The organism is Mycobacterium neumannii (assembly GCF_048452905.1).
Taxonomy (GTDB): Bacteria; Actinomycetota; Actinomycetes; order Mycobacteriales; family Mycobacteriaceae; genus Mycobacterium; species Mycobacterium neumannii_B.
In genome coordinates this window covers 286,826-344,496 of the sequence record NZ_JBCGVF010000006.1, presented here as the reverse complement: position 1 = coordinate 344,496, position 57,671 = coordinate 286,826, and the positions used below count along the sequence as shown (strand labels likewise).

Annotated in this window: 47 protein-coding genes, 2 tRNA genes and 3 pseudogenes (2 of these 52 running past the window's edge); 16 read left to right on the top strand and 36 right to left on the bottom strand. The window is 66.6% G+C overall.

Annotated elements, in window-relative coordinates; all coding sequences use genetic code 11:
• The 11 genes from proB to AAHH99_RS19330 all read right to left on the bottom strand — a co-directional run.
• Window positions 1-760, bottom strand: the 5' portion of a protein-coding gene (gene proB, locus AAHH99_RS19380; RefSeq protein WP_418770125.1) for a glutamate 5-kinase. Its footprint begins 365 nt before the window's first position; the window shows 760 of its 1,125 coding nt (coding positions 1-760); its start codon is at window positions 758-760; its stop codon lies beyond the left edge, outside the window.
• A complete protein-coding gene (gene obgE, locus AAHH99_RS19375) occupies window positions 757-2,202 on the bottom strand; it encodes a GTPase ObgE (protein WP_418770124.1) in 1,446 nt (481 codons plus the stop codon). Before obgE ends, proB begins: the two co-directional genes overlap by 4 nt.
• Before the next feature lie 82 nt (window positions 2,203-2,284).
• The gene (rpmA, locus tag AAHH99_RS19370) at window positions 2,285-2,551 is read right to left on the bottom strand and encodes a 50S ribosomal protein L27 (RefSeq protein ID WP_418770123.1); all 267 of its coding nucleotides are present in this window, start codon (window positions 2,549-2,551) and stop codon (window positions 2,285-2,287) included.
• A gap of 46 nt (window positions 2,552-2,597) precedes the next feature.
• Window positions 2,598-2,921 carry a 50S ribosomal protein L21 gene (rplU, locus tag AAHH99_RS19365; protein ID WP_064396844.1) on the bottom strand — a complete coding sequence of 108 codons (324 nt, stop codon included), beginning with the start codon at window positions 2,919-2,921 and terminating at the stop codon, window positions 2,598-2,600.
• Between the two features lie 182 nt (window positions 2,922-3,103).
• Complete coding sequence (locus AAHH99_RS19360; RefSeq protein WP_418770122.1) at window positions 3,104-6,007, bottom strand: Rne/Rng family ribonuclease; 2,904 nt, start codon at window positions 6,005-6,007, stop codon at window positions 3,104-3,106.
• A 307-nt stretch (window positions 6,008-6,314) separates the two neighbouring features.
• Window positions 6,315-6,722 (bottom strand): nucleoside-diphosphate kinase, encoded by a 408-nt coding sequence (ndk, locus tag AAHH99_RS19355; RefSeq protein WP_418770280.1) that lies wholly within the window; start codon window positions 6,720-6,722, stop codon window positions 6,315-6,317.
• A 39-nt stretch (window positions 6,723-6,761) separates the two neighbouring features.
• Window positions 6,762-7,154: a DUF4233 domain-containing protein gene (locus tag AAHH99_RS19350; protein WP_418770121.1), complete on the bottom strand. Its 393-nt coding sequence runs from the start codon at window positions 7,152-7,154 to the stop codon at window positions 6,762-6,764.
• Window positions 7,151-8,632, bottom strand: a complete 1,482-nt coding sequence (gene folC, locus AAHH99_RS19345) for a bifunctional tetrahydrofolate synthase/dihydrofolate synthase (RefSeq protein WP_418770120.1) — start codon at window positions 8,630-8,632, stop codon at window positions 7,151-7,153. The genes AAHH99_RS19350 and folC overlap by 4 nt, the downstream gene beginning before the upstream one ends.
• On the bottom strand, window positions 8,629-11,280 hold the full coding sequence (locus AAHH99_RS19340) for a valine--tRNA ligase (protein WP_418770119.1): 2,652 nt from the start codon (window positions 11,278-11,280) through the stop codon (window positions 8,629-8,631). The genes folC and AAHH99_RS19340 overlap by 4 nt, the downstream gene beginning before the upstream one ends.
• 85 nt (window positions 11,281-11,365) lie before the next feature.
• A complete protein-coding gene (locus AAHH99_RS19335) occupies window positions 11,366-12,625 on the bottom strand; it encodes a saccharopine dehydrogenase family protein (protein ID WP_418770118.1) in 1,260 nt (419 codons plus the stop codon).
• A gap of 10 nt (window positions 12,626-12,635) precedes the next feature.
• Window positions 12,636-14,669: a prolyl oligopeptidase family serine peptidase gene (locus tag AAHH99_RS19330; protein WP_418770117.1), complete on the bottom strand. Its 2,034-nt coding sequence runs from the start codon at window positions 14,667-14,669 to the stop codon at window positions 12,636-12,638.
• Between the two features lie 72 nt (window positions 14,670-14,741).
• On the opposite strand from AAHH99_RS19330, the gene AAHH99_RS19325 reads away from it, so the two are divergent.
• Together AAHH99_RS19325 and AAHH99_RS19320 are read left to right on the top strand one after the other, a co-directional pair.
• The gene (locus AAHH99_RS19325; protein WP_418770116.1) at window positions 14,742-15,908 is read left to right on the top strand and encodes an FAD-dependent oxidoreductase; all 1,167 of its coding nucleotides are present in this window, start codon (window positions 14,742-14,744) and stop codon (window positions 15,906-15,908) included.
• Window positions 15,905-16,486, top strand: coding sequence for a VOC family protein (locus AAHH99_RS19320; protein ID WP_418770115.1), 582 nt, complete (start codon window positions 15,905-15,907; stop codon window positions 16,484-16,486). The genes AAHH99_RS19325 and AAHH99_RS19320 overlap by 4 nt, the downstream gene beginning before the upstream one ends.
• A 145-nt stretch (window positions 16,487-16,631) precedes the next feature.
• On the opposite strand, the pseudogene AAHH99_RS19315 reads toward AAHH99_RS19320, so the two are convergent.
• The 5 genes and pseudogenes from AAHH99_RS19315 to AAHH99_RS19295 form a co-directional block, all read right to left on the bottom strand.
• Window positions 16,632-16,862, bottom strand: a pseudogene (locus AAHH99_RS19315) (transglycosylase family protein); the annotation flags it as partial.
• A 322-nt stretch (window positions 16,863-17,184) separates the two neighbouring features.
• Window positions 17,185-17,409: pseudogene (locus AAHH99_RS19310) on the bottom strand (transglycosylase family protein); the annotation flags it as partial.
• Between the two features lie 1,134 nt (window positions 17,410-18,543).
• Complete coding sequence (mobA, locus tag AAHH99_RS19305; protein WP_418770114.1) at window positions 18,544-19,134, bottom strand: molybdenum cofactor guanylyltransferase; 591 nt, start codon at window positions 19,132-19,134, stop codon at window positions 18,544-18,546.
• 10 nt (window positions 19,135-19,144) lie between these two features.
• Window positions 19,145-20,215, bottom strand: a complete 1,071-nt coding sequence (locus AAHH99_RS19300) for a 2-oxoacid:ferredoxin oxidoreductase subunit beta (protein WP_418770113.1) — start codon at window positions 20,213-20,215, stop codon at window positions 19,145-19,147.
• Window positions 20,212-22,167, bottom strand: a complete 1,956-nt coding sequence (locus AAHH99_RS19295; protein ID WP_418770112.1) for a 2-oxoacid:acceptor oxidoreductase subunit alpha — start codon at window positions 22,165-22,167, stop codon at window positions 20,212-20,214. Before AAHH99_RS19295 ends, AAHH99_RS19300 begins: the two co-directional genes overlap by 4 nt.
• A gap of 568 nt (window positions 22,168-22,735) precedes the next feature.
• On the opposite strand from AAHH99_RS19295, the gene fdhD reads away from it, so the two are divergent.
• Complete coding sequence (gene fdhD, locus AAHH99_RS19290; RefSeq protein WP_418770111.1) at window positions 22,736-23,572, top strand: formate dehydrogenase accessory sulfurtransferase FdhD; 837 nt, start codon at window positions 22,736-22,738, stop codon at window positions 23,570-23,572.
• A gap of 92 nt (window positions 23,573-23,664) precedes the next feature.
• Here fdhD and clpX read toward each other — a convergent pair whose 3' ends face one another.
• The 5 genes from clpX to AAHH99_RS19265 form a co-directional block, all read right to left on the bottom strand.
• Entirely contained in the window at window positions 23,665-24,945 is a 1,281-nt protein-coding gene (gene clpX, locus AAHH99_RS19285) for an ATP-dependent Clp protease ATP-binding subunit ClpX (RefSeq protein ID WP_418770110.1), read from the bottom strand.
• A gap of 716 nt (window positions 24,946-25,661) precedes the next feature.
• On the bottom strand, window positions 25,662-26,321 hold the full coding sequence (locus AAHH99_RS19280) for an ATP-dependent Clp protease proteolytic subunit (RefSeq protein WP_418770109.1): 660 nt from the start codon (window positions 26,319-26,321) through the stop codon (window positions 25,662-25,664).
• Window positions 26,318-26,920 carry an ATP-dependent Clp protease proteolytic subunit gene (locus AAHH99_RS19275; protein ID WP_064396872.1) on the bottom strand — a complete coding sequence of 201 codons (603 nt, stop codon included), beginning with the start codon at window positions 26,918-26,920 and terminating at the stop codon, window positions 26,318-26,320. Before AAHH99_RS19275 ends, AAHH99_RS19280 begins: the two co-directional genes overlap by 4 nt.
• Before the next feature lie 107 nt (window positions 26,921-27,027).
• On the bottom strand, window positions 27,028-28,431 hold the full coding sequence (gene tig / locus AAHH99_RS19270; RefSeq protein ID WP_418770108.1) for a trigger factor: 1,404 nt from the start codon (window positions 28,429-28,431) through the stop codon (window positions 27,028-27,030).
• Between the two features lie 39 nt (window positions 28,432-28,470).
• Window positions 28,471-28,544: transfer RNA gene (locus tag AAHH99_RS19265), tRNA-Pro, on the bottom strand.
• A 155-nt stretch (window positions 28,545-28,699) separates the two neighbouring features.
• Between AAHH99_RS19265 and AAHH99_RS19260 the strand changes: the two genes are divergently transcribed.
• The 4 genes and pseudogenes from AAHH99_RS19260 to AAHH99_RS19245 all read left to right on the top strand — a co-directional run bounded on the left by AAHH99_RS19260 (window position 28,700) and on the right by AAHH99_RS19245 (window position 33,502).
• Window positions 28,700-28,773: transfer RNA gene (locus tag AAHH99_RS19260), tRNA-Gly, on the top strand.
• Window positions 28,774-28,835: 62 nt separating this feature from the next.
• Window positions 28,836-28,973: pseudogene (locus tag AAHH99_RS19255) on the top strand (PHP domain-containing protein); the annotation flags it as partial.
• 418 nt (window positions 28,974-29,391) lie between these two features.
• Window positions 29,392-32,151, top strand: a complete 2,760-nt coding sequence (locus AAHH99_RS19250; protein ID WP_418770279.1) for an Ig-like domain-containing protein — start codon at window positions 29,392-29,394, stop codon at window positions 32,149-32,151.
• A gap of 133 nt (window positions 32,152-32,284) precedes the next feature.
• Window positions 32,285-33,502, top strand: a complete 1,218-nt coding sequence (locus AAHH99_RS19245) for a peptidoglycan DD-metalloendopeptidase family protein (RefSeq protein ID WP_418770107.1) — start codon at window positions 32,285-32,287, stop codon at window positions 33,500-33,502.
• On the opposite strand, the gene AAHH99_RS19240 is transcribed toward AAHH99_RS19245, so the two are convergent.
• Complete coding sequence (locus AAHH99_RS19240) at window positions 33,492-34,478, bottom strand: hypothetical protein (protein ID WP_418770106.1); 987 nt, start codon at window positions 34,476-34,478, stop codon at window positions 33,492-33,494. The two genes, AAHH99_RS19245 and AAHH99_RS19240, sit on opposite strands and share 11 nt — an antisense overlap.
• Window positions 34,479-34,561: 83 nt before the next feature.
• Between AAHH99_RS19240 and AAHH99_RS19235 the strand changes: the two genes are divergently transcribed.
• Window positions 34,562-35,491, top strand: coding sequence for a dTDP-glucose 4,6-dehydratase (locus tag AAHH99_RS19235; RefSeq protein WP_418770105.1), 930 nt, complete (start codon window positions 34,562-34,564; stop codon window positions 35,489-35,491).
• A gap of 29 nt (window positions 35,492-35,520) precedes the next feature.
• Here AAHH99_RS19235 and AAHH99_RS19230 read toward each other — a convergent pair whose 3' ends face one another.
• Both AAHH99_RS19230 and AAHH99_RS19225 read right to left on the bottom strand, forming a co-directional pair.
• Window positions 35,521-36,279, bottom strand: a complete 759-nt coding sequence (locus AAHH99_RS19230; RefSeq protein WP_418770278.1) for a class I SAM-dependent methyltransferase — start codon at window positions 36,277-36,279, stop codon at window positions 35,521-35,523.
• A gap of 5 nt (window positions 36,280-36,284) precedes the next feature.
• Entirely contained in the window at window positions 36,285-37,511 is a 1,227-nt protein-coding gene (locus AAHH99_RS19225; protein ID WP_418770104.1) for an MFS transporter, read from the bottom strand.
• A 767-nt stretch (window positions 37,512-38,278) separates the two neighbouring features.
• On the opposite strand from AAHH99_RS19225, the gene AAHH99_RS19220 reads away from it, so the two are divergent.
• Window positions 38,279-38,890, top strand: a complete 612-nt coding sequence (locus AAHH99_RS19220) for an undecaprenyl diphosphate synthase family protein (protein ID WP_418770103.1) — start codon at window positions 38,279-38,281, stop codon at window positions 38,888-38,890.
• Between the two features lie 6 nt (window positions 38,891-38,896).
• Window positions 38,897-40,285 (top strand): FAD-dependent oxidoreductase, encoded by a 1,389-nt coding sequence (locus tag AAHH99_RS19215; RefSeq protein WP_418770102.1) that lies wholly within the window; start codon window positions 38,897-38,899, stop codon window positions 40,283-40,285.
• Window positions 40,286-40,317: 32 nt separating this feature from the next.
• Here AAHH99_RS19215 and AAHH99_RS19210 read toward each other — a convergent pair whose 3' ends face one another.
• A complete protein-coding gene (locus AAHH99_RS19210) occupies window positions 40,318-41,778 on the bottom strand; it encodes a sugar transferase (protein ID WP_418770101.1) in 1,461 nt (486 codons plus the stop codon).
• A 199-nt stretch (window positions 41,779-41,977) separates the two neighbouring features.
• Entirely contained in the window at window positions 41,978-42,685 is a 708-nt protein-coding gene (locus AAHH99_RS19205) for a GAF domain-containing protein (protein WP_418770277.1), read from the bottom strand.
• Window positions 42,686-42,862: 177 nt separating this feature from the next.
• Between AAHH99_RS19205 and AAHH99_RS19200 the strand changes: the two genes are divergently transcribed.
• A complete protein-coding gene (locus AAHH99_RS19200) occupies window positions 42,863-43,624 on the top strand; it encodes a DUF1542 domain-containing protein (protein WP_418770100.1) in 762 nt (253 codons plus the stop codon).
• Window positions 43,625-43,631: 7 nt separating this feature from the next.
• Here the strand turns inward: AAHH99_RS19200 and AAHH99_RS19195 are convergent, their stop codons facing one another.
• Genes AAHH99_RS19195 through AAHH99_RS19180 form a run of 4 tightly spaced genes read right to left on the bottom strand, consistent with a single transcriptional unit; the run spans window position 43,632 to window position 47,316 of the window.
• Complete coding sequence (locus AAHH99_RS19195; protein ID WP_418770099.1) at window positions 43,632-45,320, bottom strand: cation:proton antiporter; 1,689 nt, start codon at window positions 45,318-45,320, stop codon at window positions 43,632-43,634.
• Between the two features lie 50 nt (window positions 45,321-45,370).
• Entirely contained in the window at window positions 45,371-46,177 is an 807-nt protein-coding gene (locus AAHH99_RS19190) for an Fpg/Nei family DNA glycosylase (protein WP_418770098.1), read from the bottom strand.
• Window positions 46,178-46,179: 2 nt separating this feature from the next.
• On the bottom strand, window positions 46,180-46,653 hold the full coding sequence (locus AAHH99_RS19185) for a ribose-5-phosphate isomerase (protein WP_418770097.1): 474 nt from the start codon (window positions 46,651-46,653) through the stop codon (window positions 46,180-46,182).
• A 54-nt stretch (window positions 46,654-46,707) separates the two neighbouring features.
• Window positions 46,708-47,316 (bottom strand): DsbA family protein, encoded by a 609-nt coding sequence (locus AAHH99_RS19180; protein WP_418770096.1) that lies wholly within the window; start codon window positions 47,314-47,316, stop codon window positions 46,708-46,710.
• Window positions 47,317-47,505: 189 nt separating this feature from the next.
• Between AAHH99_RS19180 and AAHH99_RS19175 the strand changes: the two genes are divergently transcribed.
• From AAHH99_RS19175 to AAHH99_RS19165, 3 genes are all read left to right on the top strand, one after another.
• Complete coding sequence (locus tag AAHH99_RS19175) at window positions 47,506-47,889, top strand: DUF732 domain-containing protein (RefSeq protein ID WP_418770095.1); 384 nt, start codon at window positions 47,506-47,508, stop codon at window positions 47,887-47,889.
• 50 nt (window positions 47,890-47,939) lie between these two features.
• Window positions 47,940-50,525, top strand: coding sequence for an aminopeptidase N (pepN, locus tag AAHH99_RS19170; protein ID WP_418770094.1), 2,586 nt, complete (start codon window positions 47,940-47,942; stop codon window positions 50,523-50,525).
• 94 nt (window positions 50,526-50,619) lie between these two features.
• Window positions 50,620-50,970 (top strand): HNH endonuclease, encoded by a 351-nt coding sequence (locus AAHH99_RS19165; RefSeq protein ID WP_418770093.1) that lies wholly within the window; start codon window positions 50,620-50,622, stop codon window positions 50,968-50,970.
• Window positions 50,971-51,056: 86 nt separating this feature from the next.
• Here AAHH99_RS19165 and AAHH99_RS19160 read toward each other — a convergent pair whose 3' ends face one another.
• The 3 genes from AAHH99_RS19160 to AAHH99_RS19150 are packed head-to-tail and all read right to left on the bottom strand — an operon-like array spanning window position 51,057 to window position 52,507.
• Window positions 51,057-51,542, bottom strand: coding sequence for a DUF5130 domain-containing protein (locus AAHH99_RS19160; protein ID WP_064396905.1), 486 nt, complete (start codon window positions 51,540-51,542; stop codon window positions 51,057-51,059).
• Window positions 51,529-51,813 (bottom strand): hypothetical protein, encoded by a 285-nt coding sequence (locus tag AAHH99_RS19155; protein ID WP_418770092.1) that lies wholly within the window; start codon window positions 51,811-51,813, stop codon window positions 51,529-51,531. Before AAHH99_RS19155 ends, AAHH99_RS19160 begins: the two co-directional genes overlap by 14 nt.
• A 25-nt stretch (window positions 51,814-51,838) precedes the next feature.
• Window positions 51,839-52,507: an HNH endonuclease gene (locus AAHH99_RS19150; RefSeq protein ID WP_418770091.1), complete on the bottom strand. Its 669-nt coding sequence runs from the start codon at window positions 52,505-52,507 to the stop codon at window positions 51,839-51,841.
• 131 nt (window positions 52,508-52,638) lie between these two features.
• On the opposite strand from AAHH99_RS19150, the gene AAHH99_RS19145 reads away from it, so the two are divergent.
• On the top strand, window positions 52,639-53,043 hold the full coding sequence (locus AAHH99_RS19145; protein WP_418770090.1) for a globin: 405 nt from the start codon (window positions 52,639-52,641) through the stop codon (window positions 53,041-53,043).
• A complete protein-coding gene (locus AAHH99_RS19140; RefSeq protein ID WP_418770089.1) occupies window positions 53,043-54,608 on the top strand; it encodes a glycoside hydrolase family 13 protein in 1,566 nt (521 codons plus the stop codon). The genes AAHH99_RS19145 and AAHH99_RS19140 overlap by 1 nt, the downstream gene beginning before the upstream one ends.
• Window positions 54,609-54,745: 137 nt before the next feature.
• Here AAHH99_RS19140 and AAHH99_RS19135 read toward each other — a convergent pair whose 3' ends face one another.
• The 3 genes in view from AAHH99_RS19135 to AAHH99_RS19125 are tightly spaced (each overlapping or abutting the next) and all read right to left on the bottom strand, a layout consistent with a single transcriptional unit that may run on beyond the window.
• Window positions 54,746-55,405, bottom strand: coding sequence for a hypothetical protein (locus AAHH99_RS19135; RefSeq protein WP_418770088.1), 660 nt, complete (start codon window positions 55,403-55,405; stop codon window positions 54,746-54,748).
• Window positions 55,402-55,845, bottom strand: a complete 444-nt coding sequence (locus tag AAHH99_RS19130) for an acyl-CoA thioesterase (RefSeq protein ID WP_418770087.1) — start codon at window positions 55,843-55,845, stop codon at window positions 55,402-55,404. The genes AAHH99_RS19135 and AAHH99_RS19130 overlap by 4 nt, the downstream gene beginning before the upstream one ends.
• Window positions 55,842-57,671, bottom strand: the 3' portion of a protein-coding gene (locus AAHH99_RS19125) for an NAD-glutamate dehydrogenase (protein ID WP_418770086.1). The gene runs 3,063 nt beyond the window's last position; the window shows 1,830 of its 4,893 coding nt (coding positions 3,064-4,893); its start codon lies beyond the right edge, outside the window — the gene reads right to left on this strand; it ends in the stop codon at window positions 55,842-55,844. The genes AAHH99_RS19130 and AAHH99_RS19125 overlap by 4 nt, the downstream gene beginning before the upstream one ends.

Here is a 57,671-nt window from a genome sequence, read left to right as displayed (position 1 = left end):
TCGCCGCATCCGAGGCCGCGGCCAACAACACCGGCACCCCGGCGTCGGCGGCCAGTAACGCCGACGACAGCTTCGACGCCATCCCGCCGGTGCCCAGTTGGCTACCTCGGCCGGCCACGACACCGTCGAGGTCCTCTGGCTGCGCCACTTCGGCGATGAAGCGCGCGTTACGCTTTCGCGGATCCGAATCGTAGAGCCCGTCGATGTCGGACAGCAGGATCAGCGCGTCGGCGCCGACCAGGTGCGCGACCAGCGCCGAGAGCCGGTCGTTGTCGCCGAACCTGATCTCGTTGGTGGCCACGGTGTCGTTCTCGTTGACGATCGCCACCGCGTGCAGCGCGCGCAAACGGTCGAGCGTGCGCTGGGCGTTGGTGTGCTGAACTCGCATCGAGATGTCGTGCGCGGTCAGCAGGACCTGTCCGACGGTGCGCTCATAATGCGCGAACGCCGCGCTCCACGCGTTGACCAGAGCCACCTGGCCGACGCTGGCGGCGGCCTGTTTGGTGGCCAGGTCCGCGGGCCGTCTCGACAGCCGCAGCGGTTCGATGCCCGCCGCGATCGCTCCCGACGACACGATCACCACATCCGAGCCGGCCCGCATCCGGTTCTCGATGGCCTCGACCAGCACCGCGAGCCTGCTGGCGTCGAACACTCCGGTCGGCGTGGTCAGCGCGGTGGTGCCGACCTTGACGACGACGCTGCGCGCGGTGCGCACCGCCGCGCGGTGCGCCGACTCGTCGGGGCGCGCGGAGGCGGTCATGACTCGCCGCCGGGGCGCCGCCGTTCCCGCCGCGCGGCCTTACGCTCCGCGGCCCCGACGCGATCGGTCTGCTCGAGCCGCTGATCCGTGCCGCGACCCGACATCGGCACGTCCACGCCGGCCGGTGTCTGCGGCTCCCAATCGAAGGTGACCTCGCCGATGGTCACCGCGCATCCGGGCCGCGCGCCCAGCTTCAACAGCTCATCCTCGACACCCAGGCGGGCCAGCCGGTCACCGAGGTAGCCGACGGCCTCGTCGTTGTCGAAATCGGTCTGGGCCACCCATCGTTCGGGTCGGGCACCATGCACGACGAAGCCGCCGTGCCCATCCGGCTCGACGGTGAAGCCGCTCTCGTCCACGGGGACGGGGCGGATGACGGGTCGGCGCGGTACCACTGGCGGTTGCGCCTCACGATACGCCGACACCATCTCCCACAGCGCGAAGGTCAACTGCCGCAACCCTTCCCGGGTCACGGTGGACACCTCGAACACCGGCCAGCCGTAGCGGCGCACGATCTCCTCGCGCACGAATTCGGCCAGCTCGCGGGCATCGGGCACGTCGATCTTGTTCAGCACCACCGCACGCGGACGCTCGGCGAGGTCGCCCAGCGTCGAATCGCCTTGCAGTGTCGGCGTGTACGCGGCGAGCTCGCCTTCCAGCGCGTCGATATCGGAGACCGGGTCGCGGCCAGGCTCCATCGTCGCGCAATCGACGACGTGCACCAACACCGCGCAGCGTTCGATGTGCCGCAGGAAGTCCAGTCCCAGCCCGCGCCCCTGCGAGGCGCCGGGGATGAGCCCGGGCACGTCGGCGACGGTGAAGGTGTTGCCGCCCGCGGAAACCACGCCGAGGTTGGGCGCCAGCGTGGTGAACGGATAGTCGGCGATCTTCGGTTTGGCCGCCGAGATCACCGACACCAGGGAGGACTTGCCTGCGGACGGGAAGCCGACGAGCCCGACGTCGGCGACCGTCTTGAGTTCCAGCGTCAGGTCGCGGACCTGACCCTTCTCCCCGAGCAGCGCGAACCCGGGAGCTTTGCGTGCGCGCGATGCCAGCGCGGCGTTACCCAGGCCGCCACGGCCACCGGCGGCCGCTTCGAAGCGGGTGCCGGCGCCCACGAGGTCGGCGAGCAGTCGGCCGTCCTCGTCGAGCACGACCGTGCCGTCGGGAACCTTCACCTCGAGGTCGGCGCCCGCGGCCCCGTCCCGGTTGCCGCCCGCGCCCTGCTTGCCGGACGGTGCGACGACGTGCGGATGGAAGTGGAAGTCGAGCAGCGTGTGCACTTGGGGGTCGACGACCAGGATCACGCTGCCCCCGCGACCGCCGTTGCCGCCGTCGGGACCGCCGAGCGGTTTGAACTTCTCGCGGTGGACCGAGGCGCAGCCGTTGCCGCCGTTGCCTGCCCGCGCGTGGATCACGACGCGGTCGACGAAGCGAGGCATCGGTCTTCCTTTCCGTGACGAGTGTGAGCTACTGCCAGCTTCAGCCGGGAAGTCGCAGCAGCATCACATTCGCGGCAGGAAGTCAGGCCTCCTGCGCTGCCGGTCGAACGACGCTGACGATTTTGCGGCCGCGCTTGGAACCGAATTCGACGGCGCCGGGAGCGGTGGCGAACAGGGTGTCGTCACCTCCGCGGCCGACGTTGGTGCCGGGATGGAAATGCGTACCCCGCTGCCGCACCAAAATTTCGCCGGCCTTGACGATCTGGCCGCCGAACCGCTTGACGCCGAGCCGCTGTGCGGCGGAGTCGCGACCGTTCCGCGAGCTGGAAGCGCCCTTCTTGTGTGCCATGTCTGTGGTTCCCCTCAGTGCTTTCTGTTCGTCGCCTGACGGCTCATCACTTGATGCCGGTGACCTTGAGGACGGTCAGCTGCTGACGGTGCCCCTGCCGCTTGTGGTAGCCGGTCTTGTTCTTGAACTTGTGGATGCGGATCTTCGGGCCCTTGGTGTGCTCGAGGATCTCACCGGTGACGGCGACCTTCTCCAGCGACTTGGCGTCGGAGGTCACCTTCGACCCGTCGACGACGAGGGCCACCGGCAACGAGACGCTGGCGCCGGGCTCGGACTCGAGCTTCTCGACCTTCACCACGTCGCCGACGGCCACCTTGTACTGCTTGCCGCCGGTCTTGACGATTGCGTACGTGACCTTTTCGGCTGCCATCGTCTTACTACTCCTACGTCGTTCACTGGGCGCGCGCGATTTGCCGCTGCGCTGGTCTGGGTTTGCGACTGCCGCCGACTCGCATGGTCCAGCCTGGCGACAACTGCTCAAGGCTACTTGAGCCGCCGCATGAGGGTCAAATCACCGCAGGTCACGGCTCATCGGCACCGGGGGCCACCAGGTCAGCGCTCGGGGCTTGGCGGGCCCGCAGGTCGAGCGGCCGCGCGACGCCGGTGACGGCCTCGGGAGGGGGCCGCGGATGCGACTCTCCTGGTGTCGTAGTCGCCGGGGTCCTCGTCCTCGTCCTCGTCGTCGGAGTCTTCGTCGTCGTCGGAGTCCTCGTCGTCGTCCTCATCAGAGTCGTCGTCGGAGTCGTCGGCGCCGATGACCTCGATGTCGTCGATGTCGTCTTCGTCGTCGTCGGAGTCCAGGTCGATCTCGTCCTCGTCCTCGTCCTCGTCGTCGGACTCGTCGTCCTCGTCGGAATCATCGGAGTCGGTCTCATCGAAGTCCTCGTCCTCGAGGTCCTCGATATCGTCCTCGCCCGACTCGATCACCGCGGTGCGGATAGCCCCCGAAATGGCTTCGGAATCGGTCTCGGCGACCTCCTCGGGCTTCTGATCGCGGCGCTCATCGTCGGTGGTGTCTTCGTCGGCGGCGTCGTCGTCTGCGTCATGGCGACCGTTGGCGGCCGCCATCGCCTTGAACATCGGGTGCTCGCCCGCGGGATGCGGCGGGACCTTGGCCACGGCGACGTCGTCGGACTTGGCACCGCGCTTTCCGCGCTTACCGCGCCGACCGCCGGTGTCGGACTTTCGTCCGCTGCTCGACGTCGAGTCGACCGGGTCGCCATGCAGCACGATCCCCCGCCCGCTGCAGTGCGTGCACGGCGTCGAGAACGCCTCCACCAGACCGGTGCCGAGTCGCTTGCGCGTCAACTGGACCAGGCCCAGCGAGGTCACCTCGGAGACCTGATGGCGGGTCCGATCCCGGGCCAGCGCCTCGGTCAGCCGCCGCAGCACCAGGTCGCGGTTGTTCTCCAGCACCATGTCGATGAAGTCGATTACCACGATGCCGCCGATGTCGCGCAGCCTCAGCTGGCGCACGATCTCCTCGGCCGCCTCGAGGTTGTTGCGGGTGACGGTCTGCTCGAGGTTGCCGCCCGACCCGGTGAACTTGCCGGTGTTGACGTCGATGACGGTCATGGCCTCGGTGCGGTCGATGACGAGCGTGCCTCCCGAGGGCAGCCACACCTTGCGGTCCATCGCCTTGGTCAGTTGCTCGTCGATGCGGTGCACCGCGAACACGTCGGGGCCGTCGGCGGAAGCGGGCTCGTACTTCGTCAGCCGCGGAAGGAGTTCGGGTGCAACCGAATTCACATAGTCGTTGATGGTCTTCCACGCCTCGTCGCCGGAGACCGTCAGGCCCGTGAAGTCCTCGTTGAACAGGTCGCGGATCACCTTGACCAGGACATCGGGCTCCTCGTAGAGCGCGACGGCCGCACCGGCCTTCTTGGCGGTGATGTCGGCGGCCTTGGCCTCGATCTCCGACCAGCGCTTGGCGAGGCGTTCGACGTCGTTGCGGATGTCTTCTTCTTTGACGCCCTCGGACGCGGTGCGGATGATCACCCCGGCGTCAGGCGGCACCACCTCACGCAGGATGTCCTTGAGACGCTGGCGTTCCGTGTCGGGCAGTTTGCGGCTGATACCGGTCGACGAGGCGCCGGGCACGTAGACCAGGTACCGACCCGCCAACGACACCTGCGTGGTCAACCGGGCACCCTTGTGGCCGACGGGGTCCTTGCTGACCTGGACGACGACGTAGTCGCCCGGCTTGAGCGCCTGTTCGATCTTGCGGGCCGCGCCGCCGAGTCCGGCGGCTTCCCAGTTGACCTCGCCGGCGTAGAGGACACCGTTGCGCCCGCGGCCGATGTCGACGAAGGCCGCCTCCATCGAGGGCAGTACGTTCTGCACGATGCCGAGGTAGATGTTGCCGACCAGGGAGGCCGACGCCGCCGAGGTCACGAAGTGCTCGACGACGACGCCGTCCTCGAGCACGGCAATCTGGGTGTAGCGGGCGCCCTCGTGTGGAGGTTCGGTGCGGACCTTGTCGCGGACGACCATCATCCGTTCGACGGCCTCGCGCCTGGCCAGGAATTCGGCCTCGCTCAGGATGGGCGGGCGACGCCTGCCTGCGTCTCGGCCGTCGCGCCTGCGTTGCCGTTTGGCCTCCAGTCGGGTCGACCCGCTGATGCCCTGGATCTCGCCGTCGCCGCTACCGGACTTGTCGTTCCTGGTCGATTTCCGCGGTTCGCGCTCGTGCACGACGGTGTTGGGTGGATCGTCGGGCGAGGTCGCCTCGCTGTCGTCCCCCGATCCCGATTTGCGACGACGGCGGCGGCGGCGACGGCGGGTAGCCCCATCCGTGCCGGTGTTCTCGTCGTCGCCGTTGTCCTCGTCGGAGTCGTCCGAGTCGTCGCCGTCGGAGTCCGAACCCTGAGAACCGCCCTGATCGGCGTCCCCGTCGCCGTCGGCGTCGTCACCGTTCTGCTCACCGCGACCGCGGCCCCGTCCGCGCCTGCCGCGGCGGCGACGGCGACCGGAGGGCCGCTCGGATTGATCGTCCACACTGTCCGGGGCGTCGTCATCGTCGTCGTCGGTGTCGTCGTCATCGTCGTCGGCGTCGTATTCGAAGCGGACGGGCTGCGGCGCGACGAACAGCGGCATGTATTCGGCGCGCTGCGGCGCCTCTTCCGCGGGGGTCTCCAGAATCGTCCGGGACTCCGGCTCGTCTTCGTTGCTCGGTTCGGAGGAATCCGGAGGTTCGGCGGCATCCGCCGGTTCGGGTGTCTGCGGCGCGTCGGCACCGTCGGCGAGCGCTTGGCGCACCCGTTGCGCCTCGCCCTCCTCGACGGTGGACTCGGCGGTGCGCGGTCGACCGTCGAGTCCGGTCAGCGCTTCGAGGACCCGCTCGCTGGTGGTGCCGAGCACCTGGGCGAGCGAATCGACCCTCAACGTCTCCGGCTGAGAGTCCTGTGCTTCTCGCGTGTCTTCAGAAAGGTCTTCGGTTGGGGCATCTTCGGCCACGTAGTCTCCTTAAGCCCCCGGGCGCGTCGTTTCTGACGCGGCCACGCGAGGGCTTCCGCTATGGACCCGGGTGACTTCGCCCGAGCTTGTTGTGGTCTCGCTCCGAGCGGTCCACAGGGGACCATCCCGGTGCCGGTCTGAATGATGGCTGGACGGTCGGCGCCGCATCACGCGTGGCGATGGTCGCGCACGTCTAAGTCTTCATTCGGGCTTCCGACCCCGGTTTGGCGGCCGGCAACCCGAGTCGAGTATCCCACATCACGACGCCCCGCCTGACCAGGCTGGGCGAGACGGGTGCAGAAAGCCGCTACTTGCTGGGGAACCAGAGATCGATCTCGCGGGCGGCGGACTCCGGCGAATCCGAACCGTGAACGAGGTTGTCCTGGGTGATCAGGGCCAGGTCACCGCGGATGGTGCCCGGTGTCGCCTTCTCCACGGGGTCGGTTCCGCCTGCGATCTGGCGGAACGCGGCGACGGCACGGGGACCCTCCACGACTGCCACCACGACGGGGCCGGAGGTGATGAACGCGAGCAGCGAGTCGAAGAACGGTTTGCCCTCGTGCTCGGCGTAATGCCTGCGGGCCAGCTCGTCGCTGACGGTCACCAGCTTCAGCTCGGCGATGGCCAGCCCTTTGCGTTCGATCCGGGAAAGAATGTCACCGACAAGACGCCGCTTGACGCCGTCGGGCTTGACCAACACGAGGGTCCGTTCAATCGGCTCAGTCACGGCCGACAGAATAGCCGCAGAAATCGACTACTCCGGCGGACGCTGCTGACCAGGCAGAAGTCCCCTCTTCTGCCGGCGAAGGACCTCGGCGCGCAGGTAGGCGATCAGCAGCCACACCACCAGGAAGATCACCCCGACGAAGGCGATCGCCCCGTCGAGGACGACGCCCGCGATCAACACGACCTGAAGGCCCACGTTCACCCAGATCGCCCAGGGCTTGCCCTGCACTCCGGCCAGCAGCACCAGGATCACCGCCATCCCGACGAGGAAGCCGCCGTTGGCCGCGGTGAGCCCGCCGCCGATGTTGGCCACCACCGGTAGCGCCAGCAGTACGACGATGGCTTCCAGGATCAGCGTGCCCGCCATCACCCCGCGGAAGCTCTTCCAGGGATCCGGCTGCTGCGGTGCCGGTTCGGTCATTGCGGATCCTTTCCGAACAGCGTGCGTGCCGCTCCCGCTGTGACGACCGAACCGGTGATTACGATCCCCGCGCCACCCAGCAGTTCACCCTCGATCGCCGACTCCTCGACGATCGCGGTGGCAGTCTCGATCGCGTCGGGCAGCGTCGCCGCGGTGACCACCCGCTCAGGACCGAACCTCTGCTCGGCCACTAGCGCCAATGCCTCCACGTCGAGCGCGCGCGGTGATCCGTTGTGCGTGACGACGACCTGGTCGAACACCGGTTCCAGGACGGTCAGGATGCCGTCGACGTCCTTGTCGCCCATCACCGACACGACGCCGACCAGAAAGCGGAAGTCGAACTCCTCCTGCAGTGCCTGCGCCAACGCCGCGGCTCCGGCCGGATTGTGCGCGGCATCGATGAAAACCGTTGGCGCGCTGCGCATCCTCTCCAGGCGGCCGGGACTCGTCACGGCGGCGAAGCCCCCCCGCACCGCGTCGATGTCCAGCTGGCGCTGTGCCCCGGCACCGAAAAACGCTTCGACGGCCGCAAGCGCGAGCGCGGCGTTGTGCGCCTGGTGTTCTCCGTGCAGCGGCAGGAAGATTTCGGAGTACAGGCCGCCGAGGCCCTGCAGTTCGAGCAGCTGCCCGCCGACGGCGACCTGCCTGCCGAGCACCGCGAACTCCGAGTCCTCGCGCGCGACCGCCGCGTCGGCGCGCACCGTCTGGGCCAGCAGCGCTTCCATCGCCTCGGGGGCCTGCCTGCCGATGATCGCGACTGTGCTGAGATCTGTTCCCGAGGGCACAATCTCGACTTCCTGTTTGCCGATGATCCCGGCCTTCTCGGCGGCGATCTCGGCGAGGGTGTCGCCCAGGTACTCGGCGTGGTCGACACCGATCGGAGTGATCACCGTGACGGGCGCGTTCACGACGTTGGTGGCGTCCCAGCGACCGCCGAGGCCGACCTCGACGACGGCGACGTCGATCGGCGCATCGGCGAAGGCGGCGAACGCCATCGCGGTGACGACCTCGAACTTGCTCAAGCGGGGGCCACCCGCGGCCTCGGACTGCTGATCGACCAGGTGCACGAACGGCTCGATCTCGCGGTAGGTGTCGACGTAGGCCGCGGGGCTGATCGGCTTGCCGTCGATCGAGATGCGCTCGACGGCCGATTGCAGGTGCGGGCTGGTGGTGCGTCCGGTGCGACGGTGCAGCGCGGTCAACAGCGCATCGACCATCCGCGCGACGGACGTCTTGCCGTTGGTGCCCGCGATGTGGATCGACGGATAACCGCGCTGAGGTGAACCGAGCAGTTCGAGCAGCGCCGAGATGCGCGCCGTGCTGGGTTCGAGTTTCGTTTCGGGCCAACGCTGGTCGAGTAGGTGCTCGACCTGCAAGAGCGCCGCGATCTCGTCCGGTGAGGGTTCGCGATCCGGAGGCGGGCGCTCAGGCGACTCCGGGTCCAGATACGGCCGGTCGTCCGGCTCCGGGTCGGTCATCGCAGCGCGGCTAACCTAGCTCTGATGCGGTCGACTTCCTCTTGGGCGATCTGTTGACGTCCGCGGATCTTGTCGACGACCTCTGCGGGCGCCTTCGCCAGGAACGCCTCGTTACCGAGTTTGCCTGTGGTACTGGCCAGTTCCTTCTGCGCCGCCGCGAGATCCTTCTCCAGGCGGCGCCGCTCGGCGGCCACGTCCACGGTGCCCGAGGTGTCGACCTCGACGGTCACGGTGCCGCGCGACAGCCGCACCTCGATGGCCGCGGTCTGGGCGAAGCCGTCACCGTCGGTGGTCAGCCAGGCCAGCGAGCGCACGGCCGGCACCTGCGCCTGCAGGTCCGCGCCGGCGATGTCGGACAACCGCGCCGGCACCTTCTGCCGGTCGTTGAGTCCCTGATCGCTGCGGAAGCGACGCACCTCGGTGATCAGCTTCTGCATATCGGCGACCCGTTGCGCGGCAACGGGATCGGGCTCGAAGCCTGATGGCGTCGGCCAGTCGGCGATCACCAGCGACTCGCCGCCGGTCAGTGTCTTCCACAACACCTCGGTGACGAACGGCATCACCGGATGCAACAGCTTCAGCAGAGTGTCCAGCACCTCGGCGAGCACGGCCGTCGTGTGCGTGATCCCCTCGGCAAGCTGCACCTTGGCCAGCTCGACGTACCAGTCGCAGAACTCGTCCCATGCAAAGTGGTAGATCGACTCGCACGCGCGGCTGAACTCGTAGGCGTCGAACGCCGAATCCACTTCCGCGCGAACTTGTTCCATCCTGCCCAGGATCCACCGGTCGGCGTCGGTCAGCTGCGCGGTGTCCGGCACCTCAGCGGGTGCGGCGCCGTTCATCAACGCGAACCGGGTGGCGTTGAACAGCTTCGTGGCGAAGTTGCGCGACGCTCGGGCGTGATCCTCGCCGATGGACAGGTCACCGCCTGGGCTCGCCCCGCGGGCCAGGGTGAATCGCAGCGCGTCGGCCCCAAAGATCTCCACCCAGTCCAACGGATCGATCCCGTTACCGCGCGACTTGCTCATCTTGCGGCCGTGCTCGTCGCGAATCAGCCCGTGCAGGAAGACGTTCTGGAACGGGACCTGAGGTCCGCGCTGACCGTCGAGGGTGATCGCCGGGTCGTCGGCAACGAATGTGCCGAACATCATCATCCGCGCCACCCAGAAGAACAGGATGTCGTATCCGGTGACCAGCACGGTCGTCGGATAGAACTTGGCGAGGTCGGGAGTGTGGTCCGGCCAGCCCATGGTGGACGACGGCCACAGCGCCGAACTGAACCAGGTGTCGAGGACGTCGGGGTCCTGCTCCCACCCCTCGGGCGGCGTCTCGTCGGGCCCGACGCAGACGGTCTCGCCGTCGGGGCCGTGCCAGATCGGGATGCGGTGGCCCCACCACAGCTGGCGCGAGATGCACCAGTCGTGCATATTGTCCACCCATGCGAACCACCTGGGCTCGAGGCTGGGCGGGTGGATCACGGTGTCGCCGTTACGAACCGCGTCGCCGGCGGCCTTGGCCAACGCCTCGACCTTGACCCACCACTGCAGCGACAGCCTTGGCTCGATCGGCTCGCCGCTGCGTTCGGAGTGGCCGACGCTGTGCACGTACGGCCGCTTCTCCGCGACGATGCGGCCTTGCGAGGCCAGCGCCTCACGCACCTTGACACGCGCCTCGAAGCGGTCCTGGCCGTCGAAGTCCGTTCCGGTGTCGACGATTCGGCCCGTGGTGTCCATGATGGACGGCATCGGGAGCTGGTGACGCAGACCGATCTCGAAGTCGTTCGGGTCATGGGCCGGAGTCACCTTGACGGCGCCCGTGCCGAATTCGGGGTCGACGTGCTCGTCGGCGACGATCACGATGTCGCGGTCGATGAACGGGTGCGGCAGCGTCTTGCCGACCAGATCGCGGTAACGCTCGTCGTCGGGGTGCACCGCGATTGCCGTGTCGCCCAGCATCGTCTCGACACGGGTGGTGGCAACGATGATGTGCGGTTCGTCGTCGTTGAGCGAGCCGTACCGGAACGACACCAGCTCGCCCTCGATGTCCTCGTATTTGACCTCGAGGTCGGAGATGGCCGTCTCGAGCACCGGCGACCAGTTGACCAGTCGCTCGGCCTGGTAGATCAGGCCCGCGTCGAAGAGCCGCTTGAAGATCGTGCGCACCGCGCGCGACAGGCCCTCGTCCATGGTGAACCGGTCGCGGCTCCAGTCGACGCCGTCGCCGAGACGGCGCATCTGCGCGCCGATCGTGCCGCCGGATTCCCGCTTCCAGTCCCAGACCTTGTCGACGAACAGGTCGCGGCCGAAATCCTCTTTGGTCTTGCCGTCGACCGCGAGTTGTTTCTCGACCACCGACTGGGTGGCGATGCCGGCGTGATCCATGCCCGGCAGCCACAACACCTCATAGCCCTGCATCCGCTTGCGGCGGGTCAGGGCATCCATCAGCGTGTGATCCAGCGCGTGGCCCATGTGCAGGTTGCCGGTGACATTCGGCGGGGGCAGCACGATCGAATACGCAGGCTTGCTGCTGGTCGCGTCGGCGGTGAAGTAGCCGGCCTCGAGCCAGCCCTCGTAGAGGTCGCTCTCCACCGCGGCCGGGTCCCAGGACTTGGGCAGGGCTTCGGCAGAGGATCGGGGGCTGGCGGTCACCCCGCAATTCTAGGAATGCGGTGCGCCGTGTCGCTAACTGCCCCGAACGGAGCGGTTTTTCGCTCCTGATGGGATGTGACGTGCGCTACCTGTGCAGGCGTGTCGTCTCCAGCGTCACCCCCGCGGCCGGCAGGCGGGTGAGCAACGCGTCGCCCATCGCCGCGGCGGGGGTGAGCACGCCGCGAAGGTCGGTGAGCTTGTTCCGGTCCAGCGCCAGCGCCAGCCCACACTCCCCCAGCAGCACCGCCGTCGCCTTGTAGCCCGGATCGCCCTTCTGCGACATGACGGCCCGATACCGGGTGCCCGTGGTGGTCGTGGCGTACGTTTCGACGGTGTAGTGGCCGCTTTCGCGGACCTTCTCGCTGGGCCCGGTGCCGGGTTTCGGCAGCACCCGATCGACCAGCTTGCTGGGCACGCGGTCGAAGTAGCGGCTGCCCAGCGCCATCGTCGCGACGTTGCCGGCCGCGGCCAGCGCCGATGCGACCGGCGCGAGCACCGACTTGCCCATGCTCATCTGTTCGCCGTACTCCAGTCGCCGACCATAGGCGTAGTCGAGTAATGCGTTGCTGCGCCGCACGATACGGGTGTTCACCGCCGCCATCACGAAAGGCGCTACCCAGTACCCGTCGAGTTCCGGTGCGATCTCCGCGCCCCGCCGCCACCGCAGATCGGGTTGGCCGCCCAGTTCGGGTTCGGCGGCGCGGTCGGGGGTGAGCGTGTACGGATCGTTCATCACTCGTCGAGCCTCTTCGTCCGACGATGCCGCCCGCATGACCTCGATCATCGACGCGGCCGTGCCACCGGAGACCCCGCCCTTGAAGGACCGCACCACCAGGTTGGTGTCGGTGAGTTCACCCGCACCGTCCTGCTGCGCGCGCCGGTACAACGCGAACACCGTGAGATCCGATGGGACGGAATCGAATCCGCAAGAGTGCACGATGCGCGCGCCGGTGTCGGCGGCCTGCTTGTGGTACTGGTCGATGCTCTCGCGGATGAACAACGACTCACCGGTCAGGTCCGCATAGTCGGTGCCGGCGGCCGCGCACGCCGCGACCAAAGGCAGGCCGTACTTCGCATAGGGCCCCACCGTGGTCACCACCACGCGCGTTTGTGCGGCCATCGCGTTCAGTGTCGACGGCTGCGACGCGTCCGCGGTGATCAGCGCCCAGGAGGCGGCCTTGTCGCCCAGGGAGTCTCGGACCGCGATCAGTTTGTCGTGCGATCGACCTGCGAGCGCGATCCGGGCGTCCGGCGCCGTCCTGGCGAGGTATTCGGCGGTGAGTTTCCCGACGAACCCGGTTGCTCCATACAAGACGATGTCGAATTCCCGCTCCGGTGCGCTCATGGTCGCGACGCTACCCGAGCGTTTCGGGCACCTCGACGTCTTCACCGAGCACGTGCCGGGCCAAGAACCCGATGACCACCTGGTACCAGATCTTGGCGTGTTGCGGAGTGAGCACCCAGTGGTTCTCCGACGGGAAGTACAGGAACCGGTGCGGGCTGTCGCCGTCGGCGTCGGCGGGCAGCGCGGAGTGGGTCAGCAGCTCATACCAGAACCGCAGTGCCTGGCCGATCGGCACTCGGTAGTCCTTGTCGCCGTGGATGACCAGCATGGGCGTGCGAATGTCACCCACGTGGTGGTGCGGCGAGTTCGCCTGCGCCATGTCGCGCGTCATCTCGCGTAGCCAGTAGTACGACGAGTCGGTCGTGGCGCCGAATTGGTCGAGCGCCCAGAGGCTGGCGTGGGTGACGATCGCGTCGAACCTGTCGGTGTGGCCGGCGACCCAGTTGGCCATATAACCGCCGAACGAGCCACCCATCGCCGCGGTGCGGGACGCGTCGATGGACGGATGCGCGCACGCGGCGTCGGTGAGGGCCATCAGATCCTCGAAGGGGGCGCCGCCCCATGCTCCCCAGCCGCGCGCGATGAAGTCCTGCCCGTAGCCGGTGGACATCCCCGGATCGGGCAGCAGCACCGCATACCCGCGAGCCGCCAGCAGCCACGGATTCCACCGCCACGACCACACGTTCCAGCTGGCCAGCGGGCCACCGTGGATCCACAGCAGCAGCGGCGCCTCGCCGTCACCGGCCGGGAGCACCAGCCACGAACGCACCCGCGTGCCGTCGCCGGAGGTCGTCTCGAGTTCGGTCAGTGTCCCCGGCAGCGGCGGCAACCCCACGCATGGGAGTTCGGTGACGGCGCCGTCGGGGTCGATGCGCACCGGGTGGGATGGCGCGGCATAGGAGCTTCGCAACGCGAACAGCACACCGTCCGGAGCGGCCACCACATCGGAGTAGCAGTAATCGTCGAACGTCAGTTGCCTCACCGCACCGTCGCCGAGGTCGACACGGAAAACCGGGGCCCTGCCGTCCTGATCGGCGGTGACGATCACCGCCGAGCCGTCCCGCAGCCACGTCACCGATGCCGGCCACCGGTCCCAATCGCCGGTGAGCACGTTCGGGTTTTCACCAAACCGAATGCAGCCCAGCGTGATACGCGGCGGCGTGTCGGGTGTCGAGAACGTCTCGCGCAGAAAGACGACGGTTGAACCATCCGGCGAGATGGCCGGACTCCACACGTCGGCGTCGGGCTCCTCCACCACCACCGTGCGTTCGCCGCTGTCGAGGTCGATGCGCATCAGCACCGAATGCCGGGACGCGCCGGGCGCGGGCCGTTGCCACGTGGTGACCAGGAACCGCCCGTCGGGACTGATGTCGAAGTCGGAGTCGCGCAGCGCGCCGCCCGGCGCGGCGGTCAGGTCGCGGACGTCCTCACCGCGCGCGGAATCGTCGGTCAGCGCGACGCCGAGCAGGTGCGGCTCGCCCGGGCCCAGATCGGAGTCCCAGTGGCGGATCGGATACCCGGTGTGCAGGATCGCGGTGATCTTGCTGTCCTTGCGCAGGGACCGGAGCCGACGGTCGTCGTCGATGGTCCGTGCCGACGGCATCAACGGCGAGCGCACCGCAGCCACATCGGCCTCGCGGGCGGGGCGCACCGCCTCGACGCCGCCGGGCAGCGACAGCACCTGCGCCGCCTCACCGCCGGTCGACGGGAGCCGCCACAGCGCGGCGGGCGGCTCGTCGTCGTCCACGGTCGGGCGGACGGCGACGAACAGCAGATCGCCGTTGGCCGCGAACGCCGGTGCCGACTCGCCCTTGGTTCCTCGCGTCAGCCGGCGTGCCGGTTGGGCGCCGGTGGGATCGAGTTCCCAGACCGCGCTGACGTATTCGGTTCTCTTGTCGTTGACTTGCGCGACGGTGGTCACCAACCGTGTTCCGTCCGGCGACAACGCCATCCCAGAGACGCGGGGCAACGCGACGTACTCGTCGAGGTCGTGGAAAGGGGCGTGAGACGAGGTGGACGGGGCGTCGGGGGCCGTCGCGGTCATGCCCCGTTCGTAGCACACCGATCGGACGCCTTCTCTGCACGAACTGCGCGCTCGGCACGCTACGTTCGACAGATGCCGAAGCGGATCGTAGTTGTCGGGGCAGGCATCGCCGGGCTGGCGAGCGCCGTCGCGCTGCAACAGCGCGGACACGACGTCACGCTCGTCGAGGAGCGTGACGACACGTCGTCCGGCGCCGGAATCAGCATCTGGCCCAACGCATTGGCCGCACTCGACGACATCGGCCTCGGCGACCCCGTGCGCCAGGCCGGCGGCCGCGTCACCGCCGGCGCGGCCCGTTGGCGTGACGGCAGCTGGCTGCGGCGACCCGAACGGCAACGCCTTATCAAGGCCCTCGGCGAACCTCTCGTGGTCATCCGCCGCGCGGCGTTGACGTCGATCCTGGCCGGTGCGCTCGCCGAGGGCACCCTGAAAGCCGGAGTGGCGGCCGAGGCGCTGGCGATGACCGCCGACGGCGTAAGAATCAGGCTGGCCGACTCCGCGGTGCGGGAGGCCGAGGCCGTCGTGGGCGCCGACGGCACCCATTCGATGGTCGCCCGTCATCTCAACGGACCGCTGCACAACCAATACGTCGGCTACACCGCGTGGCGCGGAGTGGCTGAGTGCACGATCGATCCTGAGCTCGCGGGCGAGACGCTCGGACCCGCGGTCGAGTTCGGCCACGTGCCGCTCGGAGAGGACCACACCTACTGGTTCGCCACCGAACGCCTACCCGAGGGGACGACGGCGCCGCAGGGTGAACTGCCCTACCTCCAGGAACGGTTCGGCTCGTGGGCCGCGCCCATCCCCCAGATCCTGGCCGCCACCGACCCCGAGGCCGTCCTGCGCAACGACCTCTATGACCGCGACGAGGCCCGCCAGTGGTCGCGGGGTTCGGTCGTGACGGTCGGTGACGCCGCGCATCCCATGCGCCCGCACCTCGGCCAGGGCGGTTGTCAGGGACTGGAGGACGCCGCGATCCTCGCGAGGTTCCTCGATGGCGACGACGACGTCGCCACGGCCTTCGCGCGGTTCGTGAAGTTCCGCCGCCCGCGGGTCCGCTCGCTGGTCCGCGAATCGCGGTTCATCGGGCGCGTCATGAACCTGCCGCCGGCGATCAGTGCGCTCGTGAGCCGTGCGACGGTGCTGGGACCCGAAGCCCTGGTGGCCCGCCACCTGGCCGATGTGGCGTCGCGGTCGGCGTTCAAGCTGCCTACCGACCGCGACCTGTTCGCGGTGTGACCGTGCGGCTGGGCCCGCTGGTCGTCGACGCGGCCGACCCGCCGGCGATGACCGCCTTCTGGGCCGCGGTCCTGGGCGCCGAGGCCCAACGCAGGCTGTTGGTCTTCCGACCGCAGGACCGCCCGAAGACGGTGAAGAACCGCGTCCACGTGGACCTCTACGTGCACGACGTCGCGTCACTCCTCGACCTCGGCGCCCGCGTCCTCGCCGAGCACATCGGGTGGACGATGCTGGCGGACATCGAGGGCAACGAATTTTGCGCGTTCCCGCAGGACCTGGAGGCGGGCCCTCCCGCCCGCGTCTTCGCCGTCTGTACGGACAGCGACCGGCCCGAAGAGCTCGCCGCCTGGTGGGCGCCGCGGGTGGGTGCCGAACTGCGGGACGGCCCCGACGGGACGCCGCGGTGGCTCTACGGGTCGGCCGGTTGGGAGGACCTCATCTGGAAGTTCGTCCGGGTCGACGACAACCGTGTCGTTCCGAACCGCTGGCAGTGGAGCGTCGACTCTGCTCCCGGGACGATGAGCGACCCGCAGGGTAACCAGTTCAGCGTGCTCCGGCGATCGTTCCGACCGGGTTGAGCAGCGCGGTGCACATCTGACGCGGGTTGACGAAGCCGAACAGGCCGCTGGACGGCATCGCCGCGCAACCGGTCGCCGAGGCAGGCACCGTCCGTGCGGTCGGAGCGGACGGACCCGACGGCGTGGCCCACACGGCGGGCGTCGCGCCGCGGGGTCCGCACTTCGGCCACGCCTTCAGCCCCTGGGTGCGCAGGACGTTCTCGGCCACGCGGATCTGCTCGGCGCGCGAAGCGGTTGCCGGGTTGCCGACACCGCCGTTGGCGGCCCAGGTGGCCTGCTTGAACTGCAGCCCCCCGTAGTGGCCATTGCCCGTGTTGATCGCCCAGTTTCCACCGGATTCGCATTCGGCGATGGCGTCCCAGTTCACCGAATCGGCGTTGGCTGTGGCCAATGACGACTCGGACAATGCCATCGGCACCATCGCCAGCGCTCCGGAGATCGCCGCGGCCAAGAGGCCCTTGCTCACTGCAGTACGAACGTTCATCTCTGCGGTCCTTCCCCGACCGTTTTCACAAGGCCCGCATCCGAGAACCCCTCGATCTCCGCTGCGGTTATCCGGTGTGTCGGGTGATGAACGTCACGTGTTACGCGAGGGCCAAAAGTTTTATTCGTTACTTAATTGGCGTAAGAGCCTTCTGAGAAAGAAGAGGCGGTGCCGGATAACCGGCACCGCCTCTTTGTAAAGACGAAACGCGTGCTTAGCCACGACCGCCGCAGGTCGGCCACGCGCCGATGCCCTGCGACTGCAGCACGTTCTCGGCGACGCGGATCTGCTCCTCGCGGCTGGCGTTGTGCGGGGAGCCGCTGCCGCCGTTCGATTGCCACGTGCCCATGGTGAACTGCAGGCCGCCGTAGTAGCCGTTACCGGTGTTGATGGACCAGTTACCGCCCGACTCGCACGCCGCGACGGCATCCCAGTCCACACCGCTGTCCGCATTGGCAGTGCCGGTGGCCAGAGCCATGGGCGCCAACGCGAGCGCTCCGGCAAAGGTCGCCAGGCCAAGTGTCTTGCGGATGTTCTTCAACTTCTATCCTTTCGCCACGCGCGCGCCAACACACACCCGCGCCAGAGCGCACGGGGTGGGTATGCCTGTCGCCAGGCCAGGGAGTTGGGCCGCACCGTCTCGGTCGGGTGCGACAGCGGGAGGCCGGATATGCCTCGCCGGGCCTCAGCGCCGGCGGCCGCCGGAGACCGTTCGCCTCCTACAGCCCCACTCACACACAGGTTCGTGGTTTCAAATTGTTTGCTCCGGGTAGAGCCATTGGGGACCGTACAAAAAGAGTTCGGTCGCCGTCACATCGAGCGAAGGTGTGTCGCGGCACGATCACGAAACGATTACGGCGCAGATCTCTCAGCATATTCCCAGGTTGCACGGCGCTTTGACGGGCACGGCAAAACTGATTTCAGGACACGTTCTCGTGAGCCATCTCACGGGCATTTTGTGAGCTGGAACACGTGTCTGTGCGGTCGCGCGCTGGTTATTGCGGCGAAAACCGCAGTGTCGTCGATGAAGTGGTCGCCGCGAGGATGATCGTTGCCCATGTCTGCGGCAACTTCGCTGGCCTGCAACCCGCTTCGATAGCTGAAACACGTTGCGCGTCAGCAACTCACGAGACGACCGACTCGAGGCCGCCTGTGCCGCCCTGAGCCAGCTTCCACCGGCTCGTCACGGGATCGGTTACGCCCGAGCGGCTTTCGCCGTCAGTGCGATAGAGATCGGCGCCCTCGGGCCGTGAACCAGCTCCTGATACCCCGGGCAAGCCGTGCGTCGCTAGTTTCGCCGCGACTGGCCCTCCGCAGGGGCCATGCCTTTGGGCGACTTCGGGCACCGAATCAGGCCTCAGGGAGCTCGAATTCGCCCACCGCTGCGAATGATGCCGTCGAAAGGCGCTCGGGGCCAGCTATATTCGTGCATCTGCTATGTCAATATTGCGCTTACGCGCTGAACCGATATCAGCACGTTGATGTGCTTATCACGGCAAAACGCGAACTAATTCACTGGCAGGAATTCAATTCACACAATCACGAATAGCAGGTATTCAAATCAGTGAATTTGCTAGGCGATTTGCACGTTGCGGATCGCCTCGAGATCGGCGGCGGTGTTGATGTTTGTCAGCGCACGAGTTTCAGGCATCACGATCCGCTGTGTGTCGACCCGGTCGACCAGCGCGCGCATGCTGCGCTCCCCCGCGTCGATCAGTTCGTCCACGCGTCCGGCCAGCGCGGTGCGGTAGACGCCCGCCAGGTAGTGGTCACGACCGTCCCAGGGCAACACCACGTCCGCGCCGACGTGCACCGCCGGAGCGACCAACGCGTCGATCAACTCGACGGTCAACAGCGGCATGTCCACCGCGGAGACGAAAGCGAGTTCCGCTCCGGCGTCGGCGGCCGCCCGCAGCCCCCGGCCGGTCGCCAGCAGCGGGCCGACGCCAAGCACCTCGTCGCGCAGAACCTCGGCGTCGAGCGCGGGAATCGCCTGCCCCGGGGCGGCGATGACGAAGATCGGCGCGCACCGCGGCTTGAGGAGGCTCACCATCCGCTCGACGAGCGTGGCGCCTTCGTACAGCAGCGTGGCCTTGTCGCGGCCCATGCGGCGGGAAGCCCCGCCCGCCAGGATGATTCCGGCCAGCGGAACGGTGGTCGTCATGACCGTGACGTTAGTCGACAGTCCAGGTGTCTTTGCCCCGAAGCAGTGACTGAAGCGCCGCCGTGTCGTGTGCCTTCTCGGTGCGGGCCGCGGTGATCTGCTGACGGGCCGCGTCGTCGTAGGTCGGCTTGCTCACCTGACGGAAGATGCCCATCACCATGTGCTCGAGGCTCTGGTCCGACAGCCGCGACAACGCAAACGCGTAAGCGGGATCCTCGAGGTTGGCGTCGTGCACGACGATCTCATCTGCCGACACGTCGGCGGTCTTGGCGATCTCGAGCCCGTAGCCGGACTTCACCACGCAGTACTCGCCGTCGGTGCCGAAGGTGACCGGCTCACCGTGGGTGAGGTTGATCAGCCGCTCCTCGGCGCCTTCCTTGCGCAGGGCGTCGAACGAGCCGTCGTTGAAGATCGGGCAGTCCTGCAGGATCTCGACCAGGGCCGCACCGCGGTGAGCGGCGGCGGCGCGCAGCACCTCGGACAACCCCTTGCGGTCGGAGTCCAGAGCACGGCCGACGAACGTCGCGTCGGCACCGAGCGCCAGCGACACCGGGTTGAACGGGTAGTCCAGCGACCCCATCGGGGTCGACTTGGTGACCTTGCCGACCTCCGACGTCGGGGAGTACTGACCCTTGGTCAGCCCGTAGATCCGGTTGTTGAACAACAGGATCGTGATGTTGATATTGCGGCGCAGCGCATGGATCAGGTGGTTGCCGCCGATCGACAGCGCGTCGCCGTCACCGGTGACAACCCACACCGACAGATCCTCGCGGGCCAGGGCCAGGCCGGTCGCGATCGTCGGGGCGCGGCCGTGGATCGAGTGGAACCCGTAGGTCTCCAGGTAGTACGGGAAGCGACTCGAGCAGCCGATACCGCTGACGAACGCGATGTTCTCGCGGCGCAACCCCAGTTCGGGCAGGAAGTTGCGGATGGTGTTGAGGATGACGTAGTCACCGCAACCGGGGCACCAGCGGACCTCCTGGTCGCTGGTGAAGTCCTTCGACTTCTGCGGCTGATCGGTTGTCGGCACCCGACTGGTGCCTGCGGTCAACCCGAGATCTGCTCCGATCAAGTCGGTCATACGTTCGCTCCCACACCGCTCACGCCGACTTCGACGGTGGCCGCCGCCAGTCGTGCGAACTTCACTTTGTCACTTTCCTTCTCGCCCAACGTTCCGTCCAGCGCCGCATCAATGATGCCCTCGACCTCGTCGGCCAGGAAGGCCATGCCTTCCACCTTGGTGACCGACTGGACGTCGACGAGGTACTTGCCCCGCAGCAGCAGAGCGAGTTGGCCGAGGTTCATCTCCGGGCACACGACCGTCGGATACCGCCGCAGCACCTCGCCGAGGTTGGCCGGGAACGGGTTGAGGTTGCGCAGGTGCGCCTGGGCCACCTTGATGCCCTTGCGACGCGCCCGCCGGCACGCCTCACCGATCGGCCCGAAGCTGGAACCCCAACCGAGCATCAGCAGGTCGGCGTCACCGGTCGGGTCGTCGACCTCGAGATCGGACACGGCGATGCCGTCGACCTTGGCCTGCCGCAACCGGACCATCAGGTCGTGGTTCTTGGGCTCATAGGAGATGTTCCCGGAACCGTTGGCCGCCTCGAGGCCACCGATCCGGTGCTCGAGACCGGGCGTACCGGGTATCGCGAACTGGCGCGCCAGGGTCTCGGGATCGCGGGCGTACGGCTGGAACGGCTCGCCGGACTTGGCGAACGTGTGCTCGATGGCCGGGTAGCTGCTGACGTCCGGAATCCGCCACGGCTCAGAACCGTTGGCGATCGCACCGTCGGAGAGGATGACCACCGGCGTGTGGTAGTTGACCGCGATGCGAGCGGCCTCCACGGCCACGTCGAAGCAGTCCGACGGTGAGCGGGGCGCGACCACCGCGACCGGCGACTCGCCGTTGCGGCCGTACATCACCTGCAGGAGGTCGGCCTGCTCGGTCTTGGTCGGCAGACCGGTGGACGGCCCACCGCGCTGCACGTCGATGATGATCAGCGGCAGTTCTGTCATCACCGCCAGACCGATCGCCTCGGACTTCAGCGAGATGCCCGGGCCCGAGGTGCTGGTGACACCCAGGGCGCCGCCGTACGACGCGCCGATGGCCGCGCCGATGCCGGCGATCTCGTCCTCGGCTTGGAAGGTCATCACATTGAAGTTCTTGTGCTTGGACAGCTCGTGCAGGATGTCCGACGCCGGGGTGATCGGGTAGGTGCCGAGCACGACCTGCAAATCGGCGAGTTGACCGGCGGTGACGATTCCGTAGGCCAGCGCGGTGTTGCCGGAGATCTGGCGGTACTCACCGGTTTTGAGCTTGGCGGGTGCGACCTCGTAGGTGCTGGCGAAGGCCTCGGTGGTCTCGCCGTAGTTCCAGCCGGCCTTGAGCGCGAGCACGTTGGCCTCGGCGACGTCGGGCTTGCGCGCGAACTTCTCGCGGATGAACGCCTCGCTGTGCTTGAGTTCGCGCCCGTACATCCACGACAGCAGACCGAGCGCGAACATGTTCTTCGCCCGCTGGCCGTCCTTCTTGGAGGCGCCGATCGGCTCGACCGCGCCCAGCGTCAGGGTCGTCATCGGTACGGCCTGTACGACGTAGTCGGACAGTTCCTCGGTCTCCAACGGGTTGGCTTCGTAGCCGACCTTGGCGAGGTTGCGCTTGGTGAATTCGTCGGAGTTCGCAATGATCAGACCGCCGCGGGGCAGATCGGAGACGTTGGCCTTCAGCGCCGCCGGGTTCATCGCGACGAGCACGTCGGGGCGGTCGCCCGCGGTGAGGATGTCGTAGTCGGCGATCTGGATCTGGAACGACGACACGCCGGGCAGCGTGCCCTGCGGCGCGCGGATCTCGGCGGGGTAATTCGGTTGGGTGGCAAGGTCGTTGCCGAACAGGGCGGCTTCGGAGGTGAACCGGTCACCGGTGAGCTGCATACCGTCGCCGGAGTCGCCGGCGAAACGAATTACGACCTTCTCGAGCTTCTGTCGAGGACCCGCACTTCCCGGACTGACCGCGTTGTCCTTCGCTGCCACGAGGCCTGCCTTCCACACTGCGTGGGGACGTCCTCCGAGTCACAGTCGAGTCGACGCGCCGTCGGTGGACGTCCACCAAAAATTTTTGATGTCACTGCCAGTACCGATTATTGCACTTTTCTTAGGCGGCCCTTCACCGGACTCGCCCGCGGCGTGCCGCATACGGGGGGTCGAACACACAGCTCAGCCGATGTGCGGATGCCTGGCGTGAGACATAACTGTGTTGTTCGTCACGTCTACGAGACAAAAATTCTAAGGAAATGGTTACCGTTCAGTAGCCCGTAGCTAGCACCCATCGTCGGTGCTGGTCGTCCACTTGTCAGTGCCGGGTGGACGCCGTTTCCCCGCGCCGTTCGTGCCAACGCAGGCGCAGTAACAGCAGGTGACGGTGCGCGCGGAATCCAGCCGACAGCGGATCACGCCAGACCGGCATGCGGCGGTTCGGTTCGAGTTCGTTGTGCACGCATCCATTGTGCCGTTCGGGGGGCGATGACGCCGCCTCGCGCGCTGTCCCCGGCATGAACAGCACGGAAACGTTATCGACGTCGATTCGCCCTAGGGTGGAGTCATGGGTCGGGTCACAGCCAGGCGGCGCGTAAAGCATGTGACCATGGACTCCGCGGTGGCGCGGCCGGAGACCCTCGTCGTCGAGGAGCCGATGGAGATCCGCGTCAACGGCGCGCCCGTCACGGTGACGATGCGCACTCCGGGCTCCGATGTCGAACTCGCGCAGGGGTTTCTGCTCACCGAGGGTGTCATCGCCGGACGTGACGACGTGCTCACGGCGCGCTACTGCAGAGGCACGGGCGTCGACGACGCGGGTTTCTCCCAGAACACCTACAACGTCCTCGATGTGACGCTGGCCCCGCATGTCGCGCCGCCCGATGTCGACGTCACGCGCAACTTCTACACCACGTCGTCGTGCGGTGTCTGCGGTAAAGCCTCGCTGGAGGCAGTGCAGCTGAGCAGCCGGCACGGCCCAGGCGACGATCCGACAACCATCACCGTCCAAACCCTCTCGCAGCTGCCTGCGCGGCTACGCAAAGCCCAGAAGGTGTTCGCCAGCACGGGTGGCCTGCATGGCGCCGCGCTGTTCGACTCCGAGGGCGCCACGCTTGCCGTGCGCGAAGACGTGGGCCGGCACAACGCCGTGGACAAGGTCATCGGGTGGGCGGTCGAGCAGGACCGCATTCCGCTAACGGGGACCATGCTGCTGGTCAGCGGACGCGCGTCGTTCGAGCTGACGCAGAAGGCCGTGATGGCGGGCATTCCAGTGCTCGCGGCGGTGTCGGCGCCGTCGTTGCTGGCCGTCGACTTGGCAAGCCAGTCCGGGCTGACCCTGGTGGCCTTTCTGCGGGGACGGTCGATGAACGTCTATACGCGTCCCGACCGCGTCGTGCACTGACGCGGCTCGTACCTCGCCGCTTGATCGTCGTCAGGCGGGAACCTGATTGCCCGACTCCTCAACGCGGCTCGTACCTCGCCGCTTGATCGTCGTCAGGCGGACTTGTCGCGACGCTCGGGGCGTGAGGGCTTGCGCGGCACGATGGTCGGCAGCACGTTGTCCTGCACGGTCTCTTTGGTGACGACCACCTTGGCGACGTCGTCGCGGCTGGGGATGTCGTACATCACCGGCAGCAGGACCTCTTCCATGATGGCGCGCAGTCCGCGAGCACCGGTGCCGCGATGGATGGCCTGATCGGCGATCGCCTCGAGCGCCTCGTCGGTGAACTCGAGTTCGACACCGTCCATCTCGAACAGGCGCGTGTACTGCTTCACCAACGCGTTCTTGGGCGTGGACAAAATCTGCACAAGGGAGTCCTTGTCCAGGTTCGTCACGGACGCCACCACCGGCAGGCGGCCGATGAACTCCGGGATCAACCCGAACTTGATCAGATCCTCGGGCATGACCTCGGCGAAGTGGTCGGCGGTGTCGATGTCGGCCTTCGAGTGCACCTCGGCGCCGAAGCCCAGGCCGCGCTTGCCGACGCGGTCGGAGACGATCTTCTCCAGACCCGCGAACGCACCAGCCACGATGAACAACACGTTGGTGGTGTCGATCTGAATGAACTCCTGGTGCGGATGCTTGCGGCCGCCCTGCGGAGGCACCGACGCCTGCGTTCCCTCCAGGATCTTCAGCAGAGCCTGCTGGACACCCTCACCGGAGACGTCACGGGTGATCGACGGGTTCTCGCTCTTGCGCGCGATCTTGTCGACCTCGTCGATGTAGATGATGCCGGTCTCGGCGCGCTTGACGTCGTAGTCGGCGGCCTGGATCAGCTTGAGCAGAATGTTCTCGACGTCCTCGCCCACGTATCCGGCTTCGGTCAGCGCGGTGGCGTCGGCGATCGCGAACGGCACGTTGAGCATCTTGGCCAACGTCTGCGCCAGGTAGGTCTTACCGCAGCCGGTCGGACCGAGCATCAGGATGTTGGACTTGGCCAGCTCGACGGGCTCGGAGCGCGAATCGCGACTCTTCTCCCCGGCTTGGATGCGCTTGTAATGGTTGTAGACGGCGACCGCGAGCGTGCGCTTGGCGGTGTCCTGTCCGATGACGTAACCCTCGAGGAATTCGCGGATCTCCGCGGGTTTGGGCAACTCGTCAAGCTTTACGTCGTCCGCGTCGGCGAGTTCCTCTTCGATGATCTCGTTGCAGAGGTCGATGCACTCGTCACAGATATAGACGCCCGGACCCGCAATGAGCTTCTTTACCTGCTTTTGACTCTTGCCGCAGAACGAGCACTTCAGCAGGTCACCGCCGTCTCCAATGCGCGCCATGGTGGTGGGGTCCTACTTTCCTCGCAGCCGATGAAGCTTCTTTTCTGTGGTTGCCTCGGGTGGTTGAACCCGACGCTACCCGTTTGTTCCCGCGCGAGGCGACCGATAAAGCCGAATCGCGCCAGTGGTATTCATCTGTGTTCGCGCCAACATATCGTCTGATTACCCTCGGACCCCAGCGAACGCGCCGCCGTGTCGTTGGCGTGTCGTGGCCGTGACCGGACCGAGAGGGCGTCCGCACCCAAAGTACCCGTCGTTCCGAGGAGCGTGCTGATCTACCGACGGCCGGGGCCCACCGGCCCAGGTCCCACGGGACCGGGTCCCACGGGGCCGGGGCCTACCGGGCCGGGCCCCACCGGGCCGACCACCCCGCCAACCCCGACGGGGCCCACGGGCCCGACAACAGGGTTCGGAGGGTTGATGTAAACGGTCGCGTCGACGGGCATGCATTGAAGCGTGTAGACGTCCCAGTACGTCCCGGCCGGACATACCGGCGGCGGAGGCGGCGGTGGCTGGGCGCTGCTGACCGCAGTCGACCCCAATTGCACACACACACCGGAACCGACCAGCGCCAGCGCTGCGGCACCAAGCCTAAAACCCGCCATTTGCCCTCCCCGTCTGTCTGCACGGTGGCGTCAGCTTGCCATGCACAACGGTGCCGGTGACGCGCTTCGGCGGCATTGCTGACGTCGGGCGTCGACCTGGCTTGCGGTGACTCAGGCGGTCTGCGTGGACAGTTTCCGGTACTCCAGGACGGTGTCGATGACGCCGTAGTCCTTGGCCTCTTCGGCGGTCAGGATCTTGTCGCGGTCGGTGTCCTTGCGGATCTGCTCGGGGGTCTTGCCGGTGTGGTTGGCCAGCGTGACTTCCATCAGCGTGCGCATCCGCTCGATCTCCTTGGCCTGGATCTCGAGATCGGAGAACTGGCCCTGAATGACGCCCGCCAGCGCGGGCTGGTGGATCAGCACACGAGCGTTGGGCAGCGCCATGCGCTTACCGGGGGTACCGGCGGCCAGCAACACCGCGGCGGCCGAAGCGGCCTGACCCAGGCACACCGTCTGGATGTCGGCGCGCACGTACTGCATGGTGTCGTAGATCGCCATCAGCGAGGTGAACGAGCCGCCTGGGGAATTGATGTACATGGTGATGTCGCGGTCGGGGTCGAGCGACTCGAGCACCAGCAACTGGGCCATGATGTCGTTCGCCGACGCGTCGTCGACCTGCACGCCGAGGAAGATGATGCGTTCCTCGAACAGCTTGTTGTACGGGTTGGATTCCTTGACGCCGAAGCTGGAGTGCTCGATGAACGACGGCAGGATGTAACGGGCCTGGGGCTGCAGGCGGGCGTCAGCCTGAGGATGCAAGTGATCGGTCATTTGTCTAGTCCTGCTCCTGGTCCTGAGCCGTTGACGCTCGCGCTGGTGATGATGTGGTCGACGAAGCCGTACTCGAGGGCCTCCTGCGCGGTGAACCAGCGGTCGCGGTCGGAGTCCGCTTCGATCCGCTCGATGGGCTGCCCGGTGAACTCGGCGTTCAACCGGAACATCTCCTTCTTGATCACCGCGAACTGCTCGGCCTGGATCGCGATGTCGGCCGCACCGCCGGTGATGCCGCCGAGCGGCTGGTGCATCAGGATCCGGGCGTGCGGCAGGGCATAGCGCTTACCCTTCGTGCCCGCCGCGAGCAGGAACTCGCCCATCGAGGCGGCCATACCCATGGCGTAGGTGGCGACGTCGCACGGCGCCAGCACCATGGTGTCGTAGACCGCCATGCCGGCGCTGATGGAGCCGCCGGGCGAGTTGATGTAGAGGTGGATGTCTTTGGTGGGATCCTCGGCCGACAGCAGCAGAATCTGCGCGCAGAGTTTGTTGGCGATGTCGTCATCGACCTGCGAGCCCAGGAAGATGATCCGCTCCGCCAGCAAGCGCTCATAGACCGAGTCGACAAGGTTGAGGCCTTGCGAGGCGCCACGCATGTGGGTCACGTCTGGATACCTGCTTTCTTCAAGAGCTTGATACTCACCGACACTAACCAACCCGCGCGGGCGTGCAGTCCCTAGACGGGCCGCGTTCGCTCTCAGCGTCACTTCGCGTCGGCCGACTCCTCGTCCGCTTGTGGCTCGGCGGCGTCCGAGGCCTCCTCGGCAGCTTCGTCGGTCTGCTCTTCGGACCGGCCGAAGAACTCGGTGGTGTCGATCACGTTGCCGTCGGAGTCTTTGACGGTGGCGGCCTCGACGACAGCGGCCAACGCCAGCCCGCGACGCACGTCGGCGAACAGCGCGGGCAGCTGGTTGTTCTGCTGCAGCGACTGGATCAGCTGCTGCGGCTGCAGGCCGTACTGCTGAGACATCAGCATCAGGCGCTCGCTGATGTCGTTCTGGCCGACCTGGACGTCGAGCTTGTCGGCGATCGCGTCGACCAGCAGTTGCGTCTTGACCGCCTTCTCCGCGTTGGTGCGGTTGTCGGCGTCGAACTGCTCGCGGCTGCTGCCTTGGGCTTCGAGCGCCTCGGCCAGACGCGCCTCGTCGTGGTCGAGTCCGTGGATGGCGTTGTGCAGCGCGTCGTCGACCTGAGCCTGCACCACGTTCTCCGGCAGCGGCACCTCGACCTGTTCGAGCAGCGTCTCGAGCACCTTGTCGCGGATCTTCTCGGCCTGCTGCACCCGCTTGACCCGGCGCACCTGCTCGACGAGCGACTCCTTGAGCTCATCCATGGTGTCGAATTCGCTTGCCAGCTGGGCGAATTCGTCGTCAGGCTCGGGCAGCTCGCGCTCTTTGACTGACTTGACGGTGACGGTCACCTGCGCGTCCTCGCCGGCGTGCTCACCGGCGGCCAGCTTGGTGGTGAAGACGCGGGTCTCCCCCTCCTTGAGGCCGACGATCGCCTCGTCGAGACCGTCGATCAGCTGGCCCGAGCCGACCTCGTGCGACAGTCCCTCGGTGGCGGCCTCGGCCAGCTCCTGGCCGTCCACGGTGGCCGACAGGTCGATGGAGACGAAGTCGCCGTTCTCGGCGGCGCGCTCCACGCCCGTGAGGGTTCCGAAGCGTGCGCGCAGCGTCTGCAGTTCGGCGTCGACCTCGTCGTCGGTCACCTCGATGGCGTCGACGGTCAGCGTCAATTCCGACAGGTCGGGAAGCTCGATCTCGGGGCGGACGTCGACCTCAGCCGTGAACGTGAGGTCCTTGCCGTACTCCTTGTTGGTGATCTCGATCTCGGGCTGGCCCAGCGGCTGCACCTCGGAGCTGGTGACGGCCTCGCTGTAGCGGCCGGGAAGGGCCTCGCTGACGACCTGGTCGAGCATTGCTTCGCGGCCGACGCGCGCCTCGAGCAGCTTGCGCGGCGCCTTGCCGGGACGGAAGCCGGGGAGCCGGACTTGCTTGGCCAACTGCGCGAACGCGCGGTCGAAGTCGGGTTCGAGCTCAGTGAAGGGCACCTCCACGTTGATGCGCACCCGGGTGGGGCTCAACTTCTCGACGGTGCTCTTCACGATCTTGCTCCTCATATTCTGGTTCGGTCGGTGTCGCAGTCGGGGTGACAGGATTTGAACCTGCGGCCTTCCGCTCCCAAAGCGGATGCGCTACCAAGCTGCGCTACACCCCGTGCTCTGCTCGTCGCGCTGACGCTTGAGCGCTGCGCCCGCGCGGGCCGTCCGCAAAACACCGAACGACCACGCGAGATACTACGGGCTGGACACGCGAAGCCTTCAATTGGATTTGATTTGGCTACCGCCGGTACGATCTGGTCTTGCTGTACATGCGGGCGTAGCTCAATGGTAGAGCCCTAGTCTTCCAAACTAGCTACGCGGGTTCGATTCCCGTCGCCCGCTCCACGAGGGCAAGCGCGTTGCCGGCGAACAAGCGTTCGGCAGCTCGCGCGGCCGGTGTCGCTGCCTTTTCGAACCACACCGACTCCCACGCGCCGGGTCAGCTTCGTCTTTCCCGTTATGGCGCGCAGCGTGCGCTCGACGCCCGCATGCCTGCCGAACACGTAGTGAAAACCTGGCCGCTTTCCCGACTGTCGGTCTGGACGCGTTCATTAATTGACGCTAGCGTGGAAAGAGTTCGCCATCGGTTCGCGATGTGGATATGGGCCATTCGCTGCTGGCTAACTTTAGTTCGCTCAGGTTCCTTCGATTCCGCGGCCAAATTGGCGTGGAACGTGGATGCTGGGGCAGGGAATCGCGCAACTTCACGCAATTGCCAAGTGAAAGATTTCAAAAACAACGCCGCAGCTCATCCAGGTTGTTACCGTGCCTACACATTGCATTCAACCAAAAGTCCGGTGATTTCCCACCTGATGTGAATGTGCAGAAGGGACCCACTCGATGGCTGCCACAGCGAAACACAGCTTCGATCTCAGCAAACCAAGTAATCCACCTACGGGTGGATGGTTAAGGCCGAGTTCCACGGCCTATGCGCGGCATGTCGGTAGGGTCGGCGCGTTGGCGGTGGCGTTGGGCGTCGGCGTCGCAGTCGCGACGGGCGGTTCGGGGCTGGCGTGGGCCGATACGGGTCCGGCCGGTGATTCGCAGACCTCCGACACCTCACCAGGCGATGCTCCGAATACCTCGACGAGTGAGGACGCGGATGCTGACGCGCCGTCGACGAGCATCAACGGCCTCGGCGTCGGAACCGACGCGGGCGGTGCCCCAGCGACCGATGCGGGCGATTCGGCTAGCGATGGCGGCAACCCGACGAGCGGTCAGCCCACCGGCAACGCGCCGGCGATGAATGTCCGCAGTTCCGGCTCGGTGAATACCTCCGTCAACGACGCGGGACAAGCCACCGACACCGGCGTATCAGTCACCGAGGCCGAAGAAGATGACGAGCTCCTCGACGAAACCGCGACCGAAATCGAGGACGAACTCGAGGTTGTAGACGAGGTTGAACTCGAGATTGTAGACGAGAGTAAGCCCGAGATTGTCGGGCAGGAACAGGAGGATGTGCGCGCCGCCGTGGAGCCGGAATCTCCTCGTACCAAACAGGATTCCGTCCTACAGGACACCATGCTCGACGATGCTTATCAGGTGTCGAGCAGCATCGACGATGTGGAGCCGGCCGGCCAGAAGGTCGTTGACAGCGACACCCACCAGCTCACCGAACCGCAGCAGTCACCCACCTCGTTGACAAGCCGGGTGATGCTGGTCGTCGAGAGCGCCACAGACGGTGGAGATCTGCAGACGTCGACCACGTCGGTAGTCGATGAGCCCGCCACCGCACAGACTCAGGCGTTGACGAGCGCCCCGGCCACATTCATCGGTATCGCGAGCAAATTCGTCGCTGCGTTGCTCGCACCACTGTCGGCGCCCAGCCCCGTCGCGCCGGCTGAACCGCCGTTGGCCTGGGCGCTGGTGGCGTTTGTACGCCGCGAATGGCACCACATGCTCTTGAACCGCACCCCCGATGCGGTGGTCGACACCGTCACCACGTCGGAGGGCGCCACCGTCACCATCGATGTGGTCAGCGGTGCCGACCCTGATGCGCCCGCAGGTGATGTGGTGACCGTGACCGAGGTGAGCCAGCCGCAAAACGGGACGGTGAGCATCGACGGCGGCTCATTGACCTACGCGCCCAACCCCGGTTTCCACGGCACCGACACCTTTACCTACACCATCTCCGATGAACAAAGCCCCCTGCACCTCCACGGGTGGCGTGGCCTGTGGGGCGCGTTGTTCGGCGGCGACGCCTTGCACACCGACACCGTCACCGTGACGGTGACCGTCACTCCGGTCAACGATGCCCCGATCGCTATCGACGACGCCGTCGCGGTCGGGGAGGATTCCGGGCCCACTGTGATCGACGTCTTGGGCAACGACACAGACGTCGACGATGACGAGCTCACGGTGGCTGCCGTAGGCGCCGCCGGCAACGGCACCGTCTCGTTGGTGGGAGGTGTCGTCACCTACACGCCCGAGGACGATTTCGACGGTACGGACTCGTTCACCTACACCGTCACGGACGGCAACGGCGGCACCGCGACCGCGACCGTAACCGTGACGGTCAACCCGGTCAACGATGCGCCGATCGCCGCAGACGATCACTACACGACCCAGGTGAACACCCCACTGACGATCGCCGCGCCTGGCGTGTTGGCCAACGACATCGATGCCGACGGTGATGAACTGACCGCGCTTATCACCTCAATGGCCACCTATGGGATGGTCGTATTGAACGGTAACGGGTCGTTCGACTACATCCCCAATGCTGGCTTCACCGGCGATGATTCGTTCACCTACAGGGTCTACGACGGCAGCGGCAGCTTCGCCACCGCGACGGTGACCGTGACGGTCGAGACGAGCCTTACCGTGATCACCTTCGACGACGGCGCCGCACCGTCGGAGGTCTTCACAACCGACGACCCGACCCGGATCCTTGTGCGCACGGGCAGCCAACTGCGGGTCGTCGACGCCACTACCGGCGAATGGCTCGACACCATCGAGCTAGGCGCCACACCGTGGAGCATGACGATGAGTCCGGACGGGCGATTTGCCTACGTCGGGACCCTGTCCTTCAGCACGGATCCCGAGCCCATTAAGCAGATCGACGTCGAAACGGGCGCTGTGACGTTGATCGGCGGGGTCCGACAGCCGACGGCCATGGCGCTCAGCGGCGACGGCGGCACGCTGTACGTCACCAATAACCAGGACGGTACCGTGTCGGTAATCGACACCGAGACAGGTGAATACACGCTCATCAACACCGGACTGCAGAGCAGTGCGATCGCAGTCAGCGAGGACGGCACCACCCTGTACGTCGGCAGCATCATCAACGATGTGCGGGTGGTGAACCTGGCGAGCGGGACTTACACGGTTCTGCCAACGGGCACGAACGACGGGACGCTCTCGGACCAGAGCATCACCGTCGTCGGCAACCGCGTCTATGTCACCGATGGGGTCCAGGACAAGTTGGTGGTCATCGGCACCGATAACAACGCCATCATCGACACCTACGACGTGGGTGATCGCCCGACGGCCGTCGCCGCCATGCCCGAAGACCCCACGATCTTCGTGGCCAACGCCACTGGCAGCAGCGTCACGGTCATCAACACCGAATTCGGCGGTGTGATTGGCGAGATCGAACTCGCCGACAGCCCCGTCGACATCGACGTGGTGGACGGGTTTCTGTATGTGACCACCACCCGGGGCGTTGTGGTCATCTCGGCCGAGGAGGTCGGCAGCCTCATCGATGCGCCGGCGCTCGACGCATAGGCGCATCGCTGGCCCCCTCACGCGACACCCGCGCAACCGACCGCGGTCTGGACAAGATCATCGCTATGCTCTCGGCGATGCTCACCGCCGTCGGTTCCGCCGTCCAACCGCAGGTCAGCGGAAGTAGGCGATGATGCGCGTCCTGGCGATGTTCCGCGTGCACAACGGCGAGGACGTACTGCCGAAGGTGCTGGATGCCCTGGTCGGCTGGTGCGACGACGTCTACGCGGTCGACGACCGCAGCACCGACGGGACCGCGCAGATCCTGCACGCCCATCACGCGGTCACCAACGTCGTGCACGCCCGCTCCGATCTCCCGCAGACCCCGTGGCTGATCCCCGAACCGCCCGGGCTCGAATTGCTGTACCGCATGGCCGATTTCTGCCGCCCCGACTGGATCTTCATGATCGACTCCGATCAGGTGGTCCAAACCGACATCAATATCCCGGCGATGCTTGCGGGCGTCCCCGACGATGTCGCGGCGCTGATGTGTCCGATGATCCCCAGCTGGGACGATCGGGACTACCCGGACATGATCCCGCTGATGGGCACGGCCGAATCGATGCGCGGACCGTTCTGGCGCTGGCGTCCCGGTTTGCGCGCCGGGACGCGCGCGATCCACAACCCGCACTGGCCGGCCAACATCACCGAACACGGTCGCATCGGCGTCGCCAACGACGTTCGCCTGCTGCACACCGGGTGGTCGACGCTGGCCGAGCGGATCGCCAAGGTCGAGCACTACCGCAAGCTCGATCCCCACTCCGAGTTGAACTACGGCGTGCCCTACGACCGCGCCCTGCTGTTCGGGTACGCCTACGACGAGATCGAGCTCTTGCGGTCCGATTACCGGCGGCGGGCATCAGGTGACTTCGATCCCGCCGAACCCGGCGCCCGGGTGCCCATCGATCGCGACCGGCTGGCGATCGCGTCGGGCTACGGACGCCGCGCCACCGGTTTCCACCCCGGCGTCGACTTCGCGGCGGCGCCGGGAACACCGGTCCACGCCGCGACGTCAGGCACCGTCAGCCACGCGGTGAACCTCGACGACGGGCTGTTAGCGGTGACGATCGCGGGAGCCGACCGCGAGACCGTGTACGTCTTCCGGCCGGGCGATGACCGCCGCATCGACGTCGACGACCGGATCGACGCCGGCACAGAAATCGGCGTCCTGCAGGCCCACGACGAATCTGCCGACGGCTTCCTGCATTTCGAGGTCCACGTCGACGGCGAGCACGTGAACCCCGTGCGCCACCTGGCGAACATGGGCCTGAAGCCGTGGACACCGTCGGGGCGTCCGCGCCCGGTGTCGGGCACGTTCCCGCCGTCGTCGCCCTGCGCCATCATCGTCTGAGCTGACCCTCCAAAGCGCGCGCGGACCGGATGGTCGAACGCACCTCCTGGAGCAGCTTGGCCGGATGCTGCTGGTCCATCGCGCTGAGCCGGTTGTACTCCTGCACGCCGAAACCCGCTGACTCCAAACGGATGTCGTATCGCAACGCCAATGTCCGCAGGGCTTCGAAGTGCAGGTAGGGAACCAACGGCTGACCCGTCACCATCAGACACGAGGAGCCGCGCATGCCGGCCGTCTGCGCCGCGAACGTATACGTGTCAGCGGAATTCGCCCGGCGACGTTCGGGATCCGGTGACGGCGTCTCGAGCAGCATGACGGGCACGCCGAATTCGTTGCTGTCAGGCGGAAAGTGCCAGACCGTCTCGTTGCACTGCACCCGATCGACGCGACGCCTCACATGCGCGCAGACCTCGTCGACGTCGAGGCCGAACACGTCGCGGGCTGCGGCGACCATCATCTCGAACTCGGTACGTGCGCCAGGCGCGCACGCGGCGACGGCATCGGCTTCGGAATCCAGCAGGCGACGGGACGCCGCGGCGAGTACGACATTGCCGACTCGGCGGCTCGCGACCATCTCCCCCGCGTAGCGGGTTCGCAGCAGGTTCGTGTACCGCCCGCCGCCGATGACGACGAGGTGGTCGAACTCGGTTCCGGCGGGCGGTAACTCGGCGATGAGTCCCAGCTGATCGGCCAAACTCTCGATCCACTCGAGCCGATCACCAGGCAGTTCGAGACGAGGGATCAGCCACCGGACCGCTCCGCCGGCGTCCTGGTTGTGGAACCGGACGGCACTCTGCTGCCGCGCTTTGCCCCGGTAGTCCCATACCTCGCTGAACTCGTCCAGGAAGGCGAGCCGTTCGCTCAATGTCAGGCCACGCGGAATGCTTCCGCCGAACATGTCGACCAGTTCGGTCAGGGCGGGGTGAGTGCACCACGCCTCGATCTGTTCCCGGTATTCCGTGGCGACGTCGCACATTCGATGCATCCTTTTCGCATACCGCCAGCGGCGCCGGGTGGTAATCATAATGCGGCATATGTCTTGAGACGGGAGCACTTTAGGTGAGGATCCTCGTTACCGGCGGCGCCGGCTTCCAAGGGAGCCACCTCTGCGAAGCCCTCCTCGCCGCAGGACACCGCGTGACCGTCCTGAACACCTTCTCGGTAACCGGCAAGCAGAACCTGGCCGAAATCGCAAACGATGACCGGGCCGACGTGGTGTTCGGTTCGGTCACCGACTGGGAGTTGATCAGCAAGACAGCGCGCGATCACCAGGTGATCTTTCACCTGGCGGCCAACGTCAACGTCGACAAGTCGCTCAGCGACCCGAAGAGCTTCATCGAGACCAATGTGGTGGGGACCCAGAACGTTCTGGAGGCCGCCCGCGAATACGGGGCGCGGGTGATCCTCGCGTCGACCTGCGAGGTGTACGGCGACGGACATCGCTTGGGCCCGGGCTCGCTGCTGGACGAAACCGCCGAATTGAAGCCGAACAGCCCGTATGCGGCGTCGAAGGCCGCCGCCGATCGTCTCGCGTATTCGTACTACCGGTCCTACGGCATGGACGTCACGATCGTCCGACCGTTCAACATCTTCGGTGAACGCCAGAAGGGCGGCGCGTACGGGGCACTCATCCCGATCCTCGTCCGTAAGGCGTTGACGGGTGAGGACCTCGTGATCTTCGGGGACGGAAGTGCCACCAGGGATTATCTCCACGTCAGCGATGTGGTGAACGCATACCGGCTGGTGTTGGACACGCCGGAGTTGGCGGGCCGTGCCATCAATGTCGCCAGCGGTGTGAACACGCGCGTACGCGACATCGCCGACTACATCGCGCAAAGTTTCGGCAAGACAGTGGTGAACGGGCCAGCGCGGCCAGGAGAGGTGACGCGCTTTCCGGCGTCCATCGACTTCGCGCAGCAGATCGGCTTCGCTCCCGAGGTGAAGATCTGGGAGGGCATCGATCGCTACATCGAGTGGGCGAAACAATAGCCCCTCCCGGCCCGCTGAATCCCAGGACGTTACAACCGCTTTCGGGCCTCCACGAGCACCCGAGTGGGATGGGTGACGAACCGGCCGTGCGCTTCGATGTGTTCGTGCACCGCGCGCAGGCGCGTCTGGTACGGCTCCGCGGTGAAATCCGGCACCGTCCAAATCAGCTTGCGCAGAAAGTAGACGACCGCGCCGATGTCGTAATACTCCGAAGTGAGCGTCTCGAGGCGCAGGTCGACGACCTGCAGACCCGCCGCCTCCGCCTGCGCGGCCTGGACGGAGGGCTCCATGTGCGCGCCCAGCTCCGGCATCGGGCCCATGACGGCTTCGATGAGCTCGAGCGCAGTCGCCGGCCCCGGATGCTGGGCCAGATAGGTTCCGCCGGGCCGCAGGACCCGGGCGATCTCGGTCCACCAGACGGCGATGGGGTGGCGGCTGCTCACCAGGTCGAAAGCGTTGTCGGCGAACGGCAACGGCGGTTCGCCTCGGGTCTGCAGAACCACGACGCCGCGAGGATGGAGCAGACGGGTCGCTTTGGCCGCGTTGGGTGGCCACGATTCGGTGGCCGCCATCGTCGGCGGGAACTTCTCCACCCCGGCGAGCACCTCTCCTCCGCCGGTGTAGAGGTCCAACGCCGCTGACACCTCGCCCAGCCGTCGGCTGAGTAGGCGCTGGAAACCCCACGACGGCCGCTCCTCGGTGGCGCGGCCGTCGAGCCAGGAGAAGTCCCACCCGTCGATGGGCTCGGCGACGGCCTCGGCGACGAGTTCCTCGAAGGACCGGCTCATCGACCTCACGCGGCCACCTCTGCGCGGTCGGGTGCGCGGGTCGCCACCGCCACGGCCAGTACACACAGCATCAAGACGACGAACACCGGCCAGATTGCGACGACCTGAGCCAGCAGGCCAAAGCCCGCGCCGAGGATCCCGGTGACCACAGCGGTGAGCGTAGCGGCGAAGCTGATCAGAACTGCGCGTTGTTCTTCGGCGGCGAACGCACTGATCCACGACACCATCGCGGCCGCGATCGCGGCGTTCGACAAGACGACGAGAAAAAAGACGACGCCGTACGCCCACAAGCGTGGCTCGTCGAAGATCAGTTCGTTGGCAAGGCAGATCGCCGTCGCGACGCAGCTCGTGAACGCGCTGGACACGAGCATTCCGCGTATCCCGGCCCGACCGAACACGTTGCGCCACAGGAACGAACCGGCGACGAGCCCCGCCGCCGAACCGATCACGATCATGTGCAGGCTGCCGGCGGTGTCGACATGGGCCAGTGAGGTGCGCAGCGCGAAGAACGTCTCGTTCACCAGGATCGGGACGAAGACGATCTGCGTGGTCAGGAACACCCGGTACCAGCGCGTGGTACGGAGCACGGCGAGCCCTTCGCGGAAATCGTCGACGATACGGCGTGGCGGAGCCACCGGGCCCGGCCTCGCCGGCCCGACGATGAGCGCGGCCACGAAGGCGATGCCCATCGCGGCGGCACCTAACCAGAGCACATCGAGATGTCCGTCTGCGGTGTCGCGGTTGGGCAGCAGCGGGATGAGCAGCAACGTGGCCGCGACGGTCAGGACGGCGCCGAGCGCCTGCTGGTTGAGCACCAGTTCGTTGCGGCGGGCCGCGGTGACCATGCGCGAGATGATCTCGGCGAAGGCGTTGTTCGCCACTCCCATCGCGCCCCCGATGAGCACTGACGACGACAGGAACGTGAGCACCACCAGTGTGTTGTGCAGCGCGGCCGTCGCCACAATTGCGGTCAGGACGGCGATGCTGCCCGCGGCGGCGGCGATGACGACGTTCGGGCGGTGACGTGACCGTTTGAGCAGCAGCGATGACATCGCATTCCCGAGCACGAAACCGACGCTGAAGCTCGGGACGACGAACCCGGCCGCCATGTCCATGTCCTCGGCCACCAGGAGGAACGGCAGAACCGCCAGAACGCTGCCCAGCTGCGCGCCCATGAAATAGAAGGCGCCGAACCCCAGCAGTACCCGATAACGGCTCTGCGCCACGGCCACCCCCGACCCACCTTTCCTGCCGGTGTCGACCGGCCTGTCGATGGTGTCAGTCCGACCCGGGTTGCGCTGACGAAAAGCAGTGGATCGGTCCGGATCTCGCGACTCCTCGGGCGCCACCCTCCTCACCGGAACATCCGCGACGAACCTCACTTCTTCGCTGCAATTGACGCTTCCGGAATAAAAGTGGTGCCGCCTCCGGTCGCGCACCACCCTCTTGCACTCGTTTCAGCGGCAAGCAAGCTACCCGGGCCTGCTTGCATGTTACGACCTGTTAATTTGCTGCTTTTGCACGGCGGCGACACGTTTTCAGAACTTAATGTCGGCCTATTGACACCCAATGCCATATTTCGGCCATATCTCGTTCCCACGGAATGTCATCTTTTTTTGTCAAAGACTTGACCCATGATCGTCGGTGGCATACCTATCTAAGAAGGAACAATTAAAAGGGGTTTGAATGGGCCCGATCGACTTCCGGCGCGAGGAAGCCGCCGCTTGCCGGCGGTGGCCAGAGTCGGATGGGAGTGCGCCCAGTACGGATCTCCCATTACCGTCCAAGATCAGGACGGACGATTCCTCCCGCTTGACCCCGCATGCCGGCCCGTCCCAAGGGCCGTCGCGATGAGGCGCGAGCTGGAATGTTTGAATAAGTGGCCTTATTGGAATGGAATAAGTACCCTTACTCAGGGTTATAAGTGTGTTTACGGGGGGATGGATTGCGCGTATTGACGGGCTTCGAGCCTGCCCATGTCGGTTTGATACCAGACGGTATGCGTCGATGGGCGAAAAGCCGCGGCATCTCCTTGGCTGAGGCGTATCTACTGGGCGCGGAAAAGGTAGCCGACATCCTTCAGTTGCTGCGCCGACACAACGTGCGGACCGTCTCGGTGTACAACCTGAGCAGAGCCAACCTCGCCCGCAGTCAGGTCGAACTCGAGCCGGTGTTCAACGCCTCGATCCACTTCCTCACCCACTTGATTCCCGCCCGCTTCGAGCCCGACGCCTGCAGTGTGCGGTTGCACGGTGACCGCACGGTGCTGCCCGCGGAGTACGTCGCGGCAGCCGAGCGCGCCGAATCGGTTATGCGCGGCGAAGAATTCCGGATCAACATCCTCGCCGCCTACGACGCGAACGACGAGTTACGAACGGCTCTTCTGCAAGCGCAGCAACGGGGCGGCGAAGTCCGCAGTTCCTTCGACATCGACGATGTGGACCTGGTCATCCGTACCTCCCCCGAGCCCCTGCTGAGCGGCTTTCTTCCGCTTCAGACCCAGTACGCCCAACTGCGGTTCTTGACGACGCCGCTCAACGAACTCGAGGAGCGCCACGTCGACGAGTTCATCGACGACTACCGGCGGACACCGCAGCTCCGGGGACGGTAGACACCGATGCACTCCGACCGGCGCCCCTTGATCATCGGGGCAGGCCCCGCCGGCCTCACCGCGGCTCTCGAACTGGCGAAGAACGGTGTCGCGGCCCAAGTCTTCGAGGCATCGTCGAACGTCGGAGGTCTGGCGCGCACCCCGGGTGAGCACGGGTTCCGGGTCGACCCCGGTGGCCACCGCTTCTTCACCAAGAACGAGCAGATACTCGAACTCTGGAAATCTCTGCTTCCGGCCGAAGAGTGGCACTCCGTGTCGAGGCGCTCCGCCATGCTCGTCGACGGCCATTACGTGCCTTACCCGCTTCTCGGTCGAAACCTGCTGACTCAGTTGGGTTATGGGCGCGGAGCGCGGGGCTTGGGCAGTCTCTTGTGGTCCAGGCTTCGACGTGGAGGGCGTTCGCTCGACGATTCTGCGACCTTCCTCGATTGGGGCCGGTATCAGTTCGGCGACTATTGGTACCGCATGTTCTTCGACGGGTACGTCCGCAAGACGTGGCTCGCCGAGCCCGCTCAACTCACTAGCGATTGGGCCGAGCAGCGCATCAAGCCGATCGTGTGGGGCGGTCGCGACGCGATGGCCGCCGATGCGTTTCTCTATCCCCGCCGCGGGCCCGGTCAGCTCTGGGACGCCGCAGCAGCGGAGCTGGCGGGATTCGGTGTCGAACCGTCGCTCGACTCACCGGTGACCAAGCTGGGTTTCGATGGCAGAAGGTGGACGATCGAACTGCGCGACGGAGGCATCGCGACCGGAGATGCCGTCTTTTCCAGTATGCCCCTGCAGATGTTGATCAATGCCCTGGAACCGGCACCACCACAGCACATTTGGGAGGCTTCCGCCCAACTCAAGCACCGAGGACTGATCACGGTCGCAGTCGCTCTGGGACAGCGCCGCGAGCTCCCTTTCAACTGGGTCTACACGCCGGGCATGGACCTGCGGGTTGGTCGTATCCAGAACTACCGCCAATGGTCCGACGACCTCACTCCACCGGACTGGGACGGGACATACCTGGGGTTCGAGTACTTCATCGGTGCAGGATCGGCGTTGTGGGCCACCGACGACGATCACATGCGGCAGATCGTCGAAAGCGACTTGCGCACACTGGGTTTCGATCCGTCCACGATCGAGCGTGTCATGGTGGTCCGCTCGCAGTTCGCCTATCCGATCTGCAATCCGGCGATGGAGACAAGCGTCGCCCAGATCCGGGATTACCTGCGCAAGCACTACCCGTCGCTGCATCCGATCGGACGCAACGGCATGCACCGCTACGACAACCAGGACCACGCGATGCTCAGTGCCATGCACAGCGTCAAGCGGTATTTCGGCGAGAGCGTCGACCCCTGGCAGGTCAACAAGGAACGCCGCTACCACGAGTCCGGGTTGCTGAAGGTCTAGTACTCCGCCCCTCCGGGGCCTCCGAATTGTTCCTACTCGGCGGGTTTCAGCACCGCAAGCACGGTCAGGACCAGGATCTTGAAATCGAGCAGAAGCGACCAATTCTCGATGTAGTAGTTGTCGAATTCCGCCCGGTCGGCGATCGAGGTCTGGCCCCGAAGTCCGTGCACCTGGGCCCAACCGGTGATGCCCGCCTTCACTCTGTGGCGGTCGCCGTAGCGTCGCACCTGCATCTCGAACAGTTCGACGAACTCCGGTCGCTCGGGGCGCGGGCCCACCAGCGTCATGTCCCCGCGCACCACGTTGACCAGTTGCGGTAGTTCGTCGAGGGATGCCTTGCGCATGAACTTGCCGATGGCGGTGCGCCGGTCGTCGCCTTCCACTCCCCCAGGTGCCGAACCCTCCTTCAACGCGAACGCTTTCGTCGCCGCGCCGACGGGTCTCATGCTGCGAAACTTCAGGCAGTCGAAGACCTTGCCGTCGCGCCCGACGCGTTCCTGACGGAAATAGACAGGGCCCGGCGAATTCAGCTTCACCAGAATCGCGAGCGTGAGATACAGGGGCGAGATCACGATCAGCAGGACCGCCGCGATCAGCCGGCCCAAGGCATGCTTGACGGCGAACTGCCACCCCTTCGGGTCGGTGTGGGAGAGCACCAGCAGCGGGATGCCACCGAGGTGCTCGACGTAGGTCGCGCCGCCGATGACGTCCATCAATCGAGGCACGACGCGCACGCGCAGCCCCAGGTTGTGCGCCAACTGGGCGGTGAGGGCCAGCTCGTCGTCGGGACTCGACGAGGGCGCCACGATGAGTTCTTTGGCGCCCGTGGCCTGAGCGGCGACTTCGAGGTTGGCCGTGGATCCGTAGTACGGCACGTCGGCTAACTCCACGGCGCTCGGACGAGTGTCGTCGAGCACCCCGACGGGGTGCAGACCATAATCGGGGATCTGACGCATCCGCGTGATGAGCTGATGGGCGAATGGACCGGAACCGATGATCAGCGCCGACGATCCGAAGCCGTGCCTTCGCCGAAGGTAGCGCTCGGCCAACGATCTGATGAGGCGGTTCGCAGGCAGCACGATGGCCGCACAGACCCAGATGCGGACGGCCAATTCGCTTGGGCGGACGTACTCCACGACCACCGACCCGGTCGGTAATGGGGGTACGAGCACAAGCATGACGGTGAGTGTTGCCAGCGCAGATACCGCTACCGAGGTTTCGACGGGTTCAAAGTCGTCGAGGAAACTGTGGCCGAGTTTGCGCTTGTACATCGACCGGGTGTGCATGATCACCAGGAGGATCGGCACGAAGAGCCACGAGATTGCGGCGATGTTCCGTTCATGAATCGGGCCCGGCGTCAGCCAATGCGCTATCGCGACGGACCACGCCGCGGACCAGATGTCCAGGCCGACGGTGAGCGCCACATAACCCGACTCGGCGCGAAGGGTTTCGATCCAGCCCGACTTCCCACCGCGAGAAGTGGGTGACGGCATCGCCGTGAGCTGCGGGACCGTAGTCCTGAGCCGAGGCTGCGAATCACGGGTGGGCGCGTTCGCGTCAGGCTGCATGCTCCCCCCGATGGAAACCCGACGTGTACAGAAGTGTCTGCGTCCGCAAACGTTGACAGTCTAAGTCATGACGCCGAAGTTCCAGCCAATTCGCGGTGGCCGAACGGCCCGCTCATCGTTGCCGCTAGGTGCCCGGGTGAAACATGCGTTCTGCGGCGAGCGCGGCGAGGTCACTGAGCACCTGAAGATGACCCGTGCTCCACAGGCGTGGCTTGGTGTCATACACGCACAGCGTCCCAACCGCATTGCCGGCATCGTCCATCAGCGGTATGCCGAGATAGGCCACCACCGTTCCGTCCCGCACCGCGGGATGCTGCTTGAAAGTCGGATCGACCCGCGCGTCCTCCAGGATCAGCGGCGCGCCATTGACCACCGCGTACTGACACACCGAGCGCTCCAGCGGTGTCTGCCGATCCTCCGGCGAGGTGATTGCTTGACCGACGGCACTCTTGAAGAACTGTCGATCGACGTCGACAAGGGACACCAGCGCAAAGGGAGTGTCGAGCGCTTCGGCCGCGGCCCGGGTGATCCGGTCGTAGATCACCTCCGGCGGCGAGTCCAGCAAGCCGGTGTGGCGCAGGGCGGCAAGTCGGTCAGGGTCGGCAATGAGGGCCGACACGTCTGGCATCGCCGTCTCGTCGAGCACACCTGCCGCGGCAAGATGAGTTTGCAGGTCGGCGATGTTCGGATCGTTGGCGCGCCTCAAATCGGTGGCCATTTGCGCCGCAACCGCACGGGCAACGTAGGTGTCGACGCTCTCGCCTGCCTCGCGCGCATGCTCTTCGAGCAGGCGGTTAAGGAAGTCGTCGAATCTGCGTACCCACCGCGTCACTCCATTCACGGTACGCAAATTGACGCTCGAACAGAAATCGGGGGGCCGGTTGACCGGGTTTGCCCGAGACCACCACGACCCGCCACAATATCGCGCACCGACGGACAACTCGCGTGACCGCGCGGCCACACCGTTCACGATCCGGTTTTCGCGTTCGCGCTGGGTACGCTGGGCGCTATGAACGGTGTTCTGCTCGTTCTCGTCGTCCTGGTCATCGTCGCTCTCGGCGTCGTGGCCTACGCCGCGATGAGGGCTTCCGACCGGCGCAAGGCGGCCTCCCTCGAAGACGCCAAGGCCGACGCCCGCCGCGTCATCGAACGTCTCGGCGGTCAGGTCATCGGCCTGACCGGCAATGACGACGCGTCGAAGCAGGCGCTGGCCGACGCGTCCGAGCGCTACACCGCTGCCGGGTCGCAGATCGACCAGGCCAACACCGCCAAGCAGGCGTTGCTCGCCAAGGAGAGCGCACTCGAGGGCCTTTACTACGTGCGCGCCGCCCGCGTCGCGATGGGCATGGATCCCGGCCCCGAACTCGAAACGCTCGCCGGCCAGCGGTCGGCGGGCACGGTGACCGAGGAGCGCAAGGTCGACTTCGAGGGCCGCGAGATCGAGGCCTCGCCGACGCCATCCGAGCGCACCCCGAACTACTACCCCGGCGGCCGGGTCGCGGGTCGGCCTGTGCCTTCGGGTTGGTATTCCGAGCCGTGGTGGAAGCCAGCGCTCGTGGCCGGCGCCTGGGGCCTGGGCTCGGTGCTGCTGTTCGACGCGTTGTTCTCTGGCATGCACGGCAGCGGCTATGAACAAGGCTTCGCCCAGGGATACGACCAAGGGTTCGACCAAGGCCAGGATCCCGGCGGCGACTGGGGCGGTGACGGCGGCGGCGACTGGGGCGGCGGCGGTGACATCGGCGGCGGCTTCGGCGATTTCGGCGGCTTCTGACCTTCTGCTACAGCCGGCTCTCCAGACGCGCCGACACGCCGGCCTCCTGTAGGTCGAGCCGTTCGAGCATCGCGCGGACCGCCTCGTCTTCGATGCGGCCCTCGTCGCGTTCGGCGATCAGCGCGGCGCGCTGGTGGGTGAGCACGTCGCGGTACAGCGCCGCGAACACCTCCGCGCGCTTCGTGTGCGCCTCCGGGTCCGGCATCTCGTCGGCGTCCTGCGAGTGCCGCGCGATCGTCGCCTCGATCTCGGCGGCCACGCGAGAGCTCAGGCCCGCAGGCGGATTGGCCCGGAAGTCGGCCAGCACCCGATCGGCGGCGTCGTGCACGACGCGTTCGGCCTTGAGTTCCTCCTCGCGATCGACTGCGTGATCATCCGAGAACCGCGAGATGTGAAGCCAGCGGATCAGGATCGGCAGCGTCGAGCCCTGCAGCAACAGCGTGCCGACGCTGACCACGAATGCGATGGCCTGGATGGTGGCCCGCTCGGGAAACGGCTCGCCGGTGACCGTCGTCGCCGGAATGGCCGCGGCCGCAGCCAAAGTCACCACCCCGCGCATCCCGGTCCACGACACGACCACGTTCTCCCGCCAGGACAGTGACCGCCGGTCGACGCGTGACCGCCACTTACCGGGCGGGTTGTTGCGCCGCCGGGTTCCCAGCGCACCGCGAGCTCCGCCCGCCGGCACGGGAACGCTCAACCGCGTCTCGACGTGGTGGGTCAGCTTGTTGCGCCCGAAGATGGTGAACACCGACAGCGGCCGGATCACCAAGACGATGACCAGCACGACCAGCGACGCCACGGCGACCTCGGCGAGTGACTCGTGCGCCTCCTGCAGATCCTCGAGCACGAAGCGCAGATGCAGCCCGATGTAGGCGAACACGAACGCCTCGAGCAACACGTCGACGGAGTTCCACACATAGCGTTCCTGCAGCCGGGTCTGGTACCCGGCCGACAGCGTCCCGTTGGCCACCACGAAGCCCGCGACGACGACCGCCAACACCCCCGATGCGTGCAGTTCCTCGGCGACGATGAACGCCGCGAACGGCACCACGAGGCCCTGCACCGTCTCCAGCCCCGGATTGGCCAGTCGCCTGCGGATCCACAGCGTCACGTAACCGAGCAGCGCGCCGACGATCGGCCCGACGACAGCGCTGTAGCCGAACAGCAGGAACGGGTTGTGGATGAAGATGTGTCCCCCGGTGACCTGCACCACCGCGATCGAGAACAGCGTCAACGCAGCGGCGTCGTTGATCAGGCTCTCCCCCGTCAGGATCGCCATCACCCGCCTCGGCAGGCCCAGCTTGCGTCCGACGGCGACCGCGGTCACCGCGTCCGGCGGCGCCACGATCGCGCCCAGCACCAGCGCCGTTGCGAACGTCAGGGGAACCACTACCAGCCACGCCGAGGCCGCCACCGCGAATGCGGTCACCACGACCAGCCCGACGCCGAGGCCCAGGATCGGCCGGATGTTGCGCAGGAACGTCGGGAACGAGAAGTTCAGCGCCGCCGAGTACAGCAGCGGCGGCAGCACCACCGTCAGCAGGATGTGCGAATCCAGTTCGGGTGGCTCGAAATCCAACAGAAACGACACAGCGGCGCCGATGATGACGATGACCAGGGCCGGTTCGAGACCGCGCCGGTGTGCGACAGCGGTGACGACGATGGCTCCGACGACGACGAGAATCAACTCCACGCGCCGATTGTCGCGCAGGAGCGCCCGTCACGTTGACCCAGCCGCCGTGCCTACGTCTGGTCGGTGGGGCACCAGAACAGGTTGCGGCCTTCCATCACCTTCGTGCGGATCTCGGTGCCGCACAGCCGGCACGGCTCGCCTGCCCGCCGATAGACGTAGGTGCGGGGCCGTCCGGGCCCGTACGAGGGCAGCCCGTGGTCGTCCTCGGGGCGGATGGTGTGGATCTTGCCGCGCCGCAACCCGATCCGCATCAGCTCGACGAGGTCGGTCCACATCGCGTCGAACTCGTCTTCGTCGATGCGGACGCCGGGCCGGTGCGGGTCGATGCCGTGCCGGAACAGCAACTCGTTGCGATACACGTTGCCTACCCCGGCGATCACCGTCTGGTCCATCAGCAGCGCTCCGATCGGCCTGCGCGACTTGCGGATTCGGGCCCACGCCAGCGATCCGTCAGCGTCACGGCGAAGCGGATCGGGACCGAGCCGGTCGATGACGTCGGCGATCTCCGGTTCTGCGAGCACCTCACACACCGTCGGCCCCCGAAGGTCGGTGCCGTACTCGGCGCCGATCATCCGCATCCGGACCTGCCCCACCGGCGGCGGCGGTGCCGTCCCCGCAGGCAGCGCCCACTCGGTGAACGTGCCGTACAACCCGAGATGCACATGCACCACCCGGCCACCTTCGTAGTGGTGGAACAGATGCTTGCCGTAGGCGGTGGCCTTCTTGAGCACCCGCCCGTCGACGGCGGCTGCGCCGTCGGCGAACCTCCCTTGCGGGCTGGACACCATCACCGGTGCACGAGCGAAGCGCCGCTGGTGCGACCGGGCGAGCCGGTGCAGGGTGTGGCCTTCCGGCATCCCTAGGCGCCGGGTACCGGAGGCGCGACGTGGGTGCGTTCGTACTCGGTGAGGATGTCGATGCGACGTTGGTGCCGTTCGGCTTCCGACCACGGGGTGCTCACGAACGCGTCGACGATCGCGAGCGCCTCCTCGACGGTGTGCATGCGCCCGCCGATGCCGATCAGCTGGGCGTTGTTGTGCTCGCGTGCGAGTTTGGCGGTCTCGATGCTCCACGCCAGCGCGCAGCGTGCGCCGGGGACCTTGTTGGCCGCGATCTGCTCGCCGTTGCCCGAGCCGCCGAGCACGATGCCGAGGCTGCCCGGATCGGCGACGGTCTGCTGCGCGGCTGCGATACAGAACGCGGGATAGTCGTCGTCCGGGTCGTTGACGAACGCCCCGCAGTCGACCGGTTCGTGCCCGGAGCCGCGCAGGTGCTCGATGATGGCCTTCTTGAGGTCGAAGCCGGCGTGGTCGGCTCCCAGGTAGACGCGCATGGCCGTCATTGTGGCAGACGCCGTCGGCCCGACCCGGGCGCGCTCCGGGCGCGCTCAGTCGAATTCCGGCGACTCCGTGCGGGTGCGTTTGAGCTCCCAGAAGTGCGGATAGGACGCGAAGGTCACCGAGGCGTCCCAGAGCTTGCCGGCGTCCTCGCCGCGCGGGATCTTCGACAGCACGGGTCCGAAGAAGGCGACCCCGTTGACGTGGATGGTCGGGGTACCGACGTCGTCGCCGACGGGGTCCATGCCCTCGTGGTGGCTCTTGCGCAGCGCCTCGTCGTACTTGTCGGTGGTGGCGGCCTCGGCCAGTTCGGCCGGGAGGCCGACCTCGGCGAGCGACTCCTTGATCACCACGTCGAAGTCTTCAATACCCTGGTTGTGGATGCGGGTTCCCATCGCGGTGTACAGCGGGCCGAGGACCTCGCGGCCCTTGGCCTGTTCGGCGGCGATGGCGACGCGCACCGGCGCCCACGCCTTCTTCATCGCCTCCTGGTACTCCTCGGGCAGGTCGCGTCCCTCGTTGAGCACCGCGAGGCTCATTACCCGGAAGCTCACGTCGATGTCGCGGACCTTCTCGACCTCGAGGATCCAGCGCGACGTGATCCAGCACCACGGGCACAGCGGGTCGAACCAGAGTTCTGCGACGGACTTCTCGGGCATGGGCGAATCCTTCCGGGGGCGGGGTGGGCAGAGTCCACTTCTGACAACTGCGGTCGTGCTGGGAGTGTTCCCCCGCCGCGGCGCCTATAGCGGCCCACTTCGCAGGCCGCGATATGAGAAACGCCTAAGAGTGCAAACGGTGATCGAACCGTGTTCCTGATGTGACCAATGTGAAGAATCGTTACCGAAGTGAATAAACCTGTTGATCTTCGAATACGCGCTCTGGCGTTAGGGGTTGGTCTGGCGGCGGTCGCAACGACGTTCGCCGCACCGGCCCAAGCCGACACGACCGACGAGGCCTTCCTGGCCGCCCTTCGCGGCGCAGGCATGTCCGTCGACAATCCCGTGAACATGGTCGCGATCGGGGAATCCGTTTGCCCGATGCTCGTCGAACCGGGCAAGAACCTCGCGAAGGTGTACACGCAGGTGTCCGACAACGGCGTCCCGCCGGACATCGCGGCGTTCTTCACCGGCATCGCGATCTCGATGTACTGCCCGCAGATGTTGGCGTCGGTGGGCAACGGCACCGTGATGGACTGGCTGCCCGCGGCGCGGGCGATACCGGGTTTCTGACTCGAGACGTGCGACGCGCCGCTTGACGGCGCGGGCGTTAGGTTGGTCGGGTGGCACTTCCCAACCTGACCCGCGACCAAGCCGTCGAACGCGCCGCCCTGGTCACCGTCGACAGTTACCGCATCGAACTCGACCTGACCGACGGCGCCGGCAAGCCCGGTGAACGCACGTTCCGGTCCACGACGACGGTCGAATTCGACGCACTTCCCGGCGCCGACACCTACATCGACATCGCGGCCGACACGATTCACAGCGCCACCCTCAACAGCCGCGACATCGACGTGTCGGGCTATGACGAATCGACCGGCATCCCGCTGACCGGACTGGCCGGGCACAACGTCCTCGTCGTCGACGCCGATTGCCGCTACTCCAACACCGGAGAGGGTCTGCACCGCTTCGTCGACCCCGTCGACGACGAGGTGTACCTGTACTCGCAGTTCGAAACCGCCGACGCCAAGCGGATGTTCGCATGCTTCGACCAACCGGATCTCAAGGCGGCCTTCGACGTCACTGTGACAGCGCCGTCGCACTGGGAGGTCGTGTCCAACGGCGCCACCGTCCACGTCGAGGACGCCGGTGCAGCCAAGCGGCACACCTTCGCCGCGACACCACGGATGAGCACGTATCTGGTGGCGCTTGTCGCGGGCCCGTACGCACGCTGGGACGACGTGTACAGCGACGACCACGGCGATATCCCGCTGGGGTTGTTCTGCCGCAAGACGCTGGCCGAGTTCATGGACGCCGAGCGGCTGTTCACCGAGACCAAGCAGGGATTCGGCTTCTACCACAACAACTTCGGCATCCCGTATGCGTTCGGCAAGTACGACCAGTTGTTCGTACCGGAGTTCAACGCCGGCGCGATGGAGAACGCCGGCGCGGTGACGTTCCTCGAGGACTACGTCTTCCGCAGCAAGGTGACCCGAGCTTCCTACGAACGGCGCGCCGAGACCGTCCTGCACGAGATGGCGCACATGTGGTTCGGCGATCTCGTCACCATGCAGTGGTGGGATGACTTGTGGCTCAACGAGTCTTTCGCGACGTTCGCCTCGGTGCTGTGCCAGGCCGAAGCCACCGAGTACACCGAGGCGTGGACGACGTTCGCCAACGTGGAGAAGTCGTGGGCGTACCGCCAAGACCAACTGCCCTCCACCCATCCCGTCGCCGCCGACATCCCCGATCTGGCGGCCGTCGAGGTGAACTTCGACGGGATCACCTACGCCAAGGGCGCCAGCGTCCTCAAGCAACTGGTCGCCTACGTCGGCGAGGAGGAGTTCCTCTCCGGCCTGCGCGACTACTTCCGCGACCACGCGTTCGGCAACGCCACATTCGGTGACCTGCTGGGCGCCCTGGAGAAGGCGTCGGGGCGCGACCTGTCGGGATGGGGACAGCAGTGGCTAAAGACGACGGGCCTCAACACGCTGCGACCCGACTTCGACCTCGACGCCGAGGGCCGGTTCACCCGGTTCGCCATCGACCAGAGCGGGGCTGCGCCCGGCGCCGGTGAGACCCGGGTGCATCGCCTCGCGGTCGGAATCTACGACGACGACGACTCCGGCAAGCTGGTGCGGGTGCATCGCGAGGAACTCGACATCGAGGGTTCGAACACGGACGTGCCTGCGCTGCACGGTGTTCCGCGCGGCAAGTTGATTCTGGTCAACGACGACGACCTGACGTACTGCTCGCTGCGGCTGGACCAGGATTCGCTGCAGACGGTGCTGACGCGCATCGCCGACATCGCCGAGCCGCTGCCGCGCACCCTCGCGTGGTCGGCGGCGTGGGAGATGACACGCGAGGCCGAGCTCAAGGCCCGCGACTTCGTGTCGTTGGTATGCGGCGGTGTGCACGCCGAAACCGAAGTCGGTGTGCTGCAACGACTTCTGCTGCAGGCCCAGACGGCGCTGAACTCCTACGCGGATCCGGAGTGGGCGCGCTCGTCGGGCTGGCCCGAGTTCGCCGACCGGCTACTCGACCTGGCCCGAAGCGCCGAGGGCGGCTCCGATCACCAATTGGCCTACGTCAACGCGCTGTGCGGATCGGTGCTCAGTGCGCGGCATGCGGAGGTGCTTTCGGCGCTGCTGGACGATGACCCCGCGCTAAAAGGTCTGCCCGGTCTCGTCGTCGACACCGACTTGCGGTGGCGCATCGTGACCGCGCTCGCCGCCGGGGGCGCCGTCGACGCCGAGGGTATGGAGACGCCGTTCATCGACGCCGAGGCCCAACGCGATCCGACCGCGGCGGGACGCCGGCACGCCGCGGCGGCCTCCGCGGCGCGTCCCGAACTGGCGGTCAAGGAAGCGGCGTGGGAGCAGGTGATCGAGGACGACACGCTGGCCAACATCACCGCGCGCGCGATCATCGGCGGCTTCGTGCAGCCCGGTCAGCAGGCGCTGCTGTCACCCTTCCGCGAGAGATACTTCGGCGCGATCGCGGGCGTGTGGCAGCGGCGGTCCAGCGAGGTCTCCCAGACCGTCGTCATCGGCTTGTACCCGTCGTGGGACATCAGCGAAGACGGATTGGCGGCCGCCGACAAGTTCCTCGCCGACCCCGATGTACCGCCCCCGCTGCGCCGTCTGGTCATCGAGGGCCGCGCCGGTGTCGAGCGGTCCCTGCGCGCCCGCGCCTTCGACGTCAGCTAGGCGCCACTTTTTTGCTGCGCGAGCGACCGTGTCAGTGCACGACACGCCGCCCCGCGCCGTACAAGAGCGGTCGCTCGCAGTGCATGCTGAGCGCGTGGCGGTCAGTAAAACTCGCCGGGCCAGGGCGGCCCGCAGGCGTAAGCGGCGACTCGGCGCCGTCGACAACGACCTCACGCCGCAGCAGTGGCAAGCGCTGAAAGACGCGTGGAAGGGCTGCGCCTACTGCGGCGCGACGGATCGAGCGCTGCAGCGCGACTGCGTCATGGCGATCTCCCGCGGCGGCCGGTACACCATCGACAACGTCGTACCGGCGTGCGCCTCGTGCAACACCAGCAAGTGCAACGACGAGGTCACCGCGTGGCTGCGGCGCAAGCGTCTCGACGAGCGGCGCTTCCTCGAGCGTTACGTCGAAATTCGTGCCGCGCTCGCACTCGATGCACCGTGACGTGCCCGCGAACGTGCGGATAACGCTGCTCTGGCGCGGTGTGTCGTGTACACACACGCACTCTCGCGCGACAAAGAAGGGTGCGGTCAGGCCGGGGTGACGCCGGCGCTCATCACCCGCACCGCGCTGATCAACCCGTCCATCAGGTTGCCCTCTTTGAACGACGCGGCCGCCGCGGAGACGCCCAGCGGTGCGGCCTCCTCGATGCCGCGTCCCTTGACGTCGGCGCCGTAGACCACCTCGATCGCATGCTGATCGGGCGAGACCGCCAGCAGCACGGCGTTGTTCGGGGTGGGCACCTGGGCGAGGATCTCGCGCGCGGTGGCCGCGGTGTCGTCGCCGAGATCGCCGATGTACACGGCGAACCGGGCCTTCGAAGCGCGCGAGCCGTACTTGAGCGCGTCGTCGAGGAACACCAGGTCCTTGGTCGGGAAGGGGTAGTCCAGCGACAGCTCACCCGGCTGCGTGACACCGGAGATCCGGCCGCTGGAGGTGACCACCCAACCCATCGGGAGGTCGGTGTGCTCGAGCGCGGCCCGATGGCCGGTTACCGCAACGTCACCACTTGCCACTGGCGCCGCCTCCAATCGTCACCGCGTTGGACTGGTGTTCACCCACGTTTCCGCCGTGGGCCGCCGAGTCGGCGGCCACACTGCGTCCGGTCGCGTGCCCGTGATCGGCGGGCTCGTCGGACGCCCACAGAATCGGGGAGTGCTTCCAAGGGTCGGACATCTTGTAGCTCGCCGGGTGCGGGCCCTTAGTGCGCCAGATCAACAGGGCAAGGACGGCCGTCAGCCCGAGCGGCACCAAGGTCAGAAGCGCGATTGTCGTTGTGGTGCTCACGTCGCAAACCGTATACCAGCCGCGTTTACGCCGCGCCCTCGCCCAGATATCGAACCCATGATGGATCGAGTTCCTTGACGCTGGACAGCAGCCGCCAGTGCTGGCCCTTCGGCGGAACGGGCACGGTGCGCAGCGACCACCCCAGCTCGGTGAGCAGCCGGTCGGCCTTGCGGTGATTGCACGACGAACAGGCCGCCACGCAGTTCTCCCACGAGTGCGCTCCCCCGCGGCTGCGCGGAACCACGTGGTCGACGGTGTCGGCCTTACTCCCGCAGTAGGCGCAGCGAAACCGGTCGCGGTGCATCAGCGCCGCGCGCGTCATCGGGATGCGCGCCCGGTACGGCACCCGGACGTAGGAGCGCAACCGGATGACCGAGGGCACCACGATCGATCGGGTCGCCGAGTGGATCACCGGCCCGCCGGGATCGTCGTGTACGACGTCGGCCTTACCGCACATCAACATGATGACCGCCCGCCGCATGGGCAGAGCGGTCAACGGTTCGTAGGTGGAGTTCAGCAGCAGGACACGGCGGCGACCCCAGATCGAGCCATCGGTGGTACTCGGCGGATGGATGTCGACGCTGTGGAGGACGCGTGCCTGCGCGCCCGGTATCACCGACCCGGCTAGGGCGGTCGCGGCACCGTGACTCCGCGGGCCAGCCCTTTTGGACGGGCCTTTCTTGCGATGCGCCATACGTCCTCCGTCCGACAGTTCACCACGGATTCCTGTGAATCGCACGACAATTCTCGACGTGTTCGCAGGTCAGTCAGGTGAACATCGGGTGGTGCGCCCGCCTGACCTGGTGAATCCAGCAACAAGGAACAATGGTCGGCGTGACACAGCCACAGAGGTCGTTCTACGACGAAGTCGGTGGCCACGAGACGTTCCGCGCGATCGTGGCGCGGTTCTACGAGTTGGTCCGCGAGGACGAGATTCTGCGTCCGCTCTACCCCGAAGAGGACCTCGGACCGGCCGAGGTGCGGCTGCGGATGTTCCTCGAGCAGTACTGGGGCGGCCCCCGCACGTACTCCGACCAGCGTGGGCATCCGCGGCTGAGGATGCGCCACGCCCCGTTCCGGATCGGCTACATCGAACGCGACGCGTGGCTGCGGTGCATGCACACCGCGGTCGCGCAGATCGACTCGGACACGCTCGACGACGAGCACCGCAAAGAGCTGCTGGCCTACCTGGAGATGGCCGCGCATTCGATGGTGAACGCGCCGTTCTGATGACGAATCCTTGGTGGTCTGACGCGCTGTTCTATCAGGTCTATCCGCGCTCGTTCCGCGACAGCAACGGTGACGGGGTCGGCGACCTCGACGGGGTGACCGCCGGCCTGGGCTATCTCGAGGCGCTCGGCGTCGACGCGATCTGGCTCAACCCGGTGATGGTCTCGCCGATGGCCGACAACGGCTACGACGTGGCCGACCCACGCGACGTCGATCCGCTGTTCGGCGACATTGCGGCGCTGGACCGGCTCACCGCCGCCGCCCATGACCTGGGCATGAAGGTGACGATGGACCTGGTGCCCAACCACACCAGCTCCGCGCATCCGTGGTTTCAGGCGGCCCTGGCCGCGAGCCCGGGCAGTCGGCAGCGCGAGCGCTACATCTTCCGCGACGGCACCGGGCCCGGCGGTTCGGAACCCCCCAACAACTGGCTGTCGGTGTTCGGCGGGCCGGCGTGGACCCGGGTGACCGAAGCCGACGGCAACCCCGGCCAGTGGTATCTGCACCTGTTCGACGCCGAGCAGCCCGACCTCAACTGGGAGAACCCCGAGGTCTTCGACGACCTCGAACGCACACTGCGGTTCTGGCTCGACCGCGGCATCGACGGCTTTCGCATCGACGTCGCGCACGGCATGGCCAAGCCGCCCGGCCTTCCCGACATGAAGATCGTGGGACGCGAGATGCTGCTGGCCGAGATGGACGACGATCCCCGGTTCAACAACGACGGCGTGCACGAGATCCATCGCCAGATCCGGCGGGTGTTCGACGACTATCCGGAATCCGTTGCGATCGGCGAGGTTTGGGTTTACGACAACGAGCAGTTCGCCCGCTACGTGCGCCCCGACGAACTGCATTTGGGCTTCAACTTCCGGCTTCTGCGCGCGGCGTTCGACGCCGCCGACATCCGTCATGCGATCGAGAACTCGATGGCCGCAGCCGATCTAGTGGACGCCGCCCCGACGTGGACGCTGGCCAACCATGACGTCGACCGCGTGCCCACCCGCTACGGCGGTGGTGCCGTCGGTCTGGCCCGCGCCAAGGCGATGGCTCTGGTCATGCTGGCGCTGCCGGGGCCTGTGTTCATCTACAACGGCGAGGAACTGGGGCTGCCGAACGCCGCACTCCCCGACGAGGCGCTGCGCGACCCGGTGTGGGAGCGCTCCGGGCGCACCCGCCGCGGACGCGACGGCAGCAGGATTCCGATGCCGTGGGAGGGCGAAACCCCTCCGTTCGGCTTCTCGGACAACCCGGACACTTGGTTGCCGATTCCCCCGGAATGGTCAGCGCTGACGGTTGAGAAGCAGTTGGCGGACCCCGACTCGACGCTGGCGTTCTTCCGTCGGGCTTTCGAATTGCGTTCACAGCGTGCCGAATTCGACGGTTCGACGGTCGAGTGGCTGGACTCGCCCGCCGACAGCCTGGTGTTTCACCGCACCGGCGGGTTGGTGTGCGTACTGAACGCTGGCTCGCGGCCGATACCGCTGCCGGAAGGTAAGGTCCTGCTGGCGAGCGCGGAGGTGTCCGACGGCGCCCTCCGGCCCGACAGCGCTGCGTGGTTGGTCTAACGACCGCACGCTCGTGACGGCGCCAGTGACCGCACACTCACGGTGGCGCGAGCGGCCGCAAAATGTACACCTGTAGCGGCGTGTCGCTGTGCAAGCACGGTCATCCAGCTTCGCGTGGGGTCACGCGGCGTGAAAGGTCAGCGCAGGACGACAGCCGGGTCGCCGCGGCGGCGGTACACCGAACCGAAACGTGCGTCGATGCGTAGCCACGTCGGCGTCACGCGCACCCGCACTATCTCGTCGGCGCCCACCGCCGAACCCGACGGGGGTAGGAAACCCATTGCCGTCAAAGCGAATACACACCTCATCGGGATACCGACGCTGTCGTCGCCGGAACTGACCGCGACGACCTCCTGATCCAGCAGCGACACCGGTGGACCGTGGCTGCTGGAGTGCTCTTTGGCCAACTCCCCACCGCGCTGCGCCAAGTCAAGCACGACGCGGGCGGGCACATCGTCGAGGTGGACGAAGCCGGAGTCCGGCGGAAGCGCTCCGCGCCAGGCGGAATCCAGCGCGAAGCCGGGTTCGACGAAACCGGTACTGTCCACGGTCCGCAGACCCTCGGCCAGCGCGTCGGCGCCCGCCGAAAGATCCGGCGGATTGACCCGGCCCTCGACCACCCGGCTGGCCAGGACATCGAATCCCGTTGCCACCCAGGCGACCAGCACATCCTCTGATCGTTGACGCAACCTGATCACCGCGGCTTCGTCGAGACGTAAAGCCCGCTCGGCGAACGTCGCGAGGTCGCCGCGATGCGGTAGCTCGGTCAGCCAGAGGCCACGCTCGGATCGTGTCATCGTGTCCAGCGCTGCAGATACTCTTTTTGCTGCAGCGAAAGCCGGTGCAGCCGCTGCTCTTTGATGTGTACAGCGGCCAACTGGGTGTCCGCGATCACCGCCGGCTTCGAGTCCGGCGGCGCGCCCACCGATCGCACCTCGTAGCCGACGGTGAAGTCGACCGAGCGCACCCTCTTCGACCACATGGTCACCTGCAGCGGCGAGTCGATCAGCCGCAGCTGGGCCTTGTACGAGATGTTGACCTCGGCGATGAGCAAGCCGATCGTCTCGATCTCCGGGCCGAACGGCTCTCGCAGGAACGGGATCCGGGCTTCCTCGAGAATCGTCACCATGGTGGCGTGGTTGATGTGCTGATACATGTCGATGTCCGACCACCGCACATGGACCGGCGCGACAAACCCTGCCCCGCTCGTGGTGCGCGCGAGATCAGCGCCTGTCATCGAGAAGTCCCCGTTCCACTGGTCCGTGTCATGCTGCGAATCTGACGCGCCGCCACCGACAGCGTCGCGAGGTCGTGCTGACCGCTTTCATGAATCTCGTCGAGCGTGCGACGGGCGCGGTCCACCCGCGAACCGTTCGTGGTCTCCCATTCGGCGATCTTCTCCTCACCCGTCTCCTCGGGCTCGCCCACCGCCAGCACGTCCAGGCACAGAGCCCGCAGTGACCCGTAGATGTCGTCGCGAATCGCCAGCCGCGCCAACGAATGCCAGCGGTCGTCACGTTCGAGTCGCGACACCGCGGTGAGCAAAGTATCGGTGTTGAGGTAGTTCATCAACGCGAAGTAGGTGTCCGCGACCTCGTCGGGTTCGCGCTCCACGATGTCCCCGATGTCGATGATGTCGAGAAGGCTGAACTGGTACAGCCCCGTGGCCAGCTCGTACGCCAGATCCTCTGGGACTCCGCGCGAGGTGAGGTCGTCGGCCTCCTTGGCCACGATGGCCTCGTCGTCGCCGCGCAGCCACTCGGACATCCGCGGTGTCAGTGCCGCCACCTTGGCGGCGAACCGGTTGGTCTCGGCGCCCACGGCCAGTGGCTGAGGACGGTAGTTGAGCAGCCAGCGTCCGGCCCGGTCCACCAGCCGCCGCAGATCCAGCGTCATCCGGTCGGTCACCGCGACCGAAACACCGTTGTCCCCCGCCGCGCGGATCTGTCGCCAGATGTCGTTGATCCGGAAGATCGCGTTGGCCGCGGCGTAGCTGCGCACGGCATCCAGCGCGCCTACCCCGGCGTCCTCGCTGATGCGGTACACGTACGTGATTCCGCTGGTGTCGATGACGTCGTTGACCAGCATAGTGGTGACGATCTCGCGGCGCAGTTCGTGCGACCTAATCTCGGCGGCGAACGGCTCACGCAGCTTCTCGGGGAAGTACCACGGCAGCCGGGAGGCGAATGCCTCCTGATCGGGCAGTTCGCTGGCCAGCACGTCGGCTTTCAGCGCAAGTTTCACATGAGCCATCAGCGTCGCGAGTTCCGGTGAGGTCAAGCCGATTCCGGCGTCGGTGCGGCGGTGGATCTCCTTCTCCGACGGCAGCGCCTCGAGTTCACGGTTGAGGCCGCGGTCGGCGACGAAGGCCTTGATCATGCGCGAGTGCACCGGAAGCAGGCTCGCCGCGTTGGCGCGGCTGGTGCCCATCAGATCGTTCTGGTCCTCGTTGTCCCTGAGCACCAACTGCCCGACCTCGTCGGTCATCGACAGCAGCAGTTCGGTGCGGTCTTCGGGGCTGACCTTGCCCGCGGTGACCAGCGAGTCGATCAGAATCTTGATGTTGACCTCATGATCGGAGCAGTCGACCCCAGCCGAGTTGTCCAGCGCGTCGGTGTTGATCCGGCCACCCGCGAGGTCGAACTCGATACGCCCAAGCGCGGTCACGCCGAGGTTGCCGCCCTCACCGACTACCTTGGCCCGCAACTGGTTTCCGTTCACCCGGACCGGGTCGTTCGCACGGTCGCCGACATCGGCGTCGGATTCGGATTCGGCCTTGATGTAGGTGCCGATACCACCGTTGAACAACAGGTCGGCGGGCGCCTTCAGGATCGCCTTGATCAGGTTGGGCGGGGTCAGCTCATCGACGCTGTCGTCGATGCCCAGCGCGGCGCGGGCTTGCGAGCTGATCTGGATCGACTTGTGCTCCCTGCTGTAGACGCCGCCACCCTCGCTGATCAGCGAGGAGTCGTAGTCCTCCCAGCTCGACCGCGCCAGCTCGAACAGGCGCTTGCGCTCCTCCCACGAGCGCGCCGCGTCGGGATCGGGGTCGATGAAGATGTG

Excerpts from the sequence above, each read along its gene's own strand:
- obgE (WP_418770124.1), bottom strand. The coding sequence starts at position 2,202 with ATGCCTCGCTTCGTCGACCGCGTCGTGATCCACGCGCGGGCAGGCAAC.
- rpmA (WP_418770123.1), bottom strand. The coding sequence starts at position 2,551 with ATGGCACACAAGAAGGGCGCTTCCAGCTCGCGGAACGGTCGCGACTCC.
- rplU (WP_064396844.1), bottom strand. The coding sequence starts at position 2,921 with ATGGCAGCCGAAAAGGTCACGTACGCAATCGTCAAGACCGGCGGCAAG.
- AAHH99_RS19350 (WP_418770121.1), bottom strand. The coding sequence starts at position 7,154 with ATGACCGAACCGGCACCGCAGCAGCCGGATCCCTGGAAGAGCTTCCGC.
- folC (WP_418770120.1), bottom strand. The coding sequence starts at position 8,632 with ATGACCGACCCGGAGCCGGACGACCGGCCGTATCTGGACCCGGAGTCG.
- AAHH99_RS19335 (WP_418770118.1), bottom strand. The coding sequence starts at position 12,625 with ATGAGCGCACCGGAGCGGGAATTCGACATCGTCTTGTATGGAGCAACC.
- AAHH99_RS19330 (WP_418770117.1), bottom strand. The coding sequence starts at position 14,669 with ATGACCGCGACGGCCCCCGACGCCCCGTCCACCTCGTCTCACGCCCCT.
- AAHH99_RS19325 (WP_418770116.1), top strand. The coding sequence starts at position 14,742 with ATGCCGAAGCGGATCGTAGTTGTCGGGGCAGGCATCGCCGGGCTGGCG.
- mobA (WP_418770114.1), bottom strand. The coding sequence starts at position 19,134 with ATGACGACCACCGTTCCGCTGGCCGGAATCATCCTGGCGGGCGGGGCT.
- AAHH99_RS19300 (WP_418770113.1), bottom strand. The coding sequence starts at position 20,215 with ATGACCGACTTGATCGGAGCAGATCTCGGGTTGACCGCAGGCACCAGT.
- fdhD (WP_418770111.1), top strand. The coding sequence starts at position 22,736 with ATGGGTCGGGTCACAGCCAGGCGGCGCGTAAAGCATGTGACCATGGAC.
- clpX (WP_418770110.1), bottom strand. The coding sequence starts at position 24,945 with ATGGCGCGCATTGGAGACGGCGGTGACCTGCTGAAGTGCTCGTTCTGC.
- AAHH99_RS19280 (WP_418770109.1), bottom strand. The coding sequence starts at position 26,321 with ATGACCGATCACTTGCATCCTCAGGCTGACGCCCGCCTGCAGCCCCAG.
- AAHH99_RS19275 (WP_064396872.1), bottom strand. The coding sequence starts at position 26,920 with ATGCGTGGCGCCTCGCAAGGCCTCAACCTTGTCGACTCGGTCTATGAG.
- AAHH99_RS19245 (WP_418770107.1), top strand. The coding sequence starts at position 32,285 with ATGCGCGTCCTGGCGATGTTCCGCGTGCACAACGGCGAGGACGTACTG.
- AAHH99_RS19240 (WP_418770106.1), bottom strand. The coding sequence starts at position 34,478 with ATGTGCGACGTCGCCACGGAATACCGGGAACAGATCGAGGCGTGGTGC.
- AAHH99_RS19230 (WP_418770278.1), bottom strand. The coding sequence starts at position 36,279 with ATGAGCCGGTCCTTCGAGGAACTCGTCGCCGAGGCCGTCGCCGAGCCC.
- AAHH99_RS19220 (WP_418770103.1), top strand. The coding sequence starts at position 38,279 with ATGCGTCGATGGGCGAAAAGCCGCGGCATCTCCTTGGCTGAGGCGTAT.
- AAHH99_RS19215 (WP_418770102.1), top strand. The coding sequence starts at position 38,897 with ATGCACTCCGACCGGCGCCCCTTGATCATCGGGGCAGGCCCCGCCGGC.
- AAHH99_RS19210 (WP_418770101.1), bottom strand. The coding sequence starts at position 41,778 with ATGCCGTCACCCACTTCTCGCGGTGGGAAGTCGGGCTGGATCGAAACC.
- AAHH99_RS19200 (WP_418770100.1), top strand. The coding sequence starts at position 42,863 with ATGAACGGTGTTCTGCTCGTTCTCGTCGTCCTGGTCATCGTCGCTCTC.
- AAHH99_RS19190 (WP_418770098.1), bottom strand. The coding sequence starts at position 46,177 with ATGCCGGAAGGCCACACCCTGCACCGGCTCGCCCGGTCGCACCAGCGG.
- AAHH99_RS19185 (WP_418770097.1), bottom strand. The coding sequence starts at position 46,653 with ATGCGCGTCTACCTGGGAGCCGACCACGCCGGCTTCGACCTCAAGAAG.
- AAHH99_RS19180 (WP_418770096.1), bottom strand. The coding sequence starts at position 47,316 with ATGCCCGAGAAGTCCGTCGCAGAACTCTGGTTCGACCCGCTGTGCCCG.
- AAHH99_RS19150 (WP_418770091.1), bottom strand. The coding sequence starts at position 52,507 with ATGGCGCATCGCAAGAAAGGCCCGTCCAAAAGGGCTGGCCCGCGGAGT.
- AAHH99_RS19145 (WP_418770090.1), top strand. The coding sequence starts at position 52,639 with ATGGTCGGCGTGACACAGCCACAGAGGTCGTTCTACGACGAAGTCGGT.
- AAHH99_RS19140 (WP_418770089.1), top strand. The coding sequence starts at position 53,043 with ATGACGAATCCTTGGTGGTCTGACGCGCTGTTCTATCAGGTCTATCCG.
- AAHH99_RS19135 (WP_418770088.1), bottom strand. The coding sequence starts at position 55,405 with ATGACACGATCCGAGCGTGGCCTCTGGCTGACCGAGCTACCGCATCGC.
- AAHH99_RS19130 (WP_418770087.1), bottom strand. The coding sequence starts at position 55,845 with ATGACAGGCGCTGATCTCGCGCGCACCACGAGCGGGGCAGGGTTTGTC.